This window comes from Sphaerisporangium fuscum, assembly GCF_018531465.1.
Classification (GTDB): Bacteria; Actinomycetota; Actinomycetes; order Streptosporangiales; family Streptosporangiaceae; genus Sphaerisporangium; species Sphaerisporangium fuscum.
Genome location: NZ_JAHDTF010000017.1, coordinates 167,819 through 224,452, shown reverse-complemented (window position 1 = coordinate 224,452; position 56,634 = coordinate 167,819). Strand labels below are relative to the sequence as shown.

Genomic DNA, 56,634 nt, shown 5'->3' with positions numbered 1-56,634 from the left:
TGATGCTGATCACCGGCTTGCCCTTGACGTCGCCGAGGGTGTTCTCGGTGGGACCTGGGCTCAGCGCGACGTAGGGGACCGGCAGCAGCGCGCCGGCGCCCCCGAGGGCGAGCGTGAGAACGCCCGCCACCATCAACGTCAGACCTCGTCGGGACATGGTGGAAACTCTATGCGCTCACCGGGACCGTACTTGCGCGGAACACACAGCGGACATCCAGGTCAATCGCATGATCCTACCCATTCGGTGGATCCGTCGGCGAAGATCTGGTGCTTCCAGATCGGCACTTCCTGCTTCAGGTCGTCGATCAGGCGCCTGGACGCCTCGAACGCCTCCCCCCGATGCGGGCAGGCGACCGCGACGATCACCGCGATGTCGCCGAGCTTGAGCTCGCCCACCCGGTGGACGGCCGCCAGTGCCGTCACGGGGAAGTCGGAGGCGACCTTCTCCGCGACCCGGCGCAGCTCCGCCTCCGCGCTGGGGTGGGCGGAGTACGACAGCAGGGTGACCGGCTTGCCGTGGTCGTGATCTCTGACGGTGCCGACGAACAGCGTCGTGCCGCCGGCGGCGTGGTCGCCGACGGCGGCGAGCACCTCGTCCACCGAGAGCGGGGTGTCACGAATGCCAAGCAATCGGATGGCGTTCACGCCACGAGCGTACTGCGTCCGTCTGCCTCGCTCCGCTCGGCGGGCTCAGGGCCTCCTTCAGGCGGCGGCTTTCGTCGTCGTACGGGCTTCGTTCCTCACCCTCCCTCCTCCTCAAGCCACCACCGGCCCCGAGCCGGTCCGTCTGCCTCGCTCCGCTCGGCGGGCTCAGGGCCTCCTTCAGGCGGCGGCTTTCGTCGTCGTACGGGCTCGTTCCTTCACCTTCGCTCCGCTGGAGGAGGTCAGATTCGGCGCTTGCGGCGGGCCCGGCGGACGATGGCGGCGGTGCCGATCACGGCGACGGTGGCGCCCGCGGCGGTGATCGTGGCCTCCTTGCCCGACAGGCGCCGGCCGACGACGGCGTGCCTGCCCTCGCGCAGCTCCAGGAGCTGCCGCAGGGCGGCCTCGTTCGTCCAGACCGGCTTCCACCCGGCGGCCCGCAACGACGCGCAGTCGACCACCCACGGGTAGACGACGTAGTGCAGGTCGGTGGCGGGGGCCGGGGTGATCCCCAGCCGGTGCAGGCGCTGCGCGGTGCCGAACGTCAGCCCGGCGGGCAGCTCGAAACGCCGCAGGCCGGACAGCTCCTCGACCTGCTCCATTTCCAGCCATCCGTCGCTGCCGACCGTCACGACCCCGGAGACCAGGCCGAGGGCGGCGACCTCCAGCGCCGAGACGAGGTCTTCCACGTGGCAGAACTGCCAGCGCGGCGCCGAACCCTTGACGGTCAGCAGGCGCGGCGCCTCGAAGTGGCGGGTGACGACGGTGTCCACCCCCGGCCCGACCACGGCGGCGGGCCGCAGGACGGTGACCTCCAGGCCGGGGTGGGTGCGCAGGCACCGCCGTACCAGGGCCTCGATCTCCAGGTGGTCGCCGACGACACCGGAATCGGGCTCGGCGGCCACCGGCGAGTCCTCGGGCAGCGGCACCGGATTGTCGGGGGTCGCCCCGTACACCATCGCGCTCGTCACGAGGACCACCCGCCGGACCCGTGCTGCGGCCGAGGCCGTGAGCACGGTCTGCGCGGCCCTGAGGTTGTACGCGCGGCGCGCGGCGGGGTCGGAATCGAGCGTGTAGTCGGTCGCCAGATGGACCAGCACGTCGACGTCGGAGATGCGGTTCGCCAAGAGCGGATCTCGGACGTCGAGGACCCGCCAGGTGACGTCCGGAACGTCGCCGCGGTGATCATCGATCGCCACCACGCGGCGGAAATCCGCAGACGAGGCGACCCGGGAGAGGAACTCTCTCCCCAACCCAGTGGCCGCACCGGTGACGGCGATGACCGGTGGCCGGAGACGTTTCGAGGTAGGCACGGGGTCCTCACTTTGCACTGATCCGCCCTGCGACGGATAACGTGGCGGATGTGGACTCCTCCATCCTGCACGAGGTAGAGCGGTGACTGACCTGCCAGGTCGCGAAAACGACCCCAACGAGAACCCGTTCGCGATGTTCGGCGATCCGGAGCAGATGGCGGCGGCCATGCGCCAGTTCGCCGACATGCTCTCGGCTCCGGCGGGCTCCGGGCCCGTCAACTGGGACATGGCGAAGAACATCGCGCGTCACGCCGTGGTCGCCACGGGCGACCCGAGCGTCATGGAGGGCGAGCGTCGCCAGATCGTCGACGCGCTCCAACTCGCCGATCTCTGGCTGAACGAGGTCACCGAGCTGCCGAGCGGGCTGACCACTCCGGAGGCGTGGAGCCGTTCCGAGTGGATCGAGAAGACCGTCCCGGTCTGGAAGCAGCTGTGCGAGCCGATCGCCCAGCGCATGGTCGACACCATGGGCGGCAGCCTCGGCGCGATCGGCCTCGGTGGCGGCGAGGCACAGGCGATGGCCGCCCAGCTCGGGCCGCTGATGGGCATGATGCGCCAGGTGGGCGGCATGATGGTCGGCAGCCAGATCGGCCAGGCCCTCGGCGCCCTGGCGCCCGAGGTGATCGGCTCGTCCGACATCGGGCTGCCGCTCTCGGAGACCGCCGCCCTGCTGCCCGGGGGGATCGCCGCGTTCAGCCACGGCCTGGAGATCCCCGCGGAGGAGATCCGCCTGTACCTCGCACTGCGAGAGGCCGCGCACCACCGCCTGTTCAAGCACGTCCCGTGGCTGCGCACGCAGCTGTTCGGCGCCGTGGAGGAGTACGCCAAGGGCATCACCGTCGACGCCAGCGCGCTGGAGGAGCAGATCCGGGGACTCGACATCAGCAACCCGGAGCAGATCCAGGAGGCGCTGAGCGGGGGCGCCCTGCTCAAGCCCGAGGAGACCGAGCGCCAGAAGGTGGCGCTGTCGAGGCTCGAGACGATTCTCGCCCTGGTCGAGGGCTGGGTCGCCACGGTGACCGACGCCGCCGCCGAGGGCAAGCTGCCCTCCGCCGCCGCGCTGTCGGAGACCATCCGGCGGCGGCGCGCCACCGGCGGTCCCGCCGAGCGCACCTTCGCGACGCTGGTCGGGCTGGAACTGCGCCCGCGGCGCCTGCGGGAGGCCGCCACGCTGTGGAAGGCCCTCGCCGCCGATCGGGGCATCGAGGGTCGTGACGCCGTCTGGTCCCACCCTGACCTCATGCCGACGGCGACCGATCTGGACGACCCCGAGGCGTTCGTCCGGGGTGAGGCGAAGTTCGACCTCTCGGCGTTCGAGGCCGGGGAGTCCGGCGGGAAGCCTGGTGAGGGCGGCGAGCCGGACACCGGTCCGGGTGACGACTCCGGCCCCAAGGCTCCCGGCGCCGAATGACGCTGCACGACCGGGCGCGTTCGGCGCTGACCGAGTGGACCGCGCCCACCGCCGCCGAGGAGTCGCTCCGCAAGGAGTTCGTGGAGCACCTGCACACCTACGACGACGCGATGTGGCGCACCTGCGCGCCGGGGCATCTCACCGCGACCACCGCGGTGCTGTCCCACGACGGCGCGAAGGTGCTTCTCACGCTGCACACCAAGGCCAACATGTGGCTGCCCATGGGCGGCCACTGTGAGATCTCGGACGAGTCGCTGGAGGCCGCCGCGCTGCGCGAGGCCACCGAGGAGTCCGGCATCCCGGGCCTTCGGCTCCTTCCAGGCCCGCTCGCCCTCGACAGGCACAAGGTCTGGTGCCATCCCCCGCACAGCTGGCACCTCGACGTGGAGTACGGCGCGGTGGCGCCGCCCGGGGCGGAGTACGTGGTCAGCGCCGAGTCGCTGGAGCTCCGCTGGGTTCCCGTCGACGACATCCCCGAGCCCACGGACGAGGCGACGCGGCGCCTGGCCCGCCGGGCCCGCGCGGTGCTGCTCGGCTGACCGTCCCCCTGCGGATTCTTCACACCGTCCATACGGCCGCTGGGTAGGGTCGAGGTCGGACACCACGAGGCGAGCCGGGGTGACGGAGTGGACAGCACGACAGACACACCGGTGGGCGGCGTCATCGCGACGCCGTCCCGATCAGGACGGTCGCGTCGGCGCGCTCTGGGGAAACTCGCCTGGGTCGCGGTCACCCCTCTGACGGCCTGGGCGGTGGTACGGCTCGGCGGCCTGGAACGTGGATCGTTCCCGACCCAGATCATGACGCTGACGCCGTACGCCGCCGCGGGCTCGCTCGTGCCGCTCGTCCTGGGTCTGCTGGCCAGGAAGAAGGCGGTCACCGTGGTGGCGGTCGCGACGGCCGTGGCGTTCGGCTTCACCGTGCTGCCCCGGGCGATCGGCGACGGCTCCGCGACGGCGGCCGGGGAGCCGTTCTCGATGCTGACGGTGAACCTCTTCTTCGGCCGCGGCGACGCGGCGACGGTGGTCGGCCTGGTGCGCCGGCACCGTCCCGACATCCTCAACACCCAGGAGCTGACCCCGGCGGCGGTCGCCGATCTCGACGCCGCGGGGCTGAAGGAGCTCATGCCCTACCGCGTCCTCGAGGACGATTGGGGCGCGACGGGCAGCGGCGTCTTCTCCAGCCACCCGCTCACCAAGCTCGACGGGCTTTTCCACCCGATCGGCCACAACATGCCGGCGGTCGGCATGACCCTTCCGGGCGGCGCCCGGCTCCAGCTCGTCGACGTGCACACCTTCACTCCGCTCGGGCCCCAGATCACCGGATGGGCCGAAGGGCTGCGGGCGCTGCCGTCCGGGCCGGCGTCGGGGCCGTTCCGTATCCTGGCGGGCGACTTCAACGCCAGCCTCGACCACGCGGAGCTGCGGCGGCTGGTCGCACGCGGCTATCGGGACGCGGGCGACGCCTCCGGTGGAGGGCTCACGCCGACATGGCCTGCCAACAAACGCATCCCTGCGAGCATCACCATCGACCACGTGCTGGCCGACCAGCGCGTCTCGGTGCGCGGCTACCAGGTGTACGACGTGCCGGGCTCCGACCACCGGGCCGTCCTCGCCCAGCTCTCGCTGCCGGCCTCTCGCTAGGCGCTGAGCAGGGCGCGGGTGTTGTCCCAGCCTTCGAGGCCGGGGTCGAGCCGCGCGACGTCGGCGGGCGCCCGGAGGCGGTGCCAGCCGGGTCCGGTGGCCACCATGCGCCTACCGGGGGCCTGGCCGCGGAGCCGTGCGACGATGTCGGGCTCGTCGAGCCCGGCCGTTGCCCACTGGGGGAACGGCAGCCGGGCGGCCATCGCGACCGCTCCACCGCCTTCGGACGGGCAGAGGGCGATCGGGGCGCGGCCGAGCTCGCGGAACAGCTTGCCGATCAGCAACGGAGGCAGGTCGGGGGCGTCGCCGCTGATCACCACGGCCTCCTCGCCGTAGGGCTCGAGCGCGGCGAAGGCCTCGGCGGGCCCCGGGGAGTCGGAGATCGGGATGACCCGGGTGCCGGGCCAGGCGAGGTCGTCCAGCCCGTCGACGCCGGCGGCGAGGATCACCGGCTCGACCAGTTCGAGCCCGGCGACGATCTCGTAGGTGTCCTCGGCGAGGGCGAGCAGGAACTCTCCTGGATCGACCCCGGGCGGCGCCGCCTTCCCCATGGACGGCGTGACCAGGACCGCGGCCAGCCTCAACACTCCTCCACGGACCCATTGGCCGCCATCGAGAACCCCTCCAGGAAGCCTCTGGCGCGCTCGGCCCTGGGATAGCGCTCGACGAGCGTCCAGAAGCGCGGGCCGTGACTGGGCACCAGCAGATGTACCAACTCATGCATGATCACATAATCGACCACCCAGGAAGGCATTCCGCGCAGGCGGGTGGACAGGCGGATCGTGCCGTGGTCGGGAGTGCACGACCCCCAGCGGTGGCGCTGGTTCTCGACCCAGCGCACGCTGGTGGGGTGCGCCTTGGCGTCGAGATAGCGTGTGGCCAAATCGCGGGCCCGCTCGAGCAGGTCGTCGTCGCTCGGGCGTCGTCGCTGCTCCTTGGCGGCGAGACGATCGAGCATCCGGCGCACCCATTGTTCCTCATCGGTACTGCTCAGACCGGCAGGGAGCAGCACGATGGTCTTGTCGCCATCGCGGTACGCGGAAACGGTCCGCCGTCGGCGTGCACTCCGGCGAACCTCGACTGTCTCGGGGGGCACATATGCACGTTAGCCGAGAGCGCTGCGATTCCACAGGGGGTGAATCGCGTTTTCGCTGGTCAATCCCTGTTAGCCCCGTGTTCAGAAATCACATTGACCACATCTGCCCCAGGGGAGGGCGAATAACGGCGCACAGCGCCTTTCGCGGGCCGGTGATGTTCACTGTCAGCGGACCGTTCCAGGGCGGTGGATACGGGCCCTTGCCGACGTCATCGCAGGCAGCAGGCTCGCGGCGACTACCTGATCGGAGATCATAAAGAGATCTTTTCCGTCGGGATCATTTTCGACCTTGCCTGGCGACGCCCTCTCTCCTGTCCGTAACCCAGCTCCCGGCTGAGGTGCGCCTCCTCGGCCCTGAACGGCGGCGGGTGACGCGCGAGCCACCGGTCTCCCTAATCGTTGATCGGCGACGCACGGTTCCAATTCTTGGCGGGGCGCCTGTCGGTCTTTTTGATCAGTCGGCCGCGGCGCGCACGTCCTTCGGCCTCATGACAGGCGACCGACTCCTCGCCCGCCCGTCCACAGGAAGGTCGCTTCGTCCGGGATTGGCCTCGAAGTTATCCACAGGCGGGGACAACGCCGCCCGGGGCCGCCGCGCGATGTGCCAGGGTTCCGGCCATGACCTCCCGACAGCAGCCCACCTCCCCCGTCCGGCCCCGGCTGAAGCCGGCACTGCGCCGCCTCGACCGCGACGACCACACGCTCCAGCTCGGTGTCCATCCCCTGCGGGCCGTCGTGCTGACCGACCTGGAGCCCGCCATGCGAAGCTTCGTCGAGAGCCTCGACGGCACCCGTACCCTCGACGAGCTGATCGCCCAGAGTGGTTTCGACGAGACCACCGTGCGCGAGCTCGTGCGCAGGCTGACCGAGCGGGGCGTGCTCGACGACGCCTCCGTGCGGCCCTCGCCGCTGCGCGGGCTGTCCCGCGCCGAGTGCGACCGCCTCGCGCCCGACCTCGACGCGCTCTCCTTGTCCGCCGCCGACGCGGGTGACGGCGGCCTGAGAGCACTGGAGCGCCGCCGCGCGGCCCACGTCCGGGTGTACGGCGCCGGCCGGGTCGGCGCCCAGATCGCCGTGCTCCTCGCGGCCTCGGGTGTCGGGAACATCTGCGTGGTGGACCCGGGGCGGGCCCGGCCCGAAGACGTGGTGCCGGGCGGGCTCACCTTCGCCGAGGTCGGCCTCACCAGAGAAGACGGCACGGTGGCGGCCGCCCGCCGGGTCGCGCCGAGCGTCAACGCCTGGCCCGGCCGCACCGCCTCGCACCTCGGTGACGGGGGCAGCCGTCCCGATCTGGTCGTCCTCGCGCCGGTCGGCCCTCTCGACGGCGTGGTGACCCGGGAGCTCGTCACCCAGCAGATCCCTCATCTCCTCGCGACGGCGGGCGAGGGTGTGGGGTCGGTGGGGCCGCTGGTGCTTCCGGGCCACACTTCGTGCCTGCACTGTCTCGAGTTGATCCGGCGCGACCGAGACCCCTCCTGGCCGGTGATCAGGATCCGCCTCGGCGGCTTTCCGGCGGGTGAGATCGCCTGTGACACGGTGGTGTCAACGCTGGTCGCGGCACAGGCGACGGGTCATGTTCTTGGTTTTGTCGACGGCCTGGAGCCCACTGTGACGAACAGCACAGTCGACGTAATGCCTGATTGGGGTTGGAAAAAACGGACATGGAGCGCTCATCCGCAATGTCGTTGTAGTCGAAACCAGTTCAGCTCGCTAACAATGGTCGCGTGAGCGACTTCCCCCAACACGCCGTGACGCGTTCCGCCAAGCTGGCGACGCTCCCTTTGGGGTTCGCCGGCCGCGCTGCACTCGGACTGGGCAAACGGATCGGCGGCAAGTCCGCGGAGATCGTGGCCCAGGAGATCCAGCAGCGCACCTCCGAGCAGATCTTCAAGGTCCTGGGTGAGCTCAAGGGTGGTGCCATGAAGCTCGGCCAGGCTCTGTCGATCTTCGAGGCGGCGCTCCCGCCGGAGATCGCCGGGCCGTACCGCGCCACGCTCACCAAGCTGCAGGACGCCGCGCCACCGCTGCCGGCCTCGACGGTGCACGCCGTCCTGACCGAGCAGCTGGGTGACGACTGGCGGGAGAACTTCCTGGAGTTCGACGACACCCCGACGGCGGCCGCCTCGATCGGCCAGGTGCACAAGGCGGTCTGGCACGACGGCCGGCAGGTCGCCGTCAAGATCCAGTATCCGGGCGCGGGCAAGGCGTTGCTGTCCGACTTCAACCAGCTGGCCCGGCTCGGCAAGCTGTTCGGGGTGTTGCTGCCCGGGCTCGACATCAAGGCCGTCCTCGGCGAGCTACGGGAGCGCGTCGCCGAGGAGCTCGACTACCTGCGCGAGGCTGAGGCACAGCACGGGTTCGCCACCGCCTACCACGACGACCCCGACTTCTGCGTCCCTGACGTCATCGCCGCCAACGAACAGATCCTCGTCAGCGAGTGGATGGACGGCACACCGCTCTCGAAGATCATCACGGACGGCACACAGGAGCAGCGCGACCGTGCCGGGCTGCTGTTCGTGCGGTTCCTGTTCAGCTCCCCCGCCCGCGCCGGCATGCTGCACGCCGACCCGCATCCGGGGAACTTCCGGGTCCTGCCCGACGGCCGCCTCGGTGTGCTCGACTTCGGCGCCGTCAACCGCATGCCCGACGGTTACCCCGAGGTCTTCGGCACGTTGACCCGCATCTTCATCAACGGCGACATGGAGACGGTGGTCCAGGGCCTGCGTGACGAGGGGTTCATCCGTCCCCACATCGACGTCGACATCGAGGCGCTGCGCGCCTTCCTCGCGCCGTACGTCGAGCCGACCCGGGTCGAGGAGTTCACCTTCACTCGTGAGTGGCTCCAGCAGCAGGTCGCGACGGTGACCGATCTGCGTCCCACCAACGTCGTGCGCCAGCTCAACCTGCCGCCGTCATACGTGCTGATCAACCGCGTCCACGCGGCGGGCGTCGGCGTCCTGTGCCAGCTCGGCGCGACCGCCCGCTTCCGCGACGAGGTCATCCGCTGGGTCCCCGGCTTCGCCGACCAGGACCCCGAAGGCCACACCACCGCCCTGGCGACCTCCTGACCCATCCCCCGCCCCCGGCGCACACCCCCCACATCGGTCGGCCGGGAATCGGGGATCATCGGAGGGCGGCTTCCAGTGTCGAGCGGTGGTCGGTGACCCACTGGTATGCGGATCGGACGGCCTGGGCGGCGCCGAGATCGCGCAGGCCGATCATGGCCGGATCCCCGTCCGCCGCGCCGGATTCGATGCCCCGCCGGCAGCGGTCCTGCCACCACAGGATCGTCTCGACGACCTCGTCCCGATCGGAGAGCGCGTAGGCGTCGCAGATCAGGCGAACCCCTAGGGCCGCCTCCCGCGCGTCGTCCACCGACGGCCCGAGATCGAGGTACTGCCAGCAGACGTGCGCCACGTCGTGGATGCGGGCCACCGGCGCGGCGAGGTCCCAGTCGATGAACGCCACCGGACGCAGGCCCGACCCTGGATCTCGGTACACGGTGTTCTTCGGGGACAGATCGTTGTGGCAGACGACCTCGTGGCCTTCGGCCGGCGGCGTCCCGGCCGTCAGGTCGTGGAACTCTCGCACCAGTTCGGCCATCCGCACGAGGCTCTCGCGGGACCGGACGGCGGCGGGCCACGGCCGCCGCCACGCCACGAAGCCGTCCAGAAAGCTCAGCGTCTCGCGACCCCGGTCGTCCAGACCGAGCCAGCGCGGCGCCCCCGGCCACCCGTGGCGCTCGAACAGCTTGAGCAGGTCACGAACGTACGCCGCCCGGGCAGGCGCGGGACGCCGCACCGTGTCGTCCACCCGGACGACCGGGCTCACGAAGCCCCCGGCCAGTGGGATCTCCTCCGTCATGCTTCTACTGTGGCCGAGGACCTCTTCAGGCTCCTGGGGCGCCGGAAATAGGCGTTCGCCGTCGTTGTGAACATCAACGCGACAGCGGACAGGACGGCCGCGAGGTGCACGATCCGGCTGATGGTGAAGACAAGGGTCATGCCATCGGCACCCGCCACAGCCTCGGCTACGGTGTGCCCGGCGAGTAGCCACTGGACCGGGCCGATCACGAGGGAGAGGGTGCCGAAAACACCCAAGATCACGGTAAGGGCGACGCGGGCCCAGTTCCCTCCCTGACGCATGCGCACCGCCATGAAGATCGCGGCGACGAATACGACCAATCGGATGCCGAGCCCTGCGGCCACGTTCGCGAAGGAGGCCGTCCCGTCGACGATCATGCCGGCGACGGCTATGACGGCCTCAAAGACGCCGGCACCGACCGCGGTGAACCAGAGCAGGGCGGCCGACCTGACGGTCGAGGGGACGAGCGCCGGGGCGCTGACGGGCAGTGATGCGTGCCGGGTCGGCATGGGGAACCTCTGAAGGGTCGAGGGCGGAAAACCTACGACCAGAGTCTCCAGGTCGGCACGCTCTAGATCATTCCCGCCGGCCCCCTTTTCTCAGTAGGGAATTCCCTACCACGACTGAGGGCCGCCGACCCGGTACATCGAGGCTCCGACTCGGGTTCGTGCCGGTTCTCCGCAAGGGGCGAGAGGGCTGGACGGCTCCCGCGTTCCCGGCGACCCGTGAGCGGCCCCGCTCCTTCCGCCGCATGTACGCCAAGGCGCACGAGCGCGTCGAGCGGCGGCAGCCGGCCGTTGTCCCAGTAGGGCGTGGTGCCGCCGGGGCGGTCCCGCACAGGGACGCCCCGAAGGTCACTCCTCGCCGGAGAATCGCTCCCATGCCGACTCGCGGGCGATGCCGAGGGTCGTCCCGATCCGCGCCCAGGTCACTCCTCGTTCGCGTGCGCGCTCTACCCAGGCGCGCAGGCTCTCCTCCACCTGCTGCCCGACTGCCGCGATCCGCACCAGATGGTCAAGGATCTGCTCGTCCGTCATGGTCTCCCAGGCCGGAATCCGCGGCTCGGACGTGGACTGCTCTGCCTCGAGGATCGTGGAGCACAGCTGCACGCATTCATCGCAGATGTGGACACCGGCGCCGGCGATCACCTTGTGGACCTCGGTGTTCGCCTTGCCGCAGAACGAACAGCGCACCGTGGGCGTCGTTTCGACGGTCGTTGCCATGGACGGCCTCCCGGAAGTCACTTGTCAGGCTTTCCCTGACAGCCATGCCGAGTCTAAAACGTCAGGCTGTCCCTGACAATCGTCCTAAGGGCCCGGGTCGCCGTTCTGTTTTCTCGTCGGGCACCGCGGTTCCGAACGGACGGGCGGCGGTACCGGGCGGCAGCGGCGTCGTAGGGGTGGGGTTGCTTACCTTCGGATGACTGACCACGCGATACGAGCAGCCGTCCTCTCCTGGTTCTCATCAGATGAACAGCTCCTGATGACAGGACCGAATCGACGACCGTCGACGACACCGAGACCGGTGACGCGAGGGCAGGGCACGGACAACGCCGAGACGGTGGCACAGACCAGAACACCGGCGTCGAGGTGTTGACGCGAGAGCAAGGCGCGGCCAACACCGGGACCGTAGCGCAGACCAGGACACGGACAACGCCGAGATGGTGGCGCGGGGCGGGGTACCGACGTCGCCAGGACAGCGGGGCGGACCAGGGCAGCAGGCGATGCCGCACCTCCATCCCACTGCCGCGGCGCTGGGATCTGCTGAGGACAGCACCAGAAGAGGCGCCCTGGCCCGCGAACTCGCTACATACGCCAACGGCCCCGCCTCCTTTGGGGAAGCGGGGCCGACGTGGTGTTGAGCACCAGCCCGGTTACAGGGCCGACCCCCTCGGGAAAGGCCGGCCCTCGTACACCTTGAAACGCGTGAAGGGCCGGCCCCTTTTGAGGGGCCGGCCCCGTTCGCCGTGAAACGGGTGAAGGGCCGGCCCTCCGTTACCTCGAGTGGCGTGTGGAGGGCCGGGTCACGGTGTGGGTGGGCGGGGAGCTGGGGCGGGTGTCACGCCATGCGGGCGAGGGCCTGGCGGAGGCGTACGCTCGCGCGCTCCGCCTGCTTGCGGGCCCGTCGCACCTGCCTCATGCGGTGAATGAGGCGTTGCTCCTCGGCCTCGCGGTGGAGCGTCTGTATTCGGTCCCGGACCAGTTCTTCATGCATACACGGCAGCTCGGCGGTCCAGGAAGGAATGAAGCTCATGGAATTCGTCCTTTCAGATGGTGAAGCTCTAGTGAATAAGCCGGTTTTCAGGCTGCGACCGGAGTCTTGCGGGGACGACCCCGCGGCCTCTTCCTCGGAACGACGGTTCCCCGGAGGACCAGTTCGCCGCCCCAGACGCCCCACGGCTCCTCGCGCTCCAGCGCGCGGGCCAGGCAGGCCTCCCGGATCGGGCACCCTCCGCAGAGGGCCTTGGCGAACTCGACGTCTTCAGGGGCTTCGGCGAACCACAGGTCGGGGTCGGTACGACACGGGATATCGGCTTCGTCGACCAGCTCCCTGGTCGTCCAAACCGCCATCTGCGTCACCTTTCTGTCTGCTGTCTTGATCTGGTCGGTTACCTCGTGGGTGGTGGATGTGGCGGCTGTAAAACAAGAAGGCCGCGGATCCTGGTACGGATCCGCGGCCTGGAGGCTCTTCCAACCGGTCAGGTTGTGACCGGTTGCCTCCAGGGTTGCGGACCCTGCACCCCACCGTTGGCGGTGCTCGTGGTCTGCGGGTTGGGAACCCGACGGCCGAGAGCGGCCGGCTGGTCCACACCCATGCCGGTGGTGCCGTAGGCGGCGAAGGCAGCCGCGCCCAGACGGACCTGGACGTGGGCAGTCTTCTCCTGCCGCAGTTTGCGCTCGCCACTGGCCGCGAGGCCGAGCATGGCGGGCATGGTGATCGGAGCGAGAATGCCCCGGCCACCAGCGGCGAGAACGGCGGTGTCGTCAGCGCGCAGGGAAGCGAGCCACGGCGTGGCGGACATCGACATCAGGATCTGCTTCACGGTGGTCACCTCCCAATCGAGTGCGGGGTCGGACGGGGTCGTCCGACCGGCTTGTGCATGACTCTAAACGTGTACCCGGGAGCCGGGCAACTTATTTTCTACCTGCGATTTCACGGATTCGAGACACGGATCATGCACTCCTGCACGACCGACACCGCGAGTTCTCCGGAAGGGCTGAACATCTGTCCCTGGGCGAGACCGCGGGCGTTGCCCGACCACGGGGACTCCTGGGCGTACAGCACCCAGTCGTCCACCTTGAGCGGCCGGTGGAACCACATGGCGTGGTCGAGCGAGGCGCCGCTGACGTTGGACGCCCCCCAGGCCAGGCCGTGGGTCAGCAGGACGGTGTCGACGAGGGTGTAGTCGGAGGCGTAGGCGGCGAGGACGACGTGGAGCAGCGGGTCGTCGGGCAGGTCGGCGTCGTAGCGGAACCACACCTGGGTCTCCGATCCGCGTAGCGACGGGTCGCGGTTGGCCTCCCACGTGAGCGGGGTGACGTAGCGGGCGTCGACCGGACGCGGCCTGGCCAGCCAGTCGCGCCACGGCTCCCCGTCGCCCACGACGGCGCGCATGCGGTCCTGGAAGAGCGGCAGGGTCTCGGGATCGGGCACGACGGGCATGACGGCCGCCTGGTGGGCCACGCCCTCCTCCACGATGTGGAAGGACGCGGACATCGTGAAGATGGCCTTGCCGTGCTGGACCGCCACGACCCTGCGTGTGGTGAAGGACCGGCCGTCGCGGACCCGCTCGACGTTGTAGACGATGGGGATGGCCGGGTCGCCGGGCCGAATGAAGTAGGCGTGCAAGGAGTGGACGGCGCGGTCGGACGGCACCGTGCGGCCCGCGGCCACCAGCGCCTGTGCCGCGACCTGCCCTCCGAAGACTCGCTGGATGCGCTCTTCCGGGCTGCGGCCGCGGAAGATGTCCAGCTCGATCTGCTCGAGGTCGAGCAGATCGAGCACCTCCTTGAGCGCCTCGTTCACGTGACTTCCTCTCCGCGGCAGATCGAAAGAACGGCTTCGCCGTACCGCTCCAGCTTGACGCGACCGATCCCGGCGATCGCGAGCAGGTCTTCCTCAGTGGTGGGGACCCGCTCGGCCATCGCTTGGAGCGTCACGTCGGTGAAGACGACATAGGCGGGGACTTTCGCGTCTTTCGCCGCCTTTGCACGCCAGATCTTAAGGCGTTCGAGCAGGTTCTCGTCGAAGTCGGCCGGGCAGGTGGCGCAGCGGCCGAGCTTCTGCTCGGCGCCGGCGGTCAGGGTCTTGGCGCACACCCGGCACAGGATCGGGGTGGCGACGCGGGTCTGCACGGCGCGCCGAGGGGCACCGCCGGCCGTACGGCTCGCGCCCCCGCCGAAACCGCCGGAGCCGCCGGACCCGGCGAGCCCGGTGAGGCCGTCGAGGAAACGGGACGGGCGCCGGGCCTTGCGCCCGCCGGGGGACCGGGCGAGCGCCCAGGAGAGGTGGAGATGGGCCCGCGCCCGGGTGACGCCGACGTAGAGCAGGCGGCGCTCCTCTTCTATCTGCTCGGGGCTCTCGGCGTAGATGATCGGCATCATGCCGTCGGTGAGGCCGACGAGGAAGACGGCGTCCCACTCGAGGCCCTTGGCGGCGTGGAGGGACGCGAGGGTCACGCCCTCGATGGGCGGGGCGTGCTGCTCGGTGGCCCGGCGTTCGAGCTCGGCCACGAAGCGCGGCAGGTCGCCGCCCTCGGCGGCGATGTCCTCGGCGAGGTCGGCCAGGGCCTTCAGCGACTCCCAGCGCTCGCGCGCGGTGCCTCCTGCGGGCGCCTCCGGCGTGAGGCCGATGCCGCCGAGGATGTCGTGGACGGTGTGCGCGAGCGGCTGGTCGTCGTTCGCCGAGCGGGCGGCCCCCCGGAGCAGCACCACCGCCTGCCGTACCTCGGGACGCTCGAAGAACCTCTCGGCGCCGCGCAGGAGGTAGGGCACGCCGGCCTGGGTGAAGGCCTGCTCGTACACCTCGGACTGGGCGTTGACCCGGAACAGCACCGCGATCTCGCGCGCGGGCACGCCCTGGGCGACGAGCTCCTTGACGCGCCGGGCGACGAGCTCGGCCTCGGCCGGCTCGTCGTCGCACTCGGCGAACACCGGGCTCGGCCCGTCGGGCCGCTGGGCTACCAGCTCGAGACGGTGAGGGGTGCGGGCCCGGGCCAGCAGGTTGTTGGCCAGGCCGACGACCTGCGGGGTCGAGCGGTAGTCGCGGACGAGCTTGATCACCGTGGCCGAGGGGTGCTCGACACCGAAGCTGGTGAGGTAGCGCGGGGTGGCACCGCTGAAGGAGTAGATGGTCTGGTTGGGGTCGCCGACCACGCACAGGTCGTCGCGCCCGCCGAGCCAGGTGTCGAGCAGGAGCTTCTGCAGGGGGTTGACGTCCTGGTACTCGTCGACGACGAAGTAGCGGTACTGCTGGCGGATCTGGGTGGCCACCTCGCGGTGCTCGGTCATGACCGCGGCGGTGAGCTCGAGGATCGTCTCGAAGTCGACCAGGTGCCGCTCGCGCCGCAGCGTCTCGTAGGCGTCGTAGAGGCGCGCGACCTCCTCGGGGGCGACGGGCGGGGTGCGCCCGGCCTTCGCGGCGGCGGCCATGTAGTCGTCGGGCATGACCTGGGTGACCTTGGCCCACTCGATCTCGCTCGCGACGTCGCGCAGCTCGCCGCGGTCGGGGTTGCGCCGCAGCACGCGGGAGGCCTCCACCAGCAGCGGCAGCTTGGACTCGACCACCCTCGGGGGATCGCCGCCGATGACGCGGGGCCAGAAATAGGTGAGCTGGCGCAGCGCGGCGGCGTGGAAGGTGCGTGCCTGGACGCCGCCCACCCCGAGGGCACGCAGGCGCTGCTTGAGCTCGCCCGCCGCGCGTGTGGTGAATGTCACGGCCAGCACGCTCTGCGCGTCGACCACTCCGGTGGTGACCGCGTGGGCGATGCGATGGGTGATCGCCCGCGTCTTGCCGGTGCCCGCCCCCGCGAGCACGCACACCGGACCCCGGACCGCCTCGGCCACCTGGCGCTGCTCGGGGTCGAGCCCGGCGAGGACGTCGTGCGTCAACGGGGCCTCCTAACGTGCCGTGCGGACGGATGTGCTGGCATCATCCTCCCAGCAGTCGGCCTGCGGCGTCGCTCCGCCTGTGGACAACCGGTCGCACGCCCCGTGGATCATGCATGATCGAATCGGATGGCGTATGCAGAACTTAGGCGGCTTGCCCCACAATGGGGGCGTTGTGACTCCGGGGAAGGAAAGAGAACAGTGAGAAGTGCGGTAACCCTGAGTGCGCTCGCTCTGGCGGCCGTTCTTCTGGCGCCGGTGGCCGCGGAGGCCGCGCCGACTCCGACGCCGACGCCGACCCCGACCCCCTCCCCCACCTCCTCCGAGAGCACGTCGTCCTCGCTGGTCGTGCGCACCTTCTCGTACGGCCGGGAGTCGGCTCACCAGCGCATGGACGTGTGGTGGAAGCCGGACGCCGGGCGCCGCCCGGGGGTCTTCATCATCCACGGCGGGTGGTGGAGCGGCGGCGACAAGAAGTACATGAAGGCGGTCAGCCAGTCGTACGCCGACATGGGCTACACCGTCTTCAACATCAACTACCGCCTCTCCCAGGAGGCCGCGTGGCCGGCGCAGCGCACCGACACGCTCGACGCCATCGCGACGGCCCGCCGGCACGCCGACTTCTTCTCCTTCGATCCCGACCGGTACGTCGTCATCGGCTTCTCGGCGGGCGGGCACCTCGCCACGGCCGTCGGCACCTACAAGGACGGCCTTCCCGGGCTGCGCGGGGTCGTCGGGATCTCCCCGGTGGTGTCGCCGCTGACGGCGTTCAACGACGGCGAGGAGGGCGCCGACTACGACCGGCGCAAGCTGCGCCAGGCGGCCATCGCGCTCGCCGGGGGCTGCCTCCCCGAGGGGGCGTGCGCCAAGGTCTGGGCCAGCATGGAGGTGCCGTGGCACGCCAGCCGGCACGACGCGCCGGTGCTGACGGTGCACTCCAGCGACGAGTTCGTCCCCTCCTACGAGAGCGAGCTGCTGAAGGAGCGGCTCAACCGGGTGGGCGTGGCGATGAACATCCGCGTGGTGCCGGGGACGTACCACAGCAGCCCGCTGTACCGGGAGCCGGGCGTCGCCACCGGCGTCCAGGAGTGGGTGGCGGGCAAGCTCGCGGCGCCGGCGCGGTCCACCGCGACGCCCCAGCCGACCTCCACGCAGCGCTCGCCCCTGCCCAAGAGCACCTCGCGGGACTGACCGTCGCGGGTACCACGGCGGGGTAGGGAACATGCGCAATGCGGAAGGTGTTGCCACCTAGTGCCAACGCCAGTCGGAGGACGTGAAGGGATAAATCACGCTATGGCGCTCAAGGTGTACACCACCAGCTGGTGCGGTCCGTGCAAGCGGCTCAAGGGCCAGCTGACGCGGGAAGGCATCTCGTACGAGGAGATCGACATCGAGACCGATCCCGCCGCCGCAGAGTTCGTGATGAGCGTGAACGGCGGGAACCAGACCGTGCCCACCGTGGTCCTCCAGGACGGCAGGACCCTGACCAACCCCTCCGTCCTCCAGCTGAAGGGCCTGCTCGCCGCCTCCAGCTGAGCACTCCAACGTACGTGCGGCGCCGCCCCGAGGTTCCGGGGCGGCGCCGCTCGGCGTCTCAGGAAAAGAACGGCGGAGAGATCACCAGTCGCCGGGGAGGTAGGAGCCGTACCAGGTCTCGATGAGGCGGCGGGCGATCGAGACGCCCGGCGGGAGCCGGATGTCACCGTTCTCGACGGCCGCGCCGAGCTCGGCCCGGGTGAGCCACATGGCCTCGGCGATCTCGTCCGGGTCCACCTTGATCTCGGTGGAGGTGGCCTGCGCGAAGAATCCGAGCATCAGGCTGCGCGGGAACGGCCATGGCTGGCTGCCGAGGTAGCGGGGGGTGGCGACGGTCACGCCGACCTCCTCGAACACCTCGCGCGCCACGGCCTGCTCCAGCGACTCCCCCGGCTCGACGAACCCGGCCAGCACCGAGAACCGTCCCTCGGGCCACTGCGGGCCCCGGGCGAGCAGGCAGCGGTCGTCGCCGTCGTGGACGAGCATGATCACGGCGGGGTCGACGCGGGGGAAGTGCTGGCTGCCGTCGCTGGGGCAGACGCGCATGTGGCCGCCGGCGACGATGTCGGTGCGGGCGCCGCACCTGGGGCAGTGCTCGTGGGTGGCGTGCCAGGCCTCCAGGGCGACGGCGTTGACCAGCAGTCCCGCGTCGCGGTCGCCGAGCGCGGCACCCGCCCTGCGCAGCCCCTCGGAGGCGACGTCGGCCCAGTCGGGGACGTCCTGCACGACCTCGGCCACCTCGGTGCCCTGCGGCAGCGGCACGGGATCGGGCAGCGGCAGGGGCGTCGTGACCGCGACGGCGAAGTAGGCGACGCCGTCGGGATCGACGCCGAGGAGGTAGCGGTGGCCGGCGGGGGCCTCGTTCGGGGCGAGGAACACCAGCTCGGCCGTGCCGTTGTGCCGGCGGATCAGGGTGTTGCCGTCGTTGATCACCAGCACGCGGGTGGCGGGATCGGCCCACGCGGTCTTCAGCCAGGCCTCGTCGTTGCGGTGGAGGGCCGCCCTGTCGACCCCTCCTCTCGCCAGCAACAACGGTCCGAGCAGTGTCTGGTCGTGCGGAACATCCCCCACGTGTCGCCTCCTCCCAGCGGATTTTCCATCCTATGCCGGGAGCCAGGACCGTCCGAAATGCCTACAGCCTTGGGGCAACACGGACATTCGGCGTAGTTAGCATGTCGGGCAGCGAGCTGATCTCCGTCCAGCTAAGATGCCGTTACTTAGGTTAGCCTTACCTGATCTCGGGGGTGCCTGCGTGCGGCTGTACGTCACCGCGCTCAATCCGACCGATTCGGTCACCAATGGGTTTCTTCCCGCCGCCTCGGCGCTGGGATGCGAGGTGACACTGCTCACCGACCAGCCGGAACGTCACACGGGGGTGGAGACGATCCGCACGGACGTCCGCGACCCCCGCGCGCTGATCGACACCATCGCGCGGCACCACCGGCCGGACGCCGTCTTCTCCAACTCCGACCACATCCAGCCGGAAACGGCCCTCGCCGCCGGCTATTTCGGACTTCCCACCAAAGACTGGCGCGCCTGCCTCACGACCAAGAACAAGGCGCTCATGCGGCAGGCGCTCGCCGCCGCCGGGGTGGAGACCGTCCGGTCCGCACGGATCGCGCCCGGCGAACCGGTGCCGGCCGATCTGCCGTTCCCCGTGGTCGTCAAGCCCCGCGAGGGTGTGGCCAGCGAGGACGTCGTGCTCGCCCGCGACGGCGCGGAGCTGGAGGAGATCGTGGCCGCCGTCCGTTCCCGGCGTCCCGGCGCGACCCTGGTGGCCGAGGAGTACCTCGAAGGGCCGCTGCGCACGCTCGAGACGCTCGGCGACGGCCGTACTCTCCACGTGGTGGGCGGGTTCCGCACCACGCTCGGCCCGCTGCCGTACTTCGTGGAGGAGCGGCTCGACTGGGACCCCGTGGCCGACGAGCACGTGCTGCGTGCCCTCTCGGCGATCGGGGTGCGCTTCGGCGCCTGCCACACCGAGTACGTCGTCACCGAGCGCGGGCCGAGGATCGTCGAGGTCAACTACCGGCTCATCGGCGACTCGTGCGACTTCCTGACCGCCGAACTGCTCGGGGTGCCGCTGTTCGAGTGGATCCTGCGCGTCCACCTGGGCGAGCCCGTCCCGGAGCCGCCGGCGGCGTCCGGGCACGGCGCGGCGGTGAGCCTCGTCGCCGAACGGTCTGGCGTGATCAAGCGGGCCCCCGGCGACGTGGCCGAGACCGCCGACGGCGTACGGCTGCGCCACCGGCCGCTGCGCTCGGTCGGCGAGGAGGTCGAGCTGACCCACACCAACCGCGACTACCTTGGCCTGCTCACCGCCGTCGGGCCGGACGAGGCCGCGGTGGACCGGGCCGTGGCCGCCTTCCGCGCGCGCTCGCCGTGGGTCGTCGAGTGACGCCCCAGGAGGTACGTCCGCGCCCGTCCTCGGCGACCATCCCCGCCGAGCCGCCCGGGGCCACCACCGTCGTACGGCGCCGCGCCACTCCCACGCCCGCACGACCCGGCGGGCGGGACCCCGACGCGTACGTGGCCGCGCGCGTGCTGGACGCCCTGCTGAGGGAGGACTACGCCGGCCTGGCCTCCCGGATGACCCGCACCAAGGACGGCGTGCAGCTCCTGCTGCCCTCCGGACGCGGGGTGCGGCTCGCGCCCGGCCGCCTGTTCCAGGACTTCGTGGTCGCCGCCGGCGAGTCGCCGTCCCTGGAGGAGGTGCTGGACGCCCTCGCCTCCGTCGCCGATCCCGCCGACGCCGACGGGGTGGCCGCCTTCGTCGAGGAGTGCCTGGCGGCCGTGCGCGCGCACGAGCTGCACGAATCACGTCGTGACGAGGTACTGGCCCGGCTCGCGGGCGAGCCGCGCTCCTCGACGCTGGTCTACGAGACGCTTGGTGCGTTCGCGGACCACCCGGTCTACCCGACCTCGCGCGCCCGGCTCGGCATGAGCGACGAGGAACTCGCGGCGTACGCGCCGGAGTTCGCGCCGAGCTTCCGGCTGCGGTGGGCGTCGGTGCCGGCCGACCAGGTCACGATGACCGGCGACCTGCCCGGCTGGTGGCCGGCCGCCGGCGCCTCGCACGTGCGGTTCCCGGTGCACCCGCTGACCGTGCCCGCCGTGACCGGCATACCCGGGGTGACGGTCCTGGACGAGCCGTACCTGGTCGTGCGCCCCACGTTGTCCATGCGGACCGTGGAGGTCGAGGACCGCGCCCACCTCAAGCTGCCCCTCACCACCAGCACGCTGGGTAGGCGCAACCGGCGGTCCATCAAGCCCGCCACCCTGGGGGACGGCGCGCGGGCCGAACGGCTGCTGCGCGAGGTGCTGGCCAGGGAGCCGGACCTGCCGGTGGTGCCGGCCGACGAGCAGACCTACGCCCACGCCGGGCACGAATACCTCGCCTGGATGGTCCGCCGCCTGCCCCAAGGGGAGATCGTGCCGGTGGCGGCCCTGCCCGCGCCGTCCCCCTGGCCCTCGGCCGGGCCACGCGTGCTGGACGAGGTGGCCGCCCGGCACCGCGGCGGCGACGTCACGGCCCTCCTCCGCGAGTACCTGCGGGTGCTGCTGGCGTGGAACGTCCGGCTCTTCGTCGTCTACGGCATCGCGCTGGAGGCCCACCAGCAGAACCTCGCCCTGGTGTTCGGCCCGAGGGAAGGCGCCGGGCCGGGCGGCGCGCGGATGCGGCTGCTGGTGAAGGACAACGACGGGCTGCTCGCCTCGCCCGACCGGCTGCTCGCGGCGGGCCTCGCCGTGCCCGCCTTCACCGACCCGCGCATGCTCACCGACGACCCGCACGCGCTGGCCGACGTGTTCGTGACGATCACCCTTCACCTGGCCGCCGCGGCCGTCGCGTTCGAGGCCGGGCACGGCGAGCTCGTCGCCGAGACCCTCCGGGACGTCCTCGCCGAGTACGGGGGCCACCCCATGGCCCGGCTGCTGCGGGCCCGCACCCTGGAGGCGGCCCGCCTCGTCGGCAAGTCGATGGTGAGCGCCGGGACCCTGGTCGAGCGGGGACGCGTCGCGGCCGCCGACATCAACAAGCACTACGGCACCAGCGGGCCGAACTACCTGCGCCGCCACCCCCGCAGAGAGGCAGGCCGATGAACGTCGTGCTGGAGTCATCGGTCGGCGGCGCCGAGGCGGTGGCGGAGGAGGCGTCGCTGGCGGCGCTGCTGCGCTGCTGCGTACGGGAGGTGGCGGGCCCGCGCGGCCAGGTGTGGCCCGCCGATCCCTACCTGCTGCTGCGCCTGGCGGGCAGCCTGTTGCGCGTGCCCACTTCCGGCGGGCTGGCGCTGCGGTTCGACGGCCCGGCCGAGCGGCTGGAGGGCGGTTCGTGGCGTCCCCTTTCGCTGGACACGCTGGTGGGGCTGGTCGAGACCGAGCTGACCGGGCACGACCTCGCCGAGGGCGAGCCGGGCGGGGGCGTCCTTGCGAGGACCGCGCCGGGCGGGCGCAACGAGGAGTTCGCGGGGCAGGTGGCCGGGAGCCGGGCCGCGATCTCGGCGATGCTGCGCGAGCGGGCGGGCACGGCCCCGCCGGAGGATCCGTGGCTGGCGTCGGAGCAGGCGCTGGTGTTCGGGCACCCGTTCCATCCCTCCCCGAAGGCGCGGGGCGGCTCGGGATGGCTGCGGTACGCGCCCGAGGCGCACGCCGCGTTCCCGCTCCGGTTGCTCGCCGTGCGGGACGACCTGCTGGCCGCCGAAGGCGACACCGGCGCGATCGACGGGCTCGGTGACGCGCCGGCCGGGTACACCCTGCTGCCCGCCCATCCCTGGCAACTGGAGCTGCTGAAGGCGGAGCTCGCCGCCCCGCTCGCGGACGGGCGGCTGGCCGACCTCGGGTACGGCCCCGGCCTCGCCGTGCCGACCTCGTCGGTGCGGACGGTGTACGAGCCGCGGATCGGCAAGTGCCTGAAGTTCAGCGTGGACGTGCGGATCACCAACTGCGTGCGCAAGAACGCCTGGTACGAGCTCGCGGCGGCCGTCGAGCTGAGCGGGCGGCTGGAGCCGGTCTTCGCCGACCTCGCCGCGCGCTTCCCCGCCACGCGCTGGCTGCCCGAGCCGGGGTACCGGTCGGCGTCCCTCGGCACCCGGCTGCTGGAGGGCCTCGGGGTGATCGTCCGGTCGAGTCCGTGGGAGGTGACGGGGCCGGGGGTCACGCCCCTGCTCGCGGGCGCCCTGGCGGCGCCGGGCGGCACGGTTCCCGCGGACGGGATGCCTGGTGCGGCGGGTCCTGTGGACGGTGTACGGGCGGCCGCGATGGAGGCGTTCGCGCGTGAGCCGCTGCGCTGGTGGGGGGCCTACGTCGAGCTGGTCGCGCCGCCGGTGCTCGACGCGTACTTCCGGCACGGCGTGGTGCTGGAGCCCCATCTGCAGAACGTGCTGGTGGGAGTGGACGCCGAGGGCATGCCGGCCGAGGCGGTGTTCCGGGATCTGGAGGGCACGAAGCTGGTCGCCGGACGGCACGACCTGGCGTCCCTTCCGGATCCGGTCAGCAGATCCACCACCTATGACGCCACCCGCGGGTGGAACCGCGTGGTCTACTGCCTCATGGTGAACCATCTTCCCGAGATCGCCGCCACGGTCGCCGGGTCGGCGGCGCCCCATGCCAGGGACGAGCTCCTGCGCGAGCTGTGGGCGGACGCCCGAGCCCGCGTGGCGGCGTACGCCGGCGGGAGCGGCCGTCCGATGCCCCTGTCCGACCTGCTGGCCGGCATGCCACTGCCCGCCAAGGCCAATCTCACCACCCGCTGGAGCCGCTCAGCCGACCGCGACGCCGGCTACGTCCCGGTCGCCAACCCCTTCGCCGGGGCAGCCGGAGCACCGGCATGACCGGCCCACGTCCCTGTCAGCCTCCTTTCCGGAGCATGCGCATGACGGACCTTTCGCCCGCATCCGGGCACATCGCCATCCCCGAGCGCGTGCGGGAGCGTGCCGTACGCCTCGCCGACGCGCTGCCCGCCTACGTCTACGACCTCACCGACCTCGACCGGCACTCCGCCGCCGTACGGCGGGCCCTGCCCGGCATCGAGCTGTACTACGCCGTCAAGGCCAACCCCGACCCCGCGCTGCTGCACACCCTCGCGCCCTACGCCGACGGGTTCGAGGTGTCGTCCGTCGGCGAGGTGACCCACGTGCGGACGGTGCTGCCCGACGCCCGGCTCGCCCTCGGCGGGCCCGGCAAGACCGACGCCGAACTGGGCCTGGACGTCCACCGCGTGCACGTCGAGAGCCCCGGCGAGCTGCGCCGGCTGATCGCGGTCGGCGGGCCGGTCGACGCGCTGCTCCGCGTGAACCTCGACGTCCCCGTGGAGGGCGCCTCACTGACGATGGGCGGTGGGGCCACACCGTTCGGCATGGACCCGGACGGGGTGCGCGAGTGCCTGGAACTGGTACGCGGTCAGAACCGCGTGCGGCTCCGCGGAATCCACGCCCACCTCGCCAGCGGACTGCACGCCCCCGAGCTGCTCGACCTCGCCAAGGAGGTGCTGGCCTTCGGCCGGGAGCTGGACGCCACCGAGATCTGTCTCGGCGGCGGCATGGCGGTGTCGTACCGCGACCCGGAGGAACGGTTCGACTGGGAGGCGTACGGCCAGGGGCTCGGGTACCTGCGCAACCGCGGCGAGACGCTGCGCGTCGAACCCGGGCGGGCGCTCACGGCGTACTGCGGGTGGTACCTCACCCGCGTGCTCGACGTGAAACGGGTGCACGGCGAGGTGTTCGCCGTGGTCACCGGCGGCACCCACCACCTGCGTACCCCCGTCGCCAAGGGCCACGACCAGCCCTTCGCCGTCCTGCCCACCGGCCGCCCGGACACCGGCGTGACCGACGAACCGGTCACGATCGTCGGCCAACTCTGCACCCCGAAGGACGTCCTGGCCCGCCGCGTCGTCACCTCCCTGAACATCGGCGACACCGTCGCCTTCGGCCTGGCCGGCGCCTACGCGTGGACCATCTCCCACCACGACTTCCTCATGCACCCGAAGCCGGGCTTTCACTACCTGACGTGACGTCGGCCTTCCCGCGCGTTCACGTCGACCGCCGCATGACCGACGGTCAGGTCACCGAAACGAATTTCCTTCCGAGAGCGCGGGAAATCGTGAGTTGCCCGAGGCGTTGTTGAAGCACTAGGGTGAATAACGTGACTGCCGGGTCGGCCATGGGCCACGAGCGAGTGAGGCACCCGGCCTCGGAGTGACTCCGGGGCGGGCGAGAGCCCCGCCTTTCCTGTTTCCGCGTTCTTGTCGCGGCTCGCGTGCCCGCAAGAGCCTTCCGACCCGCTTATCAGCAGCGCCGCCATGCCCTGACATGCCCTTCTGGCGTCCGGACGGCCGGCCGTCGACGTTCTCGCCGACCTGATTTCCACCCGCCCTGCCGGCGGTTCCCCATATTCCGCTATTCCGCCCCGGGTGCTTTAGACGCGCCCCATAGGCGGTTATTCGTCATGCCCGCGAAACATTCCGCGGCACGACCTGTCCGGAGAAGAAAGCAGACAATGCCATTGGATTTCAACAAGCACGTCATCGAGGAGTTCCGCGCCAACCAGGGACGGGTAGGCGGCCCATTCGAGGGAGGCCGGCTGCTCCTGCTGACCACCGTCGGAGCACGCTCGGGCGCGCCGCACACGACCCCGCTCGGCTACCTCCCCGACGGTGACCGCGTCCTGGTCATCGCCTCGGCCGGCGGCGCCCCGAGGCACCCGGCCTGGTACCACAACCTGGTCGCCAACCCCCGGGTCACCGTCGAGAGCGGCGTCTTCACCTACGAAGCGGACGCCGTCGTCCTCTCGGGCGCCGAACGCGACCAGGCCTTCGCGCGGGCCGCCGAGGCCGATCCCGGCTGGGCCGCCTACCAGGCCAAGACGAGCCGCATCCTTCCCGTGGTCGCCCTCCAGCCCGTACCGGGTCCGCCGAAGCCGAACGCCGCTTCCTGGGGCGCCCACCTGAAGCACGTCCACGACGGGTTCCGCCGGGAACTGGCCCTGATCCGCGAGGAGATCAAGCGTTCGGGTCCCGGGCTGGGCGCGCAGCTCCGGGTGAACTGCCTCACCGTCTGCCAGGGGCTGCACCATCATCACACCGGCGAGGACATGGCCATCTTCCCCCTCCTCGCCCAGCGCCATCCGGACCTCGCCCCGACCCTCGAACGGCTGAGCGTGGAGCACGAGAAGATCGCAGCGCTCCTGGACGACCTCCAGAGGGTGATCGCCGACCGTGGCGCCGGCCCGCAGGCGGTGCTCTCCGAGGTCGAACGGCTCACGACCGAGCTCGAAGGCCATCTGACCTACGAGGAGGAGCAGCTGATCCCGATCCTCGACGCGACGGTTCTCTGACCGGACCGTCCGCGCCGGGCAGCCTGCCCAGTCGCGACGGACGGCCGTGGCGACCCACAGGCCGACCGGCACCGGCGGTCTCCGGCCACTCCGCGTGGTACCTGCCTCGTCCCGTCCTCAGAGAGAACGCGGTGGAGATGGCCTGGGAGTGGACGCCGGGGGCATGGGGCGTGGTCTCACTCAAAGGCCAGGGCGTCGACCGCACCAAGGCCCATCGCGTGGCGGAGAGCGTCCTGCCGATGCCGCAGGAGTGACCGGCCGGCGGTCTCGCGAGCCGTCAGGAGGAGACGGCCACGGCGGTGCGGAAGGTGGCCGGGTCGTCGAGGTGGCCGAGGATGTACGCGGCCAGGTCGGCGCGGGAGGTGCGGGAGCCGACGCGCTGGGTGGCGCCGACGCTGGCACGCGGGCGGCCGGTGGCGGGCCGGTCGGTGAGACCGGTGGGGCGTACCGCCGTCCAGTCCAGATCGGTGGCGGCCAGCAGCTCCTCCATGCGGAGCATGTCGGTGTAGGTGTCGCGCATGACGCGGTACAGGAGGCGGGTGAACAGCCTGGTCACGGGACCGGCGTCGGCGGGGGCCGCCAGGCCCGCCGAGGACAGCACGATCAGCCTGCGGGTCGTGCCCATCGCACCGGCGATGGACGCGGTGCCGGCGGAGTAGACGGTCGTGGGCCCGCGCCCGGCGGACCCGAGGGCGGAGATGACGGCGTCGTGGCCGGAGAGCAGGCCGTCGAGGGTGCCGGGCCGCAGGACGTCGGCCGCCCGCACCGTGAGGCGGGCGTCCGCGGCCCTCGCGACGGTGGACGTGCCACTGTCCGCCGGGACGCCGGGCCGCACGCGCAGGGCGTCCGGGTTGCGGGCGATCGCGGTGACCTGGTGCCCGGCGGCCAGGGCCTGCTCGACGATGATCTTGCCGGTACGGCCGGCGGCGGCCACGACGGCGATGGAAGCCATGATCGTCGTTCTCCTCGGGGTCGGGTCGGCGGGTCAGCGGGAGGTGCGGGGCTTGGTTGCGGGCTGGAACCTGAAGGAGATGGCCTCCATCAGGCTCTGCCGCTTGGTCTTCTGGATGGCGGCGACGCGCCACTCGCCGTCCGCCTCGCGGACGATCGTGTAGGTCTGCACCTTGCCGAGCTTCTTGGGCTTGCCCTTGTGGACGTCGCCGCGGCTGACGACGACGGCGGTGTGGGCGCCGTAGAAGCGGATGTCCACGATCTCCATGGTCAGGCTGGTGCCCTTGAGGAAGCTGTCGAACAGGGCCTGGTGGGCCCGGCCGATCTCCTCGCCGCCCTGGTAGATGGTGCCGACGAAGGTGACGTCGGTCGCGTCGGCGGTGAAGGTGCGGCCGTACGCGGCGCCGTCACCGCGGTTCCAGGCGTCGCGGGCCCGCTCCAGCAGGGCGCGGATGGCGGCGGTGTCGTTCTGGGTGGCGCTGGTGCTGTTCATGTCTCTACCCTTCCATGGTAACTTCTCGAGAGAAGTTTCTTCGTTGAAGATTTCTCTTCGTTGAGGAAGAGATTAGGGAGTGGGCAGGATGATGTCAACACCGGCGGTGCCGCCGGACGCGGGAGCGGTCTACCGTCGCTACCTCAGCGCGGTACTGCTGCACGGGCAGGCCAGCGCGCGGGCCTGCGATCTGGGCGCCACGGATCTGTACGCGCTCAACATCCTGGAGCTGCGCGGCGCCATGACACCCGGCGAGCTCGGCGACCGGGCCGGCCTGACCACCGGCCCCACCACCCGGCTGATCGACAGGCTGGAGGCGGCCGGGTACGTCCGCCGCACCCCTTCCCCCGACGACCGCCGCAAAGTGATCGTCGAGCCGGTCGGCAAGCCGGCCCAACTGGACGAGGTCATGACCCCGGCACGGGAGAAGGTCGGCGAGATCCTCCGCGGATACACCCCGGAGCAGTTGCAGGTGCTCTTCGACTACTTCAGCCGCGCCACCACCGCCTACCAGGAGGCCACCGAAGACCTCCGGGACTGAATCCGCACACGGCGGGCGATGCAAGCCGGCTGGTGACCGGCGCGGCCGATGGGCGTATGGCGGCCGGTCGGCGTACGGCCACCGGTCGGGAACGGCACGGCCGGTCGGGAGCGGCGCGGCCCGTCGGCGTACGGCGACCGGTCGGGAGCGGCGCGGCCGGTCGGCGACCGGCTCGGAAACGCGGGAAGGGCCCGCAACGGGGCCCTTCTGTTTCGGTTTCCGCTTCCGAGGGGGTCCCGGCTCAGCCGGTCATCCCGTCCAAGGTCCCGTCCTTGACGCTCCTCCGGAAGACGCCCCACTCGGCCGCCCCAAAGCGCAGGACCGGCCCTGCCGGCCGCTTGCTGTCACGTATCGCAACGTCATTGCCGGTCAACGAGGCGAGCTCAACGCAGTCGCCGCCGTTGTTGCCGCTGTACGAGGACTTGACCCACCTCGCGTTCGTCAGGTTTTCCACAGGCACCCCCTCCTGATGGGCCCACTCACCTACTTCAGGCCATGAGGCCGTCGAAGTCACCCGCCTTGACACTTCTGCGGAACACGTTCCACTCAGCCACCGGGAAGCGCAGGACAGGACCGTGGGAGGACTTGCTGTCGCGTATGGCGATGCCATTGCCGGACAGGGACGCGAGCTCTACGCATTCGCCCCCATTGCCGCCGGAGTACGAGGACTTGATCCATTTGGCGTTCGTCAGCTCGTCCATCTGTCCATCCACTCCTTGATCAGATTCAATGATCCGTCCCGTGGAAGCGCGCTGGCTCGCACCGCTTCGTACCGCACCTGGATGTCCCGTACAACTTTGGTTTGGGCGGTCACGTGACCTTGACCGGCGGATTCAAGGTAGACAACCTCACGACCATCTCGCAGCTGAGCGAGGAAGAATCCTCCCAGCAATCCTGCGGTGCATCCTGACATAAGTGGAACTATCTGGATCGTGACACAGGGATGCTCCGCCATGGTCAAGAGATGCTCCATCTGCCCCCTCATGACGGCAGGACCACCTATGGGCCGTTGGAGGACCCCCTCATCCAGAACGGCCCACAGCATGGGAGGGCTTTCGCGCTCGAAGAGGGCTTGCCGCTCAAGACGAGCAGCCACCCCTTTCTCGGCCCTTTCGGAAGTGATGCCGGGCTCTCCCCGGAAGATCGCCCGCGCGTAGTCGGCGGTCTGGAGGAGCCCCAGGACCAGATTCGGCTGCCAGGCACGCAACGTCAGCGCCTGCTGCTCCGCCTCCAGCCACGGATAGAACCAGCGTTCGTTGCCATCAGAGCGACATTGCTCCCACACCTGGATCAATGCCCCATTCACCCCCAGGGCCTCGTCGCACTGCTCGACGAATTCCCTAAATTGGGGCAGGCGCATACCCCTTTCGATGGCTCCTATCGCCGCTCCCGTATAACCGATCCTTCGTCCCACCTGGGACTGGGTCATGCGTACTTCCTGGCGGAGTTTACGCAGCTCGAACCCGAAACGAGCGGCGGGGGAAGCCTCGGGGTTGATCTTTGGCTGACGCGGCACCTGACCTCCACGCAACGGAATGCAACCGAACGCAATGGCAGACAACCGCGTAAGCGCAACACCGTTGTCACCATTCCCTTACGCACAGTAGATGTCGCACGTCAGCCTTGAAGGGCGAATCGAACCGGCAACGAAAAGGTAGCCGTCATGCCACAGGAAATCCCACCTCACACCATCCCTCAACCCCGGGAATCCGAACATCCAACCGAAAAAGCCGACGAAACCGAGGCCAGCCCCTGCTCACCAACCAGGGAAACCAGGTCCGCCTCTTACGCACCGACCAGGAACAGTCCCGGGACGACGAACGAAACCGTCCCCGAGAAGCGGGCCGAAGAGGACGCCGAGCTGCTCGCCCTCCTCCAGCGCCACCTGACCGGCCAGAGCATTCCCTGCCGTGTCTTCAAGACGATCCACATGGTCATGGGCACCGACAAGCTCATGCCCCAGCGCACCTGGAGACGTACCGAGATGACCGTGCACGGCATCACCGACGGGAAGGCCCGGGCCAGGGTCACCGTCCGCACCAAGTTCGCCGGCGCCCCCACCTACCTGGTCACCCCCACCGACGACCGCCCGGAGTTCCAGTTCCCCCTCAACCAGGTCTCCGAGGTCTTCCGCTGGCTCACCCTCCTGGCCCGCGACGAACTCCACTGACGAGCCACGTCACGAGCCGTGACGCCGCCGGGCCGTCCGGACCGCGGTCCCGCAGCGGGCGCCGGGCCCCGGGTCACGCGACCGGAACCCCGTCCTGCCGGTTGACGACGCTCCAGTCGTCCTTGCCATGCCCCTCCTCGACGGCCCGGGAGAAGATCGACAGGACGGCGTCGAGGATCGGGTGGCCGCCCTCCCCGGCCATGCGCTGGGCGTAGGCCAGGTCCTTCCTGGCCCATTCGGCGGAGAAGTTGATCGGCTCGGGCGGGGTCAGGAGGCTGTTCCACGCCAGTCCGGTGACCACTCCACCGGGCCTCTCGACGAGCGCCTCGCCGACCTGCCGCGGGTCCAGCCCGGCCGCGACGGCCATCTTCAGGGCCTCCCCGAAAGCCGCGAAGTGGACCGCCTGCAGGGCGTTGAGCACCAGCTTGAAGCGGGTGCCGGCACCGACCGGCCCGAAGTGCCTGACCTGCCGTGCGATCGCCCGCAACACGCCGTCCAGTTCGGTCAGCCTGCCGGGGTCGCCGCCGACGAGCATCACCAGATTGCCGGTCCTGGCCCCTTCCGCGCCCCCGGTGACCGGCATGTCGAAGAAGGTCAGTCCGCGCTCGGCACACGCGGCGGCCAGTTCGGCCACCCAGCCCACCGACAGCGTCGCCGAGGAGATCACCACCGTGCCGGGCCTCACACCGGCCAGGATTCCCTCGGCGCCGAACCACACCTGCCGGGAGGAGGCGTCGTCGGCGGTGACCTCGAAGACCACTTCGGCCCCGGCGGCCGCCTGCGCCGGGCTCGCCGCCTCGGCCAGGCCGGGGACGCGTCCGGGGGTCCGGTTCCACACGGCCACCTCGTGCCCGTTCGCGGCCAGGTTGGCGGCCATGCCCCGGCCCATGATCCCCAGACCCACCACTGCGACGTTCGTCATCGTGCTCGCCTCTCTTTCTCGATCCGCGGTATGTACGGCAGCCTGTCAGCGCGGTGAGCGGCGGCGGCAGACCCGCCCAAGGGGGGCCCTGACAGGGCACCCCTCCCGGAATCGGCGCACGGCATACTCGACTCGTGAGCAACAAGACCGACTTCGGGGAGTTCCTGCGTTCACGAAGGGCCCGCGTGTCACCGCAGGACGCCGGACTGCCCGCCACCACCGGACGCCGGCGCACCGCCGGGCTGCGGCGCGAGGAGGTCGCGATGCTCGCCGGTCTGAGCATCGAGTACTACACCCGCCTGGAACAGGGCAAGCAGAGCAACCCCAGCCGTCCGGTGCTCGAAGCCATCGCCACGGTCCTGCGTCTGGACGACGACGAGCGGCGCCATCTGTTCGAGCTGGCCGGAGCGCCCGTCGAACAGGGTCCGTCGCTGGAGCCGTCGCGGACCGTCCGCGCGGAGGTGCGGCGGCTGCTCGACATCGTCCGGCCGCATCCGGCGTACGTGCTCAGCCGGGCCAGCGACCTGCTCGCGACCAACGAGGCGGGCATGGCGCTGCTCCCCGGCGTCGAGCAGTGGCCCGTCCACGCCCGGAACACCGCCCGCTACACCTTCCTGCATCCCGACGCACGGCGCGTGTACGACAACTGGGACGAAGTGGCCGCGGCCACGGTGGCCCACCTGCGGTCCGCCGCCGGAGCGCGTCCCGACGCGCCCGACCTGACCCGGGTGATCGGGGAACTCCTCGCCGAGAGCGAGGAGTTCGCCAGGCTGTGGGAGCGTTACGACGTGCGGACCAAGACCAACGGCGTCAAGCGGTTCGACCATCCGGCGGTGGGGCGCATGACGCTGAGTTACGAGGTCCTGGAGGTGGCCCGCAGCGACAACCACCGGCTGGTGGTCTACCAGGCCGAGCCCGGCACACCAGATCATGACGCGATGCTGCTCCTCGGCCTGACCGCGGACATCTCCACCGCGACGGGTCGTCAGCCGCGCGCGGCCGACCACTAGGAGGCGGGGGGCGGTTTGCCCGGTACGGGCGATGACGAGATCGTGGCGGCCGCGAGGACGGGGGACGAGTCCGCGTTCGCGGTGCTCGTCGAGCGTCATCGCGGGGAGTTGCGGGCGTACTGCTATCGGATGCTCGGCTCGTTGGACGAGTCGGAGGATCTGGTGCAGGAGACGTTCCTGCGCGCCTGGCGAGGTCTGGGCGGCTTCGCCGGCCGCTCGACGCTGCGCGCCTGGCTCTACCGGATCGCCACGAACGCCTGCCTCGACGCACTCGACGGCCGGGCACGGCGGGTGCTCCCCCACCACGTGGCCGCGCCCGCGGATCCCGGCGCGCGGTCGCCACCCCGTACCGACGTCGCCTGGCTGCAGCCCTACCCCGATCGGCTGTGGGAGCCGGCCGCGTCGAGCGAGGCGGAGCCGGACGCCGTCGCCGTCACCAGGGAGACGCTGGAGCTGGCCTTCCTGGCCGCGATCCAGCATCTGCCACCCCGGCAACGCGCCGTACTGATCCTCTGCGACGCGCTCGGCTGGCCGGCCAAGCAGACCGCGACCCTGCTGGAGGCCAGCGTCGCGTCGGTCAACAGCGCGCTGCAGCGGGCCCGGGCGACGTTGAAGAACCATCTGCCCGAGCACCGCCTCGAATGGACGGCGGCGCGGCCCACCGAGCAGGAGCGGAAGGTGCTGCGGCGGTACATGGACGCCCTCGAACGCGCCGACATCGCCGCGGTGGCCGACATGCTGGCCGAGGAGGTACGGGCGACGATGCCGCCGTATCCGATGTGGTACCAGGGGCGGGAGGCGGTGCTGGTGACGCTGGCGGCCAGCTGGGACCCCGGCCTGCCGGGCTACGTGGGCCGGTTCCGCACCGTGGCCACCCGGGCCAACGGGCGGCCGGCGCTGGCGGCCTACGTACGGGGGCCGGGCGCGCCCGCCTACGACGCCTTCGCCATCGGCGTCCTGCGGATCGAGGACGGTGTGATCGCGGAGATCACGGCCTTCCACGATCCCGGCCTGTTCCCGGCGTTCGCCCTGCCCATGACGCTGCCGCCGGCCGACCGATGACTTTCCGCTCGATCCGCCGTCTCAACCGGGGTCAACCGAAATCCGATCCCACGGAGGCGGATCATGAGCAAGATCCTGTACTCGGTCACCATGTCGCTGGACGGCTTCATCGCCGGCCCGGGTGGCGACATGTCGTGGCTGACCGAACACCTGGGGCAGCCCAACGCGGCGGTCAAGCAGCTCATCGGCGAGATCGGCTCGCTGCTCGTCGGCAACCGCACCTTCCGCGGTGACGACCCGCACAAGGGCACGACCCAGGAGGGCAAGCCGTTCGGCGGGGGATGGAGCGGAACCCAGGTCGTGCTCACCCACCACGTCCCCGACACCACGATCCCCGGGGTCACGTTCGCGGGCGACCTCGACAGCGGCGTCAAGGCGGCCAAGGACGCCGCGGGCGGCAAGTACGTCAACATCCTCGGCGCGAACGTGGCCCGGCAGTGCCTCGAAGCGGGTGTGCTCGACGAGATCTTCGTGTTCGTCGCCCCCGTCCTGCTCGGCGACGGCGTCCGTCTGTTCGACCATCCGGGCGGGACGAACGTCAAGCTGGAACGTCTCGGCGTGAGCCACGCGCCGAACGCGACGAACCTCCGGTTCCGCGTGGTCCGCTGAGACCTCCGGTCGTCCTGGTGGCTCCTGTACGCCCCGGACCGGCGAGATCTGACGTAGTCAGATCCCGCGTATTGTGCGTTTCCCCGGGTTCCGGAGAGGGTTGCCTCAGATCGGTCCGGTGAACCTCGACGTCCAGTGATCAGGAACGCAGTCACGCTCCGGTCATAGGGAGATTCCATGCTCTTCTACGTCCAGATGAAGTGGAATCACGAAGGCCGAGTCAGCCTCGATGAGCTTTGGGACATCGAGGTGGACGAGGCGGCGCACGTTCTGAAGTCGATCGAATCCGGGTTCTGCCTCGGCATATGGAAGGTGGCCGCGCAGAAGCGACTGATCGCGATCGTCGACTCGCCCGATGCCGAGGAACTGGACCGCACGGCGCTCGGACGGCTCCCGATGCGGGAGTACCTCGAGTACGAGGAGGTCTGGCCGCTGCGGGACTACCTCGGGTTCGTCGAGGACGTGAAGAAGGGCTACCAGGTGTGACCGCCTCGGGGGGGCGGGGCGGCGCCCCGCCCCCCCCGACGCCTTCGAAAGGTCACAGGCGATACCAGCCACATTTCCTTCCTGGCCGCCGCCCCGGCACGATCCATCCCCAGACACTCCCCCCGAACGCCTGTCGTCACAGGCAGCCGTCCCTGCGAGTCCCGCCTGCCTGTTGAGGCTTCTTCCAACGACACTCAGGGAGTGATCAGCATCAGGCCATGGTGAACGTTGAAGTCCTCGAAGTCCTTGACGTTCAAAGTGGCGAGGGGGAGGCCGTGTGTCAGGCAGCAGGCCGCGATCCACATGTCGTTCATAGGGCGGGGCCGGCCGCGTTTCGTAGCGGCAGCGGCAAGCTTGCCCCAGGTGACGGCCACGTCTTCATCGCCCGGTAGAACGGGAACAGCGACAAGCCATTCAGCAAGCGCTCCACGGCTCCGCATACCCCAGTCGCGAACTTCCATCCACTTGGTGAGCTCGGCGAGTGTGACAAACGTGATCAGCGGAACAGCACCCACCAGCTTGGCCGCCAGGCTCGCGGGCAGTCTGCGTTTGTGGATCAAAGAGGAGGCGTCGGTGTCCAAGACGACAGCAGACATGATGACGAGCTGCCTCTACGCCACCTCGGAGTGACGCTCGGCATGGATGAAGGCCAGAAAGTCATCCAGCTCTTCGTCGCTTTCGAACGTGTCCGCTGCAAGATCCCCGATGGACCGGATCGGCCGTGCATGCTTGGCCCTGATCAATTCGTCGACCGAAGTCTTCTTACGGACAGGCGGGAAGATCGGGTGATCCGGCTGGCTCTCGCTCATGATGTCCCCCTTGCCCTTCCTGCTGCTTCCCAGCGTACGGGTCCTGCCCGCTGATCGCATGGCTCTTCTGGATGTCGTCGCATCACGACCCGGCCGTCAGCGGTCCTCGGGGATGGATTCGATGAGGCGGACCAGGCCCTTGGCGTCGAGGAGGTCGACGGGGCGGACGGTCTGGTTGGCCTTCACGTAGTGGAAGGCGGCGCCGACCTTGGTGAGCGGGACGCCGGCGAGGTGGGACCAGGCGAGCCGGTAGGCCGCCAGCTGCACCGCGGCGGCCTTCGCGGCGCGCCCGCGCGGCGGCTCGCCGGTCTTCCAGTCGACCACCACGAAGCCGTCGCCGTCGGGGAAGACGGCGTCCATGCGCCCGCGCACCAGCCGATCGGCGATCATGGTCTCGAACGGCACCTCGAGGTCGATCGGCTCCATGCCGGCCCACCGGCTCTCCTCGAAACGCGCCTGCAGCTCGGCCAGCTGCACGTCGGCCTCGGACAGGTCGTCGGAGGCGCCGGGGAGGTCGAGGTCGTCCAGCAGCCGCTGCTGGCCCCAGCGGCCCTCCAGCCAGCGGTGGAAGGCCGTGCCCCGGCGGGCGAGCGGCGCGGGCTTGTGCGGCAGCGGGCGGCGGATCTGCCGCGCCAGCGCGGACGGGTCGGAGGCGAGGGTGACCAGCGACGACACGGTCAGGTGGGCGGGCAGCTCCACGACGGCACCGCCGCGCCGCCGCTGCTGGTCGCGCTCGCGCAGCAGCAGCTCGGTGTCACGCGCCCAGGCCCGGACCCGGTCGCGTTCCCACTCCCGCATCGGCGTCTCCTCCCCCGACGGCGCCGGGGCGGACACGCCGTTGATGGCGTCCATGACCATCTCGGCCCCGCCGCGCACGGCCTCGTACCGCTCGCCGTCCGGGGTGACGGGCCACTCGGCGGCGGGCGGCTCGGCGAGCAGGGGGTTGACGGCGTCCTCCCCGGTCTCCGGCGCCCAGTGGGCCACCCGGCCGCAGGCCTCGCGGATCTCCAGCAGGAAGTCCGACGGTTCGAGCGGCCTTGCGGCCGTCCCCCAGCGGTATCCGGAGGCGATCAGCAGGTAGTGGGCGCGGGTGACGGCGACGTAGGCGAGCCGCCGTTCCTCCATCAGATCGCGGTCACGGCAGAGCTCGTCGAACTCGGCCAGGTCGTCCTTCTCGAGCCCGTTCAACGCCGGCAGGTCGGACCGGTCGCCGCGCAGCGGGTACGGCAGCTTGCGGGGGTTCTCGGTCCAGCGGGAGTTGGTGGCGGGCGTGGCGGGGAACACGCTGCCCTTGGCCAGCCCGCCCTTCTGCGTGGTGATCTGCGACAGTCCTGGGACGATCACCACGGGCCATTCGAGGCCCTTGGAGGCGTGCACGGTCATGAGCTTGACGCTGTTGGTCTCGCCGACCCGCCCGGCCTCCAGCCCGAACTCCTCCGACTCGGCGGCCTTGAGGTAGGCGAGGAACGCGCCGAGCGTGGGATCCTCGGCGTCGCCGGCGAAGCGGGAGGCCGCGTCGAGGAAGGCGTCGAGGTCGGCGCGGGCGGTGAGCGGGCCGCCGCCCCGCGCCGCCACCTCGACGTCGAGCCCGAGGCGCCGCTCGACCTCGGTGATCAGGTCGGGCAGCGGCTGCCCGGCGTGCGCCCGCAGCACCCGCAGCTCCTGGGCGAGACGCGGCAGCCGCCGGCGCGCGAGCGGTGAGAAGGGCTCCAGCCATTCGGGACGTTCGGGCAGCTCGTCGAGGGCGTCCACGAGGCTGCCGCGCTCCTCGGCCATGTCGGCGACGACCTGCTCCAGCGGGTCGTCGGCCACCGGCCCGCGGCGGTCGGCGACGGTCAGCTCGCGGGCAAGGTCGCCGAGCACCTTCAGGTCGGCGGGGCCGATGCGCCAGCGCGGGCCGGCGAGGAGCCGGACGAGCGCGTCGCCCGCCGTCGGCTCGTACAGCACGCGCAGCGTCGCCACGACGTCGGCCACCTCGGGGACGGTGAGGAGGCCGCCGAGGCCGACCACCTCGACGGGGATGCCGCGCGCCTCCAGCGCCCGGCGCAGGGCCGGGAACTGCGCGCGCTTGCGCGCCAGGATGGCGAAATCCTGCGGCTGGAGGGCCAGGGGACCACCCCACACCCCGCTGGACTTGACCTTGTCACGGACCTTGTCGCGCTCGCCGTCCCCCCAGGGCAGGCCGTCGGGCGCGGACTCACGTCCGAGCATGCGGACCACGCCCTCGGCGATCCAGTCGGCCTCGTCGTCGGCGGTCTCGTGGAAGGCGCAGACGGCGCGGCCGCGTCCGACGCGGTTGTCGCCGGGGACGAGCACCGGGACCTCCCCGGCCTCGGCGCGCAGGGGCTTCTGCACCTGTTCGGCGACGTGGAGGACGCCCTCGCCGTTGCGGAAGCTGACCGAGAGCTTGCGCACGGCGGCCGGCTCGCCGTTGACGGCCGGGAAGTCGCGGACGAAGCGCTTGAGGTTGCCGGAGGAGGCGCCGCGCCAGCCGTAGATCGACTGGCAGGGGTCGCCCACGGCGGTGACCGGGTGGCCGCCGCCGAACAGCGCGCGCAGCAGGACGAGCTGGGCGTGGCTGGTGTCCTGGTACTCGTCGAGCAGGACGACCGAGAACCGCCCGCGTTCGACCACGCCGACCTCCGGGTGCCGGTCGGCGATGCGGGCGGCCAGGGCCATCTGGTCGCCGTAGTCGATGACCTCACGCGCGCGCTTGAGCCGGTCGTAGGCCTCCACCAGGGGGAGGAACTGCTCGCGGACGTCCTGCGTGCGGACGGGCCTGCGCTGGGCGAGGGTGGGCCGCCCGTCGAGCTCGGCGTACCGCTCGGCGAGCCAGTGGCCGATCTCGCGGACGTCGCCCGGGGTGCGCAGGTGCTCGGACATCTCGCCGGCCAGCTCCAGGACGGCGGCGGTGACCGACGCCGGGGCGAGGTCGACGCGGTCCATCGGCCCGTCGTACTGGCCGACCACGCGCGCGGCCATCTGCCACGAGATGGCCGGGGTCACCAGGCGCATGGTCGGCTCCAGCCCCTCGCGCAGGGCGTGGTCGGTCACCAGCCGCGCGGCGTAGGCGTGGTAGGTGGACACCGTGGGTTCGGCGTCCAGCAGCTCGGCCGGGGCGAGGCCGACCTCGGCGAGCCGGGTGAGGCGCTTGCGCACGCGGGCGGCCAGCTCGGCGGCGGCCTTGCGGGTGAAGGTGAGGCCGAGCACGCGCTCGGGGCGGACGAAGCCGTTGGCGACCAGCCAGACCACCCGGCCGGCCATGGTCTCGCTCTTGCCGGAGCCCGCGCCCGCGACGACGACCATCGGCGCGAGCGGCGCCTCGATGACGGCGGCCTGCTCGGGGGTGGGCGGCGGGATGCCGAGCTTCTCGGCCAGCTCGTCCGGCCCGATGAGAGCCGGACGCGGCCCCTCCCCGCCGGGCGCGGGCGCGGCCTCTTGCCCTAGCGCCATCTTTCGCCCATCGCCTTCGCCGGCCGGGACCGGCCACTGGTGGTGCCGGGCCGCGTGGAGCGTCTGGCCAGGGAGATCCGAGTTTCGGCTAGCACACCTGGCTCCCACTGTCGTTCACCGGGCAGCTCGCCTTGGCGGCGCAGGTGCGGCAGCCGTCGTTCACCTTGGCCGTGAACACGCCCGCCGCCATGCCGGTGGCGACGGTCTCGACGAGCTCGCGGGCCCACCCGGGCTCGGGGTCGTCGCCGAGGGCGCCCTGGCGCTGCTCCTTGGCGTCCTTGCCGGCCGCCTTGCCGACCTGCACCAGCGCGGCGCCGCCCGGCTCGGTCATGCCGTGACGCTCGAAGGCGCCGAGCAGCGTGGCGAGCTGGTACACCCCGAGCTGCGGGTGGCGGTCGAGATCCTGGTCGGACGGCTTGGTGGTGCCGGTCTTGATGTCGATGATCACCGCGCGGCCCTCGCCGTCGCGCTCGACCCGGTCGACGCGGCCCCGGATGTGCACCCCCGGGGACAGCTCGGCGGTGAACGCCTCCTCGACCGCGACGAGCTCCCTGGGGTTCTGCTCGTGCCAGGTGAGGAACCGGGAGACCATCTGCTCGGCCACCTTGCGCTGCTTGCGGTTGAACCAGACGCCGCCGAAGTCGAGGTCGTCCCAGATCTCGTCGAGCCGCTTGCCGAGCGCGTCGCCCTCCTGCCCCGCCGCGGCCAGCACGGCGAGGGCGTGGATGACGCTGCCGAGGCTGCGGGACATGTCGGTGCCGGACGCCCCCACCGCCGTCTCCAGCAGCCAGCGCAGCCCGCACTTGGTGAAGTTCTCCACCGCCGACGGGGACACGCGGACGATGTTCTCGGGCCAGCTGAGCGGGCGGTCGTCGGAGATCGGCGTCAGGGCGTACCACTCGTCGGGATGGGCGCCCGGCACCCCGGCGCGGGCGAGCCGGGCGAGGTGACCGGCGGCGGCCCTGCGCATCGCCTCGGGCCTGGTCGGGTCGCAGACAGCCGCGCGCAGGTCGGCGACCAGGGACGACATGCTCAGCCACCGCGCCCGCTCGTCGACGGCGGCCTCCTCCGCCGCGCCGGGCAGCAGCTCGGAGAGGAACCGGGAGGGCCGCTCGTCGGTGTCGTCGCCGCCCACGGCCGTGACCACCAGGCGGCGGCGGGCGCGGGTCGCGGCGACGTAGAACAGCCGCCGCTCCTCGGCGAGCAGCTTGGAGGCCAGGGCGGCGGCGGCCGCGTCGTCGCCGTCGAGGGCCGACCCCTCGGCCAGCTCGACCAGCTCCTCCACGCCGAGCAGCGAGCCGCGCAGCCGCAGGTCGGGCCAGACGCCCTCCTGTACGCCCGCCACCACCACGACGTCCCACTCCAGGCCCTTGGAGCGGTGGGCGGTCAGGATGCGCACGGCCTCGCCGTCGGGGGCGTGCTCGGCCAGCGAACTGCCCGCGATCTCCTGGGAGGCCAGGTCGTCGAGGAACACCTCGGCCCCGGCGTGCGGGAGGCGGTCGACGAAGCGGGCGGCGTAGTCGAACAGCGCGACCACGGCGTCGAGGTCGCGGTCGGCCTGCGCCCCCCGGGCGCCACCGGCGAGGCTGGCCTCGGTCCACCGTTCGGCGAGGCCGGAGGCCTGCCAGATGGCCCACAGGGCCTCCTCGGCGGTGTCGCCGCGGCGTACGGCCTCGCGGGCCACGCCGATCAGCGCCGCCACGCGCCTGGCGCAGGCCCCGATGTACTCCTCGACGGGGATCAGCTCGCGGGCGTCGCGGACGGCGGCGATCAGCAGCTCGTCGGACGAGCGCGGTGGCATGGGCAGGGTGCCGTCATCGAGGGCCGAGGCCTCCAGCTCGGCGACCCGCAGCGCCCGGCGCAGGCGGCGCACGCCGATGGCGTCGGTGCCGCCGATGGGACCGGTGAGGAGCTCCTCGGCGGTGGCGACGTCCAGCGTGCCGGGGTGGAGCGCCACCCGGAGCACGGTGACCAGCGGGCGCACGCCGGGTTCCTGGACGAGCGGCACCTCGTCGCCCGCCACGACGACGGGCACGCCCGCGGTGACCAGGGCGCGGCGCAGCATCGGCACCTGCCGGCTCGCCGAACGCACCAGCACGGCCATGCGCGACCAGGGCACCCCTTCGAGCAGGTGGGCGCGGCGCAGGGTGTCGGCGACGACGGCGGCCTCCTGCGTCTCGCTGTCGGCCAGCAGCATCCGCACCTCGCCCGGGTCGGCGCCCTTGGCGGGGGTCAGGCCGCGGTGGTCGTCGCCGTGGGAGAGCCGGGTGGACGGCGGGACGGGCAGCCGGGACGCCACGCGGCGGGAGGCCGCCAGCAGCTCGGCGCCGCTGCGGCGGCACACGCGCAGGGCGACGACGGGGGCCTCTTGGCCGTCGGCGCGGCGGAACCGCTCGGGGAAGTTGAGGATGCCGCGCACGTCGGCGCCACGGAAACCGTAGATCGACTGGTCGGGGTCGCCGACGGCGATCAGGTCGCGGCCGTCCCCGGCGAGCTGCTGGAGCAGGAACTCCTGCGCCGGGTCGGTGTCCTGGTATTCGTCGACGAAGACCACGTCGTACGCCGAACGCTCCCGCATGCGGACGTCGGGGTCGCGCAGCAGCCCGGCGGCGGCGCGGATCAGCTCGGAGTAGTCGAGCGCCGGCGTCGGGTCGAGGTCGAAACGGTCGGCGTAGCGGTAGGCGAACCGGCCGGCCGCCACCCAGTCGGCCCGGCCGTGCTCGCGGCCGAGCACCACGAGATCCTCGCCGTCGAGCCCGCGCTCGGCGCCCCGCGCCAGGAAGTCGCGCAGCTCCTCGGCGAACCCCCGGGTCTTCAGGGCCTCGCGCATGTCGGACGGCCAGTGGCGGGCGCCGTCCTCCAGCTCGCCGTGGAGGAGGCGGCGGATCTCCAGCAGTTGCTCGGGGCCGGTGAGCAGGCGCGGCGGGGCCTCCCCCGCGAGGACGGCCTCGCGGCGCAGCAGGGCGTAGGCGTAGCTGTGGAAGGTGAGGGCGAGGGGCGTTCGCGTGGTGCGGCGCATGCGGGCGGTGATACGCTCGCGCAGCTCCTCGGCCGCCTTGCGGCTGAAGGTGAGCACGAGCACCCGCTCGGGGTCGACCCCGCGGCGCTCGACCCGGTCGACCACGCTCTCGACGATGGTGGTGGTCTTGCCGGTGCCGGGGCCCGCGAGCACGAGCAGCGGACCTGCCTGGTGGCGTACGACCGCCCGCTGGTGCTCGTCGAGAGCAGGAGGCATCGCCTGCCCCGCGATTCCCCGACGCACCAGACGGTAGGTCTGACCACTCACAACACGCTATTCCACCAGACCACACACGTAGATCGTGCCGACTCGACCGGTACGGCTCCGGGTGGATCTCCACCGCGAGCGACGAACCAGCTTATCGGGGGCTACTTCCGCATTTTGGAAGTGACACGCATAACAGACGAAGCCCGGACGAAGAACCGCACCGACCGCCGTACAACGGCGCCGGATTCGCCGCACCGACCGCCGTACGACGGCGCCGGATTCGCCGCACCGACCGCCGTACGACGGCGCCGGATTCGCCGCACCGCGTCCCATCGACGCGGCGCCGGAACAAGAGCGCCCCCGACAACGGAGCCCCCTGCCCGTCCTCCACCCGCTCCGCGCCCGCTCTCCCCCCGGCCACCGCACCCCGGCCCAACCCGCACGCGGTCCGCTGCTCTCCACTCGGCGCCGGGGCGGCGGGGAGGTGTACGGCGAAGCCGGCGCCGGTGTACGGCGGGGGCCGCCCGGGGCGCTGTGCGGGGTGGTCAGTGGACCGGGCCGAGGCGGATGGTGGTGATGTCTGATTCGGTGAGAGGTTCGGCGCAGTCGGCGCAGACGGTCTTCGGGTGGAACTCGGCTCCGCAGGAGTGCCGCCAGGCCGTCGGCGCGGGGCCGTCGGTGACGTAGCGGTCGCCCCACTCCATGAGGTTGAGCAGGATCGGATGAAGGGCCCGGCCCGCCTCGGTGGGGACGTACTCGTAGCGCGGCGGATGCCGTTCGTACTGCCGCTTCTCGAGGACGCCCGCCTCGACCAGCTTGCGCAGCCTGGTGGCGAGGATGTCACGGCTGGCGCCGGTGTTACGGGCGATCTGGTCGAACCTGCGCTCGCCCAGCATGATCTCGCGCATGGCGAGCAGGCTCCAGCGCTCGCCGATCACCCCAAGGGCGTTGGCGATCGAGCACTCTCGGCCGTGTCCGGCCACCGTCCACCTCCCGGTCGACCGCGACCGGCGAACGGGATCTCATCCGCCCGTCGGTCCGGAATTCCAACCTACCTGCCCGCGATGACCACTCCGACGAACAAGCCGTCAGCACCTAGTGGGTTGTGAAATCCAACTTACCTCGATATACCGGTAACGACACGCACGTGGAGTGCCTGACGCGGGAGGGAACCGTGACACAGCGGCAGGACCGGCCCACATTGCCGGCCAGGCTCGAAGCCCATCCATCGGTGCGGGCCGTACGGGCCCGGCGCGCCGCCTCTCCCCGGGATCCCGTCGAAGTGATCGACGCGGACTGGCTGCGCCAGTTGTGCCTCGACGCGGGCGCCGACGACGTGGCCGCCGTCCCGCTGGACCATCCGGACCTCGCGGGCGAACGGCCGCACGTGCTCGCCGCGCTCCCCGGCACCCGCACCCTGATCTCACTGGTGGTGCGCATGAACAGGGACAACGTGCGATCGCCGGCCCGCAGCGTGGCCAACCAGGAGTTCCACCGGTCGGGCGAGATCGTCAACGACGCGGCCCGCACGATCGTCCAGGCGCTCCAGGACGCCGGCCACCGCGCGATCAACCCGTCGGCCACCTTCCCGATGGAGATGGAGGGCTACCCGGGCCGCATCTGGGTGGTCGCCCACAAGACCGTCGCGGTGGCGGCGGGGCTCGGCGCGATGGGGGTGCACCGCAACGTCATCCACCCGAGGTTCGGCAACTTCGTCCTCCTCGCGACGCTCCTGGTGGACGCCGAGGTCAGCCGGTACGGCGAGCCGATCGACTACAACCCCTGCCTGGAGTGCAAGCTGTGCGTCGCGGCCTGTCCGATCGGCGCGATCAAGAAGGACGGTGGCTTCGACTTCCTGGCCTGCTTCACCCACAACTACCGGGAGTTCATGGGCGGGTTCACCGACTGGGCCGAGACCGTGGCCGACAGCACCGACGGGCCCGAGTTCCGCTCACGGGTGACCGACTCCGAGAACGCCTCGATGTGGCAGAGCCTGTCCTTCAAGGCGAGCTACAAGGCCGCGTATTGCATGGCGGTCTGCCCGGCGGGTGAGGACGTCCTGCCGCCGTATCTCGACGACCGCAAGGAGTTCATGGACCAGGTTCTGCGCCCCCTGCAGGACAAGGTCGAGACCCTGTACGTCGCCCCTGGCTCGCCCGCGGAGGACCACGCCCGGCGCCGCTTCCCGCACAAGAACCTCAGGCACGTCCCCCTGGCCCTGCACTCCCGGCCCGAACGGCGACAGGAACCCGACTCGGAGTGACCCGCGAACCGGGCCACACGCGACATCACACCACCATCTGGGCGTGGTGGGGTTCGAGGGGGCCGTGGCGGGTGATTTCGGACCAGGCGCGCTCCAGGCGGTCCACCAGGCGGTCGAGGACCTCGACGCTGTAGGTGAACGGGACGCGCATGTAGCGGTCGTGGGTGCCGGTGGGGTCGGTGGTGGCGCCCGGCACGACCTCGACGCCGTGACGCAGGGCCACGTGGGCGAACTCGGTCGCGTCGACCCCCGGCAGCTCGATCCACAGCCCGCTGCCGCCGTCGGGCCGGCGCCAGCGCCAGGACGGCAGCCGTTCCCGCAGCAGCTTCTCGATGTGGTCGAGGCGGGCCTCGCGAACGGGCGCGCGGGCGGCCTGGATGCGGGACATCTGTGGGACGAGCCGAGCCGCCAGCAGTTGCTCGATGACAGGGCTGCCGAGGTCGGCCAGGGCCTTGCGCCGCGCGAGCCGTTCGATGATCTCCGCGGGCCCGCGTACCCAGCCGATGCGCAGCCCCGCCCAGATCACCTTCGCGAGAGACCCGGCCGACAGCACCTCCGCGCCCCGGGGCGCGTACGCCGCCAGCAGGCTCGGGGTCGCGTCCAGGCAGGTCCGGGCGATGTAGGCGTTGTCCTCCAGGATCGGGACGTCGTACCTGGCGGCGATCTCGGCGACACGCCGCCGCCGGGCGGCCGAGGTCAGCAGCCCGGTGGGGTTGTGGAAGGTGGGCATGAGGTAGATCAGGTCGGGCCTGCGGGCGGCGAGGGCCTCCGCCAGGGCCCGGACGTCGGGGCCCTCGTCGTCCAGGGGCACCGTCTCGATGAGAGCTCCACGCGCCCGGAACAGGTCGAGGCAGCACGGCCAGCTCGGCGACTCGGTCAGGGCGGCGCCGCCGGGCCGGAGGTACAGCTCGGAGACCAACGCGAGCGCCTGGTGCGCCCCGGTCGTGACGAGGATCTGGTCGGGGGCGGTGGGCAGCCCGGTGTCGGCGAGGTAGGCGGCGATGGCCTCGCGCAGTTCCGGAAGCCCGGTGGGGTGGTAGCCGGGCTCGTCGAGCAGGACGGACAGGTCGCCCCCGGCCAGCTCGCGCAGGGCTACGGCCAGCTCCGGGACGGCGCCCTCGGCCGAGCAGGTGAGGGAGATCAGGTCGGCGGGGCCGTCGATGAGGCGCTGGTAGATCGAGGTGGCCTTACCGCCGGGGACCCGCCCGTCGGTGAGGGGCGGGCGCCGGAGGGCGTTCCGGGCCACCTGTGTGCCGCTCCCCCGGCGGCTCTCGATCAGCCCCGCGTCGCGCAACGCCTCGTAGGCGGCGACGACGGTGGTACGGCTGACGCGCAGCACCGTGGCCAGCCGGCGTTCCGGGGGCATGCGCTGCCCGGGTGGCAGCGTGCCCTCCTGGATGGCCTTGCGGATGCCGTCGGCGAGGCGGCGGTAGAGCGGCCCGGTGCCGGTCGCCCATCCGGCGAAGGCGTCGATCACGTCGCTCTCGGTAGGCCGAAACGTGCCGGGCTCGTCCATTCGTCACCTCATTGGCCCTTGAAAGTTCCCCTTATTGGCCCTGGGATCCGCCGTCCACTTTGCCAAAGACTTGGAGGCCAAAGGAAGGGGCGGGACCAAAAACCCGGAACCCCGTATGCGGCGGAGGTCGAGATGATCGTGATGGTGGTGCTGCTCGTGCTCCTCGCCCTGGCCGGCCCCCTGGTGGGGGTCGACAGCAGGGACGGCCGGGACTGGGCGCCGTCCGAATTCTTCACCCCAAAGCGACCATGACCGGGGCGAACAGGTGGTCGCGGGCGCCGGGGAGCGGGCCGTTGCGCACCATCAGGGCGGTCGAGAAGGCCGGGGACAGGCCCCGGGAGGCCGCCCAGGCCGTCAGCTCGGCGTGCCGTGTGTCCAGGTCGAGGCGGACCTGCCCGTGCGCGTCGCTGACGAGCTCGGTGACCAGCGCCCGGGCCGTGGCCGTGTCGCCGGCCACCACGGGCCCGACGACGACCGTGTCGATGTTGCGCCACGCGGCCCCGAACCCGACGATCTCGTTGTCACGCTCCACGACGCGCAACCGCTCGGCGAAGGTGAACAACCGGGTGATGACCTTCTCGCGCGGGGCACCCGAGGCGTGCGCGTCGAGGGCGACGGCGGCCGCCACGTCCCCTTCGTGCGCCGGGCGGACGCCACTGTGCTTGAAGTCCTCCGGCTGGAGGCTCAGGCGGCCGGTGTGCGTGACGACCTTGCCGATCGTCTCGAAGCCCACCTTCTCGTACAGCCCACGCCCGTACTCGGTGGCGGTGAGGAACACCGTCGCCTGACCGGCCCGCGCCAGGACGTGCTCCATGAGCCGCCGCCCGAGGCCCCTGCGCCCGTGGCGGGACGCCACCAGCACCATGCTGACGGCGGCGAGGGTGGCGCCGTACCGGGTCAGCACGACCGTCCCGGCGAGGCCGCCGGCCGGGTCGTCGATGCCGTAGACCTCGCCGACCTCGAAGAGCAGCCGCCACTTGGCCTCCTCGGGGAGCCACTGGCGGTCGATGGCCAGCAGCAGGCAGTCGCGCAGGTCGTCCAAGGTCAGCCGGCGGACCCGCACGTCGACGGCGCTCGCATGGTCAGCGAAGATCGGTTCCACATGTCCCCCGAGATGCGTTTGCGGAGCTTCAGTCCGGCATCATCGACCAGACCCACCCGGCATATCCACCGATTTTCGACATAACAGCCGGCTCAGTCGTCGTAGACCCAGCCGGTGGCCTGGACGCGGGTGACCCGCTGCCACGTACGGGCGTCGCAGGCCTTGGCGGCGAGGTTCCTGAAGCCGCGGTCGGCCACGAAGTGGGGCTCGGACACGTCGAGCCAGCTGTCCTTGACCGCGTCGCGGTCCCAGCTCCTGGTGGGGATCGGGAAGTGGTCGTCGCGCTGCGACTTGTCCTGACTGGTGATCTTCAGCACCTCCGCGCCGCGCGGGTGCGTCCGCACGACCAGGCAGGGGCGGACCTTGGAGCCGGAGCCGTCGGAGTAGGGGACGTCGGCCCACCAGATCTGGCCGGGGGCGGGCCGCGACTCCCAGGCCGGGCTCGGCGGGCGGGAGTGGACGGACGGCGTACGGCGCCCCGGCCCCGCCGGGGGCCTGGCCCCCCGCCTGCGGGACGGCCGGGACGTCCGGCGCCCGGGGACGGACGCCTTCGGCGCGCGATGGGTGGACGCCCTGCGTACGAGCAGGGCCGCCACGACCACGGCGGCCACGAGCACGGCGGCGCACGCGAGAAGTACGGCGCCGGACTGGGCACTCACCATCGCTCTCCGCTCCCCCGATTCGCCCCGATCCGACCGGGCCGAATATGGATCATCCCATTGTTCCGGTCACCCGCGAGCCGCGGGTGACCGGCCCGCCAGGCGCTCAGGACGGCGGAGCGAAGACGTGGTCGACCAGGCGGGCGGTCGCCTTCCCGTCGTCCCGGGGCACGTAGGTGCGCACGAAGCCGTCGTAGCGGTCGGCGTAGTCGCCGGAGAGCGCGTCGATGAGCCGCACGGCCTCGATCACGTCGCCCGCCTCCGACAGCAGCGGGCCGGGCGCCTCGGCGCGCATGTCGAGGTAGAGACCGCGGGTGTTGCGGTAGCGCTCCAGGTCGTAGCCGAAGAAGATCATCGGCCGGCGGGTCACCGCGAAGTCGAACATCACCGAGGAGTAGTCGGTGATCAGCACGTCCGCGATCAGCAGCAGGTCGACGATGTCCGGATAAGTGGTGACGTCGAGCGCGAAAGGGTACTCCCGGGTCATCGGCCCCGGGCGGACCAGCGCAGTCGGTCCGGGCACGACCAGCCCCGGGGCGACCGGCGGCGCCTGCAGCATGTGGCCCCGCACGAGCAGCACGTGGTCGCGGCCGAGCACCCGCCGCGCCTCGGCCAGGTCGAGCCGCACCGTGCTGTTCTTGCGGTCGTGATCACGGCAGGTCGGGGCGTACAGCACCACCCGCTTGCCCACCGGGATGCCGAGGTTGCGGCGGATCGCCGCCGCCAGCTCCGACCGGTCGGGGGAGGCGAGCACGTCGTTGCGCGGGTACCCGGTCTCCAGGATCTCCCCGGCATACCCGAACGCCCGGCACAGCAACGTCGACGCCCACGGGCTCTGGGTGACCAGCAGGTCCCAGTTGGCCACCTCGGCGGCCTGGCGGTACCACGCCGCGGGCCTCGGCTCGCGCGACATGTGGCGCTGGTCGCCGCCGACCTTCTTCAGCGGCGTGCCGTGCCAGGTCTGCACGCAGATCTGGTCCTCACGGGCCCGGAACCACTGCGGCAGGAGGCTGTTGGTCAGGATGTGGCGGGAGCGGGCCAGCGCGCTGTAGTGCTCGCGGCTGCCCTCGCGCACCACCGTGGGCACGATGCCGGGACCGAGGCCGAGCTCGGCCGAGCTTGGCGGGACGAACCCGCCGTCCTTGACGACCCAGATGTGCTCACGGTCGTCACCGCGCCGCAGCCGCTCCTCGTACACCGCGCGGGGATTGTCGGAGTAGGACCGGCCGTCGAAGGCGACGTACACCGTCGCCTCGCGCAGCTCGCGGCGCCGCTCGGCCGGGTAGTGGACGCGGCGCATCGCCCACAGGCCGTTCGCGCCCTTCTCGTCGTCGGGAAGGTGCTCGCCGGCGACCAGCACCGGGACGTCGAACCGCGTGGCCACCAGGCGGTACTCACGGTCGCCCACGATGTGGACGCCCTCGTCGAGCGTGTCGAGCAGCCGGTGATCGACGCGCAGCGGCGCGGTGGTGCCCTTGCCGCCCGCGACCGACAGGCTCCACGGGCCCGAGGCGAGCGCGACCGTGCCGCCGAACCTCGGCATGGCGTGCGGCGCGACGCGCACGGAGAACTCCGAGCCCGAACGGACGAGCGGTACGCGGTAGGACAGCCCTGCGCGCTGCCGCAGCACCAGCTCGCGCAGCCCGGGATCGGTGTCGGGGTAGGTGCCGGCCAGGGTGAGTGTGCCGTCGTCGGCCCACTGGGCGGAGGTGATCACCGGCCAGACCCGGTGGGCGGCCACCACCGCGCGGTCGCGGCGGTCGCGCAGCACCGTGATCTCGCGGCGGTCGATCCCGAAGCGCGTCTCGGTCTGGTCACCGATCATGACGGGGGCCGCGGGGTCGCCCTTGGGCTCCACCCACAGCCGCCGGGCGTCCCGCTCCTTCATCAGCGCGGAGACGGCGAGCGGGACGGAGAACCTCGTGCCGCCCTCGACGGGGGTGAACTCCGCCGCGATGCGGTGACCGCCGAGCCGGGCCCTGCCCTTCGTGGCCGTCGTGCCGGGGAGGAACCCGGTCAGCGTGACGTGGTCGCCGTCGTGGCCGACGCCCGTGAGCTCGGCCCTGGTCGGCTGGAGCACGATCTGCAGGGCGCGGTCGGACGTCCACGCCGGCCAGACCGACCAGCCGGGACGGACGCGCAGTCCGGCCGGCCGCTCGGTGCGGCCCAGCACCGGCCCCCGGACGGCCCCGGTGGCGCGGGCGCCACGGCTCCAGATGACGATGTCGGCCCGCCAGGTGGTGGTGTCGGGGACGGGCGGGCGGCCCCGCAGCATCCTGCGCGCGCCGTGGACGGCCGCGCGGATCGCCGTACGCCAGCGCAGCGACCAGGGCCGCACCTCGGCGACGAAACCGGCCCAGTCATAGTTACAGCCCGGCTCGGCCGCCCCGTGGGTGGCCTGCGGGCTGTAGACGCGTCTGGTGCGGGCGTAGATCGGTGGCACCCAGCGGGGGCCTCTGAGGACCACCGTGGCCCGGTTGAAGCGTCCGCTGCGTACCGAGAGCCCCGCGATGTAGGCGGTGCCGGTGATCTCCAACCGTCCGTCGCGCCAGGAGAGGTCGGAGACCTCGGTCTGCGGCACGAGGTCCGCCCGGCGGAGCCGGAGGAGCGAGGGCGGCGCGTGGACCGGCAGGTCGGCGTACCAGGCGAGGCCCCGCCGCGCCCTGCGGGACGGCTCGGCCGCCGCGGCGACCAGGCCCGCTAGCTCGTCCCCCTCGGCCAGCACCCGCGGGTCGCGGTGCTCGACCAGGTGGTAGGCCAGCCTGCGGGCCACGGGCAGGCGGCGCTTGACCGACGGCTCGACCTCGGCGAGGTAGTCGCGCAGCAGGTCGATCGCGTGCCGCAGGCGCGAGGCGTCGCGGCGGGCGGCGGTCTCCAGGCGAAGGGCCAGGACGCCGTTGAGGGCCTCGGCGTGCAGCCTGCGGCGCTGCGAGCGGGACAGCCCCGTGGAGTGGACGGCGGCGATCAGCGCGTCGAGCGGCTCTCCCCTGTCGTAGAGGTCCTGGGCGGCCCGCAGCCGATCGGCGACGACGTCGCCGGTCTGCGCGGGCGTGGCACCGGTGGCCATCGGGGAGTCACCGCCTTTCCAGTCTCACCACGAAGGGCGTCTCTGGAATGGTAATGCGAGTCTCTGAGAACTCACTGGTGATCACCATGCCACCGGGCGCGGCGCATGTCGGCGCGCTCGCCGCGCAGCGGGGTGCCCTCGTCGCGCCAGTGCCCGAGGCACCTGGCCTCGTGTCCGGGCGGAGGGGTGCCGTCGGCGTGCACGACGCGCCACCACGGGACGCCGCCGCCCCAGGTGGACATCACGCGGCCCACCTGCCGGGGGCCGCCCTCGCCGAGGTATTCGGCGATGTCGCCGTAGGACATCACCTTCCCCGGCGGGATGCGTTCGACCAGGTCGAGCACCTGCTCGGCGAAGGGGGTCGGATCGCTCACTGGCTCCCTCGGCAGGTCGGCGGCGGGGGCGGCGTTCAGGCCGGGACGGTCAGCTGGCCCACTGGGACGGGCCAAGGGCGATGAGCTCTTCGAGTTTCCCGAACTCGTAGGCCGACTCGCCGTTCACCTGCTCGACGATACCGTCACGGATGCCGTACGCCTCGCCGTCCTCGCCGACCAGACGCGCGCCGAGCATGCCGGCCAGGCGCGCGAGCTGCGCGACGGCCCAGTCGGAGGTCGGCTCCCCGTAGAGCCGGCCACGCCAGATCGCGACGGTGTGCTCGCTCTCGCCGTGACGCGCGACGACCTCACCGGCCTCGGGCGTCCCTCGCAGCGCCAGCCCGGACTCCGCCGACGCCGTCAGCTGCGTGAGCTCGGCGTAGGCGAGCGGCGATTCGCGCTGTACACGCAACTCGTATCCCACGAGAAGGGAACCCTAGCGAATCTTGACCTGCCAAAGGTACGCGAAAGACCGACATCGGTGACACCGCATCCGAAACGGCACCGAACGGCAGCCGAAAAGCGCCCTGATCGCGTCCTACATGTGATCATTGCCGTTCGGAACGGCGGGTGAGCACCACGACGCCGGCTCCGAAGGCGACGAGCCCGAGCAACACGCCGGCCCCGAAAACCCACAGCCGCAGGGGATCGGGACCCGGCGGGGACGGCGCGGGGGCGGGGGTGCCCTTTCCGAAATGCAGATCGCCGCGCACCGGAATGGACGCGCGATATCCCCCGAGTTCGCCGGCCCGTGTCAACGCGGCCGCCACGTCGACCACGCCGAATCCCACCTTGTCGTCATAGCGGGCGACCGGTTTGCCGCGCGTGGTGGAGGTGAGCGCACGGGCGACCAATTCGGGGCCGAGATACGGATATTTCGCTTTTATAAGGGCAACTGCCCCGGCGACCAGCGCCGTCGACGGGCTGCTGCCGTCGGCCTCGTCGTACCCGCCCCCCGGCATGGTCGTGGGCACCCCCACCCCCGGCGCCCCCACCAGGACCGACAGGTTGTCGCTGCTGAAGTCGGCTCGCTTGCCCCGCTTGTCGACCGCGCCGACCCCGATCACCCCGGGGTAGCCCGCCGGGAAGCTCCAGAAGGAGGTGCCGAGCCTGCGGGCCGCCCGGGAGTCGCCGTCGTTGCCGACCGCCGCCACCAGCACCACGCCCCGCTCCAGCGCGTACGCGACCGCCTCCCGGTCGGCGCGCTGGGCGGCGTACTCACCGAGCGACATGCTGACGACCTGGGCCCCGTGGTCGGCGGCGTACCGCAGGCCCCGCGACAGCGGGGTCTCCACCGGCATGCCGTACCCGTCGTCGGGCTCGGCCAGGTCGCCGTCCGGCCGCCCCTCGACGATCACGGGGATGGACAGGATGCGCGCCTCCGGCGCGATCCCGAGCAGGCCGCCGCCGCGCCCGGATCCCGCGATCAGGGACGCCATCTCGGTGCCGTGCACCCCGACGGGCGCCCGCGTGTCGTCGAACAGGCTCGACCGCATGTTGGGCGCGACGGTGACCTTCCCCTTGAGGATGGGGGTCCCGGGGTCGACGGCGCTGTCGATCACGGCCACCGTGACGCCCTCGCCCTTGGTGACCTTCCAGGCCGGCTCGACGTTGAGCGCGTCGAACACCCACTGCTGCCGGTCGCGCACCCCGTCGGCCCCCACCGGTCCGGCGGACGCCAGCCCGACCGCGCACACCAGGCCGACCAGCCCCAAAGTGGTCTTCACAGTCCTCAACACACGTTCCCCTGGGTGCAGCGGGGGATCTCGGGGGGCGCGGCGAGGTCGTGGGCGATACGGCCGGCGATCGACTGGGCGGCCGGCCACAGCTCGCTGTGGACCGCCTCCTCCGGCGGCACGGCCTCACGGGTGCGGCCGTCGGTGTAGCCGGCCACGGAGAAGACGATGTACGGCCCGGCGCCCATCCAGGCCGTACGCTGGCGCTGCGCCGCGCCGAAGGACTCGGTGACCGTGCCGGGGAACGCGACCGGGCGCACGCCGACCCGGTCGTCCACCGGCAGGTCGGCGGCGGTGTTCACCCTGGCCTCCTCGTCGGTCATCACCGCCACGCCCACGGTCACCGCGAACGTCGAGCTCTGGTCGACGTAGGTCGCGCGCAGCATGGTGCGGCAGCGGTGCTTGCGCAGCACCGAGGCGACCGGGGAGTCCACGACGGACGCGCAGGGCGCCTCGGGGGCGATGCCCACCCGCTTGGCGTACTGCCGGACGCGGGCGAGGCCGAGGTACTGGACCTGGGAGGGGAAGACGGCGTCGGCCGTCCAGGCCTGCCAGCGGCGGGCGACGTCCTGTTCGGTGTAGCGGGCCCGCTCGGACGGGGTGAGCGGCCTCGACCGCGTCTCCTGCAGCACGCCGATCACGCCGAGGAGCACGTTCGTGGCCGCGATCGCGAGAACCGTCCCCATGATCACCAGGAACAGCGAGCGGTACCGGACGCCCTGCTCGAGCGCGAGGCGCTCGTGCGCCGCTTGGAGCCTCGCGGCGCGCGAACGTGAGCCGGCCCAGGGGTGGGCGCCGCGGCCCGCGGCGGTGCCGCCCGCCGGGAGCCTGCCGGCGCTCGGCCCACCCTTCGCGCGCGCGGGCCAGGGCGTGACCGGCCGCGCCCGTGGCTCCTCAGGCGACATACCCCGATGCTACGTCGGAGCCTGCTCCGGCCGGCCGGCTTGGGGGCTCCGCAGGGTGTTCGTGTTCTCTCGCCCGCCTCAGGCGCCTCACCAGCACCACCAGCACGGACAGACCCGCGGCGGCGCAGAGCGTCGCGGCGAGCGCGATCCCGCCGTACACCGTGATCTCCCCGGTGTCGCGGCGGACGACCTGGACGGGAGGAAGGGAGCCGGGCTCGGCGCCGGCGACCGGGAGGGCGGCGTCCTGGACACCCGGCCCGGCGGCGGTGGAGCGGTGGCGGGAGATCCTGGCGGCCTCCGCCAGGGCGTGCTGGGCGTTCACCACGCCGAACCCCAGGCCCATGTCGTAGCCCCGGGTCGGCTTGCGCGTGGCGCCGGCGGTGAGGGCCTGGACGACCAACGCCGGTGACATTTTTGGATATTTCGCCTTTATCAGCGCCGCCACGCCGGAGACGAGCGCGGTGGCCTGCGAGGTGCCCCTGCCGACCCAGTACTGGTCGCCGGGCCCGGCGCCGAAGATGTCGACCCCGGGCGCCGCCACCAGGACCAGCGAGTTGCGGTTGGAGAACGACGCCTTGCGCAGCCCGCGGTCGGCCGCCGCGACCGAGATCACCCCGGGAAGCGAGGCCGGGTAGGAGTACGGCCCGTACTTGCGGCCCGCGCCGTCGTTGCCGGCGGCGGCCACCAGCACGACGCCCTTGGCGATGGCGTACCGGATGGCCGCCCGCTCCTGCGCAGTGGGCTGGTCCTTGGAGATCGACATGTTGATGACGTCCGCGCCATGATCGGCCGCGTAGCGGATGCCCCTCGCCACGACGTTCTCGAACCGGGCCTCGGAGTTGAAGTTCCGGAAGCCCGGCTCGTCGTCCTCCAGGATGACGCGCAGCGACAGCACCGTGGCCTCCGGGGCGACGCCGATCACGCCGTCGGCATGGCCGGGACCGTGGCCGTGCCCGGCGATCAGCGAGGCCATGTAGGTGCCGTGCAGCCGGCGCGGCGGCACCCCGCGCGGGTTGGCCCCCACGGTGAGGTCCGGCCCGGTCACCACCGAGCCGGCCAGGTCGTGGTGGCGGGGGTCGACCCCGGAGTCGAGCACCGCGACCTTCACCCCCGCCCCGCGGCTGACCTGCCACGCGCCGGGCAGGCCGAGGGTGCGCAGCACCTCGCGCTGGCTGCCGCGCACCTGGTCGGCGAGCGCCGGGCGCGGCACGAGAGCGGCCATGACGGCCAGGACGGCCGCGAGCGCGAGGGCGGCCGCCCGGCGCGCCGCGCGCGTGATCAGCACTGCCACTCCTTGGCGGAGCAGTCGGGACGGGCCGGGGTGGCGAGCGCGGTGAGCACGCGCTCCTCGAGGTCGGAGGTGAAGGCGAAGATCGTCGATCGCTGGCGGCCCACCGCGCGGGCGGGCCTGCCGTCCACCTGGCCGGCGGTCGTGACCACGAGGTACGGCCCGGCCTGCGCCAGCGAGGCCGCCTGGCGGGCGGCAGGGGTGAACCGGTCGGCGACGGTCCGCGGGAAGGCCAGCGCCCGCAGCCCGGGGGACGGCGCGCCGCCGCGCGGGAAGGCGGCCCTGGCGGCGAGCGCGGACGCCTGGTCGGGGAAGGCCGCGACGCCGAGGGTCACCACCACTCCCTGCAGGGCGTCGATGTACGTCGCGCGCAGCACCGCACGGCAGCGCGCGGCCGTGAACGCGGTCCTGAGCGGCGCGTCCACCGCTCCCGCGCAGTCGGTGCGGGACGAGATGCCGACGCGGCGGGCGTTCTCCTGGCCGCCCTGCTCGGAGACGTAGGGCAGGAGGGCCGGGAAGATCTTGCCGGCCGGCCACACCTGCCAGCGGCGGGCCGTCTCCTCGGCCGAGGCCCGCCGCAGCTCGGCCGAGCTCGGACCGCGGGTGAGCTCGGCGCCGGCGGCCCCTCCGGCCACGCCGGCGACGATCGCGCAGACGAGGGTGAGCACCGACGCGACGACCACGGACGGCCAGGCACGGAACTCACTCACGTGCCCGACCTTAACGCCCGAGAGGGACGGACATGGGCTGTTCCATCCGCATAGGTCCCTCAGGAAAGTACTTGACGATATGGAAAGTGGAAAGTACTTTCCTGAATGGAAAGAGCATGACGACCAGCGTGAACGGAGACCGGCATGCACGACGCCCCCCAGGACTCACCGTCCCTCACGCCCGACGAGGCGGCACGCGTGCTCAAGGAGATCCGCGCCTCACAGGCACGGGTGGTCGGCGCGAGGCCCTGGTGGCCCGGCTGGTACACCACGGGCGTGGCGCTCTACGTCACCGGCGTCCAGTTCCTGACCGAGCCGGGCACGCCCGCCGCGGTGATGGCGGTCGGCCTGACGATCCTGACCGTGCTGCTCACCAGGCTGATCGTGGCGCTGGTCCGCGGCAACCGGCCGCAGCCCCACCGCAGCCTGGTCACCGCGCCGGTGGTGGCGGCCTTCACCGCGTGGCTGCTCTCCGCCGTCGCCGCCTGCCTGGTGGCGGCCATTTGGCTGTCCGTCTCCGGTCTCCCGTACGCCCGCACCTACGCGGGCCTCGGCCTGACCGTGTACATGGCGCTCACCGGCCCGCCGGTGGCCCGCTGGATCACCCGCCACATGGCGGCGAAGATCGAGGCGAGTGGATGAGCGAGCTCGACCCCCTCATCCACGCCCCCGCCCGCCTGCGCGTGATGTCGCTGCTGGCCGCGGTCGAGGAGGCGGAGTTCGCGTTCGTCCGCGACGAGGTCGGCGTCAGCGACTCGGTGCTGTCCAAGCACGCCGCGGCCCTGGAGAGCGGCGGGTACGTCGAGATCCGCAAGGGGCACGTCGGCAAGCGCCCGCGCACCTGGCTCAGGCTCTCGGCGGCGGGACGGCGGGCCTACGAGGCGCACGTCGAGGCCCTGCGGGCCATCGTCGCCCGATCGGGCCTGTCGCTCACCGTCGACTGATCGCGGGCATCCCGGGAACGACCGCGGCCCGCCCCCCCTCGGAGGAGAGGGCGGGCCGCCTCACGTCAAGCTCAGTAGGTCGGAAGCGACGGGTCGACCGTCTTGATCCAGCTGAGCACGCCGCCACCGACGTGGACGGCGTCGGAGAAGCCGGCGCTCTTCACGATCGCCAGCGCCTCGGCCGAGCGGGCGCCCGACTTGCAGTGCAGGACGATCTTCTTGTTCTGCGGCAGCCGCTCCAGGGCCGTACCCCTGAGGAACTCACCCTTCGGGATCAGCACCGCGCCCGGGATGTTGACGATCTCGTACTCGTTCTGCTCGCGGACGTCGACCAGGAAGATCTCCTCCCCGCGGTCCTGCATGTCCTTGAGCTCCAGGGCGGTGATCGTGGAGCCCGT

General features: G+C 71.7%; 58 protein-coding genes (2 of these 58 only partly in view). 22 read left to right on the top strand and 36 right to left on the bottom strand.

The genetic code is table 11. From position 1 onward, the window contains the following. The 3 genes from KIK05_RS22475 to KIK05_RS22465 form a co-directional block, all read right to left on the bottom strand. Positions 1-157, bottom strand: the beginning of a protein-coding gene (locus tag KIK05_RS22475) for a YlbL family protein (RefSeq protein ID WP_214412746.1). 890 nt of this gene lie to the left of the window's left edge; the window shows 157 of its 1,047 coding nt (coding positions 1-157); it begins with the start codon at positions 155-157; its stop codon lies off the left edge, out of view. A gap of 62 nt (positions 158-219) precedes the next feature. Continuing rightward, positions 220-645, bottom strand: a complete 426-nt coding sequence (locus KIK05_RS22470; RefSeq protein ID WP_214412745.1) for a molybdenum cofactor biosynthesis protein MoaE — start codon at positions 643-645, stop codon at positions 220-222. A 239-nt stretch (positions 646-884) separates the two neighbouring features. After that, positions 885-1,973: an NAD-dependent epimerase/dehydratase family protein gene (locus KIK05_RS22465; RefSeq protein ID WP_214412744.1), complete on the bottom strand. Its 1,089-nt coding sequence runs from the start codon at positions 1,971-1,973 to the stop codon at positions 885-887. A gap of 64 nt (positions 1,974-2,037) precedes the next feature. Here KIK05_RS22465 and KIK05_RS22460 point away from each other — a divergent pair, with 64 nt between their 5' ends. The 3 genes from KIK05_RS22460 to KIK05_RS22450 all read left to right on the top strand — a co-directional run bounded on the left by KIK05_RS22460 (position 2,038) and on the right by KIK05_RS22450 (position 5,009). Further along, entirely contained in the window at positions 2,038-3,366 is a 1,329-nt protein-coding gene (locus KIK05_RS22460; RefSeq protein WP_308250060.1) for a zinc-dependent metalloprotease, read from the top strand. Next, positions 3,363-3,905 (top strand): NUDIX hydrolase, encoded by a 543-nt coding sequence (locus KIK05_RS22455; RefSeq protein ID WP_214412743.1) that lies wholly within the window; start codon positions 3,363-3,365, stop codon positions 3,903-3,905. The genes KIK05_RS22460 and KIK05_RS22455 overlap by 4 nt, the downstream gene beginning before the upstream one ends. Positions 3,906-3,992: 87 nt before the next feature. Further along, positions 3,993-5,009 (top strand): endonuclease/exonuclease/phosphatase family protein, encoded by a 1,017-nt coding sequence (locus tag KIK05_RS22450; RefSeq protein WP_308250059.1) that lies wholly within the window; start codon positions 3,993-3,995, stop codon positions 5,007-5,009. Here the strand turns inward: KIK05_RS22450 and KIK05_RS22445 are convergent. Together KIK05_RS22445 and KIK05_RS22440 are read right to left on the bottom strand one after the other, a co-directional pair. After that, positions 5,006-5,596: a glycosyltransferase family protein gene (locus KIK05_RS22445; RefSeq protein WP_214412742.1), complete on the bottom strand. Its 591-nt coding sequence runs from the start codon at positions 5,594-5,596 to the stop codon at positions 5,006-5,008. The two genes, KIK05_RS22450 and KIK05_RS22445, sit on opposite strands and share 4 nt — an antisense overlap. Then, positions 5,590-6,105, bottom strand: coding sequence for a M48 metallopeptidase family protein (locus KIK05_RS22440; protein ID WP_214412741.1), 516 nt, complete (start codon positions 6,103-6,105; stop codon positions 5,590-5,592). The genes KIK05_RS22445 and KIK05_RS22440 overlap by 7 nt, the downstream gene beginning before the upstream one ends. A 618-nt stretch (positions 6,106-6,723) precedes the next feature. Between KIK05_RS22440 and KIK05_RS22435 the strand changes: the two genes are divergently transcribed. Together KIK05_RS22435 and KIK05_RS22430 are read left to right on the top strand one after the other, a co-directional pair. Further along, positions 6,724-7,833 carry a ThiF family adenylyltransferase gene (locus KIK05_RS22435; protein ID WP_214412740.1) on the top strand — a complete coding sequence of 370 codons (1,110 nt, stop codon included), beginning with the start codon at positions 6,724-6,726 and terminating at the stop codon, positions 7,831-7,833. After that, on the top strand, positions 7,830-9,173 hold the full coding sequence (locus KIK05_RS22430; protein ID WP_214412739.1) for an ABC1 kinase family protein: 1,344 nt from the start codon (positions 7,830-7,832) through the stop codon (positions 9,171-9,173). Before KIK05_RS22435 ends, KIK05_RS22430 begins: the two co-directional genes overlap by 4 nt. Positions 9,174-9,228: 55 nt before the next feature. On the opposite strand, the gene KIK05_RS22425 is transcribed toward KIK05_RS22430, so the two are convergent. From KIK05_RS22425 to KIK05_RS22390, 8 genes are all read right to left on the bottom strand, one after another. Then, complete coding sequence (locus KIK05_RS22425) at positions 9,229-9,969, bottom strand: aminoglycoside phosphotransferase family protein (protein ID WP_214412738.1); 741 nt, start codon at positions 9,967-9,969, stop codon at positions 9,229-9,231. After that, positions 9,966-10,478, bottom strand: coding sequence for a hypothetical protein (locus KIK05_RS22420; protein ID WP_214412737.1), 513 nt, complete (start codon positions 10,476-10,478; stop codon positions 9,966-9,968). Before KIK05_RS22420 ends, KIK05_RS22425 begins: the two co-directional genes overlap by 4 nt. Before the next feature lie 345 nt (positions 10,479-10,823). After that, positions 10,824-11,192 carry a ClpX C4-type zinc finger protein gene (locus KIK05_RS22415; protein ID WP_214412736.1) on the bottom strand — a complete coding sequence of 123 codons (369 nt, stop codon included), beginning with the start codon at positions 11,190-11,192 and terminating at the stop codon, positions 10,824-10,826. Positions 11,193-12,027: 835 nt separating this feature from the next. Beyond that, entirely contained in the window at positions 12,028-12,222 is a 195-nt protein-coding gene (locus KIK05_RS22410) for a putative WhiB-interacting protein (RefSeq protein ID WP_214412778.1), read from the bottom strand. A 47-nt stretch (positions 12,223-12,269) separates the two neighbouring features. Next, positions 12,270-12,539 (bottom strand): WhiB family transcriptional regulator, encoded by a 270-nt coding sequence (locus KIK05_RS22405; protein ID WP_214412735.1) that lies wholly within the window; start codon positions 12,537-12,539, stop codon positions 12,270-12,272. A gap of 128 nt (positions 12,540-12,667) precedes the next feature. After that, positions 12,668-13,012 (bottom strand): hypothetical protein, encoded by a 345-nt coding sequence (locus KIK05_RS22400; protein ID WP_214412734.1) that lies wholly within the window; start codon positions 13,010-13,012, stop codon positions 12,668-12,670. A gap of 110 nt (positions 13,013-13,122) precedes the next feature. Continuing rightward, a complete protein-coding gene (locus KIK05_RS22395; RefSeq protein ID WP_214412733.1) occupies positions 13,123-13,995 on the bottom strand; it encodes an acyl-CoA thioesterase in 873 nt (290 codons plus the stop codon). Next, positions 13,992-16,079 carry an ATP-dependent DNA helicase UvrD2 gene (locus KIK05_RS22390; RefSeq protein ID WP_214412732.1) on the bottom strand — a complete coding sequence of 696 codons (2,088 nt, stop codon included), beginning with the start codon at positions 16,077-16,079 and terminating at the stop codon, positions 13,992-13,994. Before KIK05_RS22390 ends, KIK05_RS22395 begins: the two co-directional genes overlap by 4 nt. 198 nt (positions 16,080-16,277) lie before the next feature. Here KIK05_RS22390 and KIK05_RS22385 point away from each other — a divergent pair, with 198 nt between their 5' ends. Together KIK05_RS22385 and KIK05_RS22380 are read left to right on the top strand one after the other, a co-directional pair. After that, positions 16,278-17,267, top strand: coding sequence for an alpha/beta hydrolase (locus KIK05_RS22385; protein WP_308250058.1), 990 nt, complete (start codon positions 16,278-16,280; stop codon positions 17,265-17,267). 102 nt (positions 17,268-17,369) lie between these two features. Beyond that, positions 17,370-17,612, top strand: coding sequence for a mycoredoxin (locus tag KIK05_RS22380; RefSeq protein ID WP_214412730.1), 243 nt, complete (start codon positions 17,370-17,372; stop codon positions 17,610-17,612). A gap of 81 nt (positions 17,613-17,693) precedes the next feature. On the opposite strand, the gene nudC is transcribed toward KIK05_RS22380, so the two are convergent. Further along, entirely contained in the window at positions 17,694-18,683 is a 990-nt protein-coding gene (gene nudC, locus KIK05_RS22375; RefSeq protein ID WP_214412729.1) for an NAD(+) diphosphatase, read from the bottom strand. Between the two features lie 181 nt (positions 18,684-18,864). On the opposite strand from nudC, the gene KIK05_RS22370 reads away from it, so the two are divergent. From KIK05_RS22370 to KIK05_RS48230, 6 genes are all read left to right on the top strand, one after another. Further along, positions 18,865-20,010, top strand: a complete 1,146-nt coding sequence (locus tag KIK05_RS22370; protein WP_214412728.1) for an ATP-grasp domain-containing protein — start codon at positions 18,865-18,867, stop codon at positions 20,008-20,010. Next, positions 20,007-21,713 (top strand): IucA/IucC family protein, encoded by a 1,707-nt coding sequence (locus KIK05_RS22365; protein ID WP_308250057.1) that lies wholly within the window; start codon positions 20,007-20,009, stop codon positions 21,711-21,713. The genes KIK05_RS22370 and KIK05_RS22365 overlap by 4 nt, the downstream gene beginning before the upstream one ends. Further along, positions 21,710-23,440, top strand: a complete 1,731-nt coding sequence (locus KIK05_RS22360; RefSeq protein WP_214412727.1) for an IucA/IucC family protein — start codon at positions 21,710-21,712, stop codon at positions 23,438-23,440. The genes KIK05_RS22365 and KIK05_RS22360 overlap by 4 nt, the downstream gene beginning before the upstream one ends. A 41-nt stretch (positions 23,441-23,481) precedes the next feature. Then, the gene (locus KIK05_RS22355; RefSeq protein WP_214412726.1) at positions 23,482-24,618 is read left to right on the top strand and encodes an alanine racemase; all 1,137 of its coding nucleotides are present in this window, start codon (positions 23,482-23,484) and stop codon (positions 24,616-24,618) included. A 485-nt stretch (positions 24,619-25,103) separates the two neighbouring features. Beyond that, positions 25,104-25,940 carry a nitroreductase/quinone reductase family protein gene (locus KIK05_RS22350; protein WP_214412725.1) on the top strand — a complete coding sequence of 279 codons (837 nt, stop codon included), beginning with the start codon at positions 25,104-25,106 and terminating at the stop codon, positions 25,938-25,940. A gap of 131 nt (positions 25,941-26,071) precedes the next feature. Beyond that, on the top strand, positions 26,072-26,194 hold the full coding sequence (locus KIK05_RS48230) for a hypothetical protein (protein WP_284681387.1): 123 nt from the start codon (positions 26,072-26,074) through the stop codon (positions 26,192-26,194). A 23-nt stretch (positions 26,195-26,217) separates the two neighbouring features. Here KIK05_RS48230 and KIK05_RS22345 read toward each other — a convergent pair whose 3' ends face one another. Both KIK05_RS22345 and KIK05_RS22340 read right to left on the bottom strand, forming a co-directional pair. Next, positions 26,218-26,892 (bottom strand): NAD(P)-dependent oxidoreductase, encoded by a 675-nt coding sequence (locus tag KIK05_RS22345; protein ID WP_214412724.1) that lies wholly within the window; start codon positions 26,890-26,892, stop codon positions 26,218-26,220. Between the two features lie 33 nt (positions 26,893-26,925). Then, positions 26,926-27,384, bottom strand: a complete 459-nt coding sequence (locus KIK05_RS22340; RefSeq protein WP_214412723.1) for an SgcJ/EcaC family oxidoreductase — start codon at positions 27,382-27,384, stop codon at positions 26,926-26,928. A gap of 88 nt (positions 27,385-27,472) precedes the next feature. On the opposite strand from KIK05_RS22340, the gene KIK05_RS22335 reads away from it, so the two are divergent. Beyond that, positions 27,473-27,925 carry a MarR family winged helix-turn-helix transcriptional regulator gene (locus tag KIK05_RS22335; RefSeq protein WP_250563214.1) on the top strand — a complete coding sequence of 151 codons (453 nt, stop codon included), beginning with the start codon at positions 27,473-27,475 and terminating at the stop codon, positions 27,923-27,925. Between the two features lie 241 nt (positions 27,926-28,166). On the opposite strand, the gene KIK05_RS22330 is transcribed toward KIK05_RS22335, so the two are convergent. The 3 genes from KIK05_RS22330 to KIK05_RS22320 are packed head-to-tail and all read right to left on the bottom strand — an operon-like array spanning position 28,167 to position 29,441. Further along, complete coding sequence (locus KIK05_RS22330) at positions 28,167-28,379, bottom strand: DUF397 domain-containing protein (protein WP_214412777.1); 213 nt, start codon at positions 28,377-28,379, stop codon at positions 28,167-28,169. A gap of 34 nt (positions 28,380-28,413) precedes the next feature. Continuing rightward, the gene (locus KIK05_RS22325) at positions 28,414-28,626 is read right to left on the bottom strand and encodes a DUF397 domain-containing protein (RefSeq protein ID WP_214412722.1); all 213 of its coding nucleotides are present in this window, start codon (positions 28,624-28,626) and stop codon (positions 28,414-28,416) included. Continuing rightward, on the bottom strand, positions 28,614-29,441 hold the full coding sequence (locus KIK05_RS22320; protein WP_214412721.1) for a helix-turn-helix domain-containing protein: 828 nt from the start codon (positions 29,439-29,441) through the stop codon (positions 28,614-28,616). The genes KIK05_RS22325 and KIK05_RS22320 overlap by 13 nt, the downstream gene beginning before the upstream one ends. Before the next feature lie 420 nt (positions 29,442-29,861). On the opposite strand from KIK05_RS22320, the gene KIK05_RS22315 reads away from it, so the two are divergent. Then, positions 29,862-30,095, top strand: coding sequence for a hypothetical protein (locus KIK05_RS22315; RefSeq protein WP_214412720.1), 234 nt, complete (start codon positions 29,862-29,864; stop codon positions 30,093-30,095). 73 nt (positions 30,096-30,168) lie between these two features. On the opposite strand, the gene KIK05_RS22310 is transcribed toward KIK05_RS22315, so the two are convergent. Beyond that, the gene (locus KIK05_RS22310) at positions 30,169-31,017 is read right to left on the bottom strand and encodes an NAD(P)-dependent oxidoreductase (RefSeq protein ID WP_214412719.1); all 849 of its coding nucleotides are present in this window, start codon (positions 31,015-31,017) and stop codon (positions 30,169-30,171) included. 134 nt (positions 31,018-31,151) lie between these two features. Between KIK05_RS22310 and KIK05_RS22305 the strand changes: the two genes are divergently transcribed. The 4 genes from KIK05_RS22305 to KIK05_RS22290 all read left to right on the top strand — a co-directional run bounded on the left by KIK05_RS22305 (position 31,152) and on the right by KIK05_RS22290 (position 34,184). Further along, positions 31,152-32,027: a helix-turn-helix transcriptional regulator gene (locus tag KIK05_RS22305; protein WP_214412718.1), complete on the top strand. Its 876-nt coding sequence runs from the start codon at positions 31,152-31,154 to the stop codon at positions 32,025-32,027. 15 nt (positions 32,028-32,042) lie between these two features. Next, a complete protein-coding gene (locus KIK05_RS22300; RefSeq protein ID WP_250563212.1) occupies positions 32,043-33,089 on the top strand; it encodes a sigma-70 family RNA polymerase sigma factor in 1,047 nt (348 codons plus the stop codon). A 63-nt stretch (positions 33,090-33,152) separates the two neighbouring features. Then, positions 33,153-33,698: a dihydrofolate reductase family protein gene (locus tag KIK05_RS22295; RefSeq protein WP_214412717.1), complete on the top strand. Its 546-nt coding sequence runs from the start codon at positions 33,153-33,155 to the stop codon at positions 33,696-33,698. A 177-nt stretch (positions 33,699-33,875) separates the two neighbouring features. After that, on the top strand, positions 33,876-34,184 hold the full coding sequence (locus KIK05_RS22290) for a muconolactone Delta-isomerase family protein (protein ID WP_214412716.1): 309 nt from the start codon (positions 33,876-33,878) through the stop codon (positions 34,182-34,184). Between the two features lie 194 nt (positions 34,185-34,378). Here the strand turns inward: KIK05_RS22290 and KIK05_RS22285 are convergent, their stop codons facing one another. From KIK05_RS22285 to KIK05_RS22265, 5 genes are all read right to left on the bottom strand, one after another. Beyond that, positions 34,379-34,765: a type II toxin-antitoxin system VapC family toxin gene (locus KIK05_RS22285; protein ID WP_214412715.1), complete on the bottom strand. Its 387-nt coding sequence runs from the start codon at positions 34,763-34,765 to the stop codon at positions 34,379-34,381. 30 nt (positions 34,766-34,795) lie between these two features. Continuing rightward, positions 34,796-34,993, bottom strand: coding sequence for a hypothetical protein (locus KIK05_RS22280; RefSeq protein ID WP_214412714.1), 198 nt, complete (start codon positions 34,991-34,993; stop codon positions 34,796-34,798). 96 nt (positions 34,994-35,089) lie between these two features. Then, a complete protein-coding gene (locus KIK05_RS22275; protein ID WP_214412713.1) occupies positions 35,090-38,446 on the bottom strand; it encodes an ATP-dependent helicase in 3,357 nt (1,118 codons plus the stop codon). Between the two features lie 88 nt (positions 38,447-38,534). Then, positions 38,535-41,681, bottom strand: coding sequence for an ATP-dependent helicase (locus KIK05_RS22270; protein ID WP_214412712.1), 3,147 nt, complete (start codon positions 41,679-41,681; stop codon positions 38,535-38,537). 536 nt (positions 41,682-42,217) lie between these two features. Beyond that, positions 42,218-42,655 carry a winged helix-turn-helix transcriptional regulator gene (locus tag KIK05_RS22265; RefSeq protein WP_214412711.1) on the bottom strand — a complete coding sequence of 146 codons (438 nt, stop codon included), beginning with the start codon at positions 42,653-42,655 and terminating at the stop codon, positions 42,218-42,220. 191 nt (positions 42,656-42,846) lie between these two features. On the opposite strand from KIK05_RS22265, the gene KIK05_RS22260 reads away from it, so the two are divergent. After that, positions 42,847-43,935: an epoxyqueuosine reductase gene (locus KIK05_RS22260; protein ID WP_214412710.1), complete on the top strand. Its 1,089-nt coding sequence runs from the start codon at positions 42,847-42,849 to the stop codon at positions 43,933-43,935. A 25-nt stretch (positions 43,936-43,960) separates the two neighbouring features. On the opposite strand, the gene KIK05_RS22255 is transcribed toward KIK05_RS22260, so the two are convergent. The 10 genes from KIK05_RS22255 to KIK05_RS22210 form a co-directional block, all read right to left on the bottom strand. Continuing rightward, positions 43,961-45,412 (bottom strand): aminotransferase-like domain-containing protein, encoded by a 1,452-nt coding sequence (locus KIK05_RS22255; protein WP_308250056.1) that lies wholly within the window; start codon positions 45,410-45,412, stop codon positions 43,961-43,963. Positions 45,413-45,683: 271 nt separating this feature from the next. Further along, positions 45,684-46,553 carry a GNAT family N-acetyltransferase gene (locus KIK05_RS22250; RefSeq protein ID WP_214412708.1) on the bottom strand — a complete coding sequence of 290 codons (870 nt, stop codon included), beginning with the start codon at positions 46,551-46,553 and terminating at the stop codon, positions 45,684-45,686. Between the two features lie 92 nt (positions 46,554-46,645). After that, positions 46,646-47,215, bottom strand: coding sequence for a type II toxin-antitoxin system PemK/MazF family toxin (locus KIK05_RS22245; protein ID WP_214412707.1), 570 nt, complete (start codon positions 47,213-47,215; stop codon positions 46,646-46,648). Between the two features lie 103 nt (positions 47,216-47,318). Beyond that, entirely contained in the window at positions 47,319-50,279 is a 2,961-nt protein-coding gene (locus KIK05_RS22240) for a CDP-glycerol glycerophosphotransferase family protein (protein ID WP_214412706.1), read from the bottom strand. 71 nt (positions 50,280-50,350) lie between these two features. Further along, positions 50,351-50,668: an MGMT family protein gene (locus KIK05_RS22235; protein ID WP_214412771.1), complete on the bottom strand. Its 318-nt coding sequence runs from the start codon at positions 50,666-50,668 to the stop codon at positions 50,351-50,353. A gap of 34 nt (positions 50,669-50,702) precedes the next feature. Further along, entirely contained in the window at positions 50,703-51,065 is a 363-nt protein-coding gene (locus KIK05_RS22230) for a hypothetical protein (protein WP_250563211.1), read from the bottom strand. A gap of 136 nt (positions 51,066-51,201) precedes the next feature. Further along, entirely contained in the window at positions 51,202-52,380 is a 1,179-nt protein-coding gene (locus KIK05_RS22225; RefSeq protein WP_214412704.1) for a S8 family serine peptidase, read from the bottom strand. 5 nt (positions 52,381-52,385) lie between these two features. Continuing rightward, a complete protein-coding gene (locus KIK05_RS22220) occupies positions 52,386-53,294 on the bottom strand; it encodes a hypothetical protein (RefSeq protein ID WP_214412703.1) in 909 nt (302 codons plus the stop codon). Further along, positions 53,284-54,579: a S8 family serine peptidase gene (locus tag KIK05_RS22215; protein ID WP_308250055.1), complete on the bottom strand. Its 1,296-nt coding sequence runs from the start codon at positions 54,577-54,579 to the stop codon at positions 53,284-53,286. Before KIK05_RS22215 ends, KIK05_RS22220 begins: the two co-directional genes overlap by 11 nt. Beyond that, positions 54,573-55,292, bottom strand: a complete 720-nt coding sequence (locus KIK05_RS22210; protein ID WP_214412702.1) for a hypothetical protein — start codon at positions 55,290-55,292, stop codon at positions 54,573-54,575. The genes KIK05_RS22215 and KIK05_RS22210 overlap by 7 nt, the downstream gene beginning before the upstream one ends. Before the next feature lie 144 nt (positions 55,293-55,436). On the opposite strand from KIK05_RS22210, the gene KIK05_RS22205 reads away from it, so the two are divergent. Continuing rightward, positions 55,437-55,934: a hypothetical protein gene (locus KIK05_RS22205; protein WP_214412701.1), complete on the top strand. Its 498-nt coding sequence runs from the start codon at positions 55,437-55,439 to the stop codon at positions 55,932-55,934. Next, a complete protein-coding gene (locus KIK05_RS22200) occupies positions 55,931-56,236 on the top strand; it encodes a winged helix-turn-helix domain-containing protein (RefSeq protein WP_214412700.1) in 306 nt (101 codons plus the stop codon). Before KIK05_RS22205 ends, KIK05_RS22200 begins: the two co-directional genes overlap by 4 nt. A gap of 71 nt (positions 56,237-56,307) precedes the next feature. On the opposite strand, the gene moeZ is transcribed toward KIK05_RS22200, so the two are convergent. Beyond that, positions 56,308-56,634 carry the 3' portion of an adenylyltransferase/sulfurtransferase MoeZ gene (moeZ, locus tag KIK05_RS22195; protein ID WP_214412699.1) on the bottom strand. The gene runs 852 nt beyond the window's last position, so only the last 327 of its 1,179 coding nucleotides appear in the window; the start codon falls outside the window, past its right edge; its stop codon occupies positions 56,308-56,310.

Coding starts and splice junctions, on each gene's coding strand:
- KIK05_RS22380 (WP_214412730.1), top strand. CDS start 17,370: ATGGCGCTCAAGGTGTACACCACCAGCTGGTGCGGTCCGTGCAAGCGG.
- KIK05_RS22205 (WP_214412701.1), top strand. CDS start 55,437: ATGCACGACGCCCCCCAGGACTCACCGTCCCTCACGCCCGACGAGGCG.
- KIK05_RS22245 (WP_214412707.1), bottom strand. CDS start 47,215: ATGGTGAGTGCCCAGTCCGGCGCCGTACTTCTCGCGTGCGCCGCCGTG.
- KIK05_RS22360 (WP_214412727.1), top strand. CDS start 21,710: ATGAACGTCGTGCTGGAGTCATCGGTCGGCGGCGCCGAGGCGGTGGCG.
- KIK05_RS22405 (WP_214412735.1), bottom strand. CDS start 12,539: ATGGCGGTTTGGACGACCAGGGAGCTGGTCGACGAAGCCGATATCCCG.
- KIK05_RS22310 (WP_214412719.1), bottom strand. CDS start 31,017: ATGACGAACGTCGCAGTGGTGGGTCTGGGGATCATGGGCCGGGGCATG.
- KIK05_RS22425 (WP_214412738.1), bottom strand. CDS start 9,969: ATGACGGAGGAGATCCCACTGGCCGGGGGCTTCGTGAGCCCGGTCGTC.
- KIK05_RS22200 (WP_214412700.1), top strand. CDS start 55,931: ATGAGCGAGCTCGACCCCCTCATCCACGCCCCCGCCCGCCTGCGCGTG.
- KIK05_RS22340 (WP_214412723.1), bottom strand. CDS start 27,384: ATGAACAGCACCAGCGCCACCCAGAACGACACCGCCGCCATCCGCGCC.
- KIK05_RS22295 (WP_214412717.1), top strand. CDS start 33,153: ATGAGCAAGATCCTGTACTCGGTCACCATGTCGCTGGACGGCTTCATC.
- KIK05_RS22355 (WP_214412726.1), top strand. CDS start 23,482: ATGACGGACCTTTCGCCCGCATCCGGGCACATCGCCATCCCCGAGCGC.
- KIK05_RS22335 (WP_250563214.1), top strand. CDS start 27,473: ATGATGTCAACACCGGCGGTGCCGCCGGACGCGGGAGCGGTCTACCGT.
- KIK05_RS22350 (WP_214412725.1), top strand. CDS start 25,104: ATGCCATTGGATTTCAACAAGCACGTCATCGAGGAGTTCCGCGCCAAC.
- KIK05_RS22435 (WP_214412740.1), top strand. CDS start 6,724: ATGACCTCCCGACAGCAGCCCACCTCCCCCGTCCGGCCCCGGCTGAAG.
- KIK05_RS22410 (WP_214412778.1), bottom strand. CDS start 12,222: ATGAGCTTCATTCCTTCCTGGACCGCCGAGCTGCCGTGTATGCATGAA.
- KIK05_RS22315 (WP_214412720.1), top strand. CDS start 29,862: ATGGGCACCGACAAGCTCATGCCCCAGCGCACCTGGAGACGTACCGAG.
- KIK05_RS22455 (WP_214412743.1), top strand. CDS start 3,363: ATGACGCTGCACGACCGGGCGCGTTCGGCGCTGACCGAGTGGACCGCG.
- KIK05_RS22240 (WP_214412706.1), bottom strand. CDS start 50,279: ATGGCCACCGGTGCCACGCCCGCGCAGACCGGCGACGTCGTCGCCGAT.
- KIK05_RS22415 (WP_214412736.1), bottom strand. CDS start 11,192: ATGGCAACGACCGTCGAAACGACGCCCACGGTGCGCTGTTCGTTCTGC.
- KIK05_RS22275 (WP_214412713.1), bottom strand. CDS start 38,446: ATGGCGCTAGGGCAAGAGGCCGCGCCCGCGCCCGGCGGGGAGGGGCCG.
- KIK05_RS22220 (WP_214412703.1), bottom strand. CDS start 53,294: ATGTCGCCTGAGGAGCCACGGGCGCGGCCGGTCACGCCCTGGCCCGCG.
- KIK05_RS22270 (WP_214412712.1), bottom strand. CDS start 41,681: ATGCCTCCTGCTCTCGACGAGCACCAGCGGGCGGTCGTACGCCACCAG.
- KIK05_RS22325 (WP_214412722.1), bottom strand. CDS start 28,626: ATGGACGAGCTGACGAACGCCAAATGGATCAAGTCCTCGTACTCCGGC.
- KIK05_RS22420 (WP_214412737.1), bottom strand. CDS start 10,478: ATGCCGACCCGGCACGCATCACTGCCCGTCAGCGCCCCGGCGCTCGTC.
- KIK05_RS22280 (WP_214412714.1), bottom strand. CDS start 34,993: ATGAGCGAGAGCCAGCCGGATCACCCGATCTTCCCGCCTGTCCGTAAG.
- KIK05_RS22290 (WP_214412716.1), top strand. CDS start 33,876: ATGCTCTTCTACGTCCAGATGAAGTGGAATCACGAAGGCCGAGTCAGC.
- KIK05_RS22345 (WP_214412724.1), bottom strand. CDS start 26,892: ATGGCTTCCATCGCCGTCGTGGCCGCCGCCGGCCGTACCGGCAAGATC.